At 52.5% G+C, this 57,671-nt stretch carries 46 protein-coding genes (2 of these 46 running past the window's edge); 8 read left to right on the forward strand and 38 right to left on the reverse strand.

Annotated features, from left to right (window positions below):
• On the forward strand, nt 1–408 hold the 3' end of the coding sequence (locus tag H7U12_RS12955; protein ID WP_186638579.1) for a hypothetical protein. It extends 1,383 nt beyond the left edge of the window; the window shows 408 of its 1,791 coding nt (coding positions 1,384–1,791); the start codon falls outside the window, past its left edge; the stop codon is at nt 406–408.
• Nucleotides 409–701: 293 nt separating this feature from the next.
• On the opposite strand, the gene H7U12_RS12960 is transcribed toward H7U12_RS12955, so the two are convergent.
• From H7U12_RS12960 to H7U12_RS12985, 6 genes are all read right to left on the reverse strand, one after another.
• Entirely contained in the window at nt 702–2,687 is a 1,986-nt protein-coding gene (locus H7U12_RS12960) for an OmpA family protein (protein ID WP_255897073.1), read from the reverse strand.
• 103 nt (nt 2,688–2,790) lie between these two features.
• Nucleotides 2,791–3,744 carry a PorP/SprF family type IX secretion system membrane protein gene (locus H7U12_RS12965; RefSeq protein ID WP_186638582.1) on the reverse strand — a complete coding sequence of 318 codons (954 nt, stop codon included), beginning with the start codon at nt 3,742–3,744 and terminating at the stop codon, nt 2,791–2,793.
• Between the two features lie 13 nt (nt 3,745–3,757).
• Entirely contained in the window at nt 3,758–9,694 is a 5,937-nt protein-coding gene (locus H7U12_RS12970) for an ice-binding family protein (RefSeq protein ID WP_186638584.1), read from the reverse strand.
• 1,021 nt (nt 9,695–10,715) lie between these two features.
• Nucleotides 10,716–11,747: a PorP/SprF family type IX secretion system membrane protein gene (locus H7U12_RS12975; protein WP_186638586.1), complete on the reverse strand. Its 1,032-nt coding sequence runs from the start codon at nt 11,745–11,747 to the stop codon at nt 10,716–10,718.
• A gap of 4 nt (nt 11,748–11,751) precedes the next feature.
• Nucleotides 11,752–18,393, reverse strand: coding sequence for an Ig-like domain-containing protein (locus H7U12_RS12980; protein WP_186638588.1), 6,642 nt, complete (start codon nt 18,391–18,393; stop codon nt 11,752–11,754).
• 782 nt (nt 18,394–19,175) lie between these two features.
• Nucleotides 19,176–21,062: a gamma-glutamyltransferase family protein gene (locus H7U12_RS12985; protein WP_186638590.1), complete on the reverse strand. Its 1,887-nt coding sequence runs from the start codon at nt 21,060–21,062 to the stop codon at nt 19,176–19,178.
• 334 nt (nt 21,063–21,396) lie between these two features.
• Here H7U12_RS12985 and H7U12_RS12990 point away from each other — a divergent pair, with 334 nt between their 5' ends.
• The 4 genes from H7U12_RS12990 to H7U12_RS13005 all read left to right on the forward strand — a co-directional run bounded on the left by H7U12_RS12990 (nt 21,397) and on the right by H7U12_RS13005 (nt 29,655).
• Nucleotides 21,397–22,929 (forward strand): M20/M25/M40 family metallo-hydrolase, encoded by a 1,533-nt coding sequence (locus tag H7U12_RS12990; RefSeq protein WP_186638592.1) that lies wholly within the window; start codon nt 21,397–21,399, stop codon nt 22,927–22,929.
• A gap of 106 nt (nt 22,930–23,035) precedes the next feature.
• Complete coding sequence (locus tag H7U12_RS12995; RefSeq protein ID WP_186638594.1) at nt 23,036–25,240, forward strand: acylase; 2,205 nt, start codon at nt 23,036–23,038, stop codon at nt 25,238–25,240.
• Nucleotides 25,241–25,332: 92 nt separating this feature from the next.
• Entirely contained in the window at nt 25,333–26,664 is a 1,332-nt protein-coding gene (locus H7U12_RS13000; protein WP_186638595.1) for a M20/M25/M40 family metallo-hydrolase, read from the forward strand.
• Nucleotides 26,665–26,868: 204 nt separating this feature from the next.
• The gene (locus H7U12_RS13005; RefSeq protein WP_186638596.1) at nt 26,869–29,655 is read left to right on the forward strand and encodes a M14 family metallopeptidase; all 2,787 of its coding nucleotides are present in this window, start codon (nt 26,869–26,871) and stop codon (nt 29,653–29,655) included.
• Between the two features lie 265 nt (nt 29,656–29,920).
• Here the strand turns inward: H7U12_RS13005 and H7U12_RS13010 are convergent, their stop codons facing one another.
• The 5 genes from H7U12_RS13010 to H7U12_RS13030 form a co-directional block, all read right to left on the reverse strand.
• Nucleotides 29,921–30,775, reverse strand: coding sequence for an endonuclease/exonuclease/phosphatase family protein (locus tag H7U12_RS13010; RefSeq protein WP_186638597.1), 855 nt, complete (start codon nt 30,773–30,775; stop codon nt 29,921–29,923).
• Nucleotides 30,776–30,814: 39 nt separating this feature from the next.
• A complete protein-coding gene (locus H7U12_RS13015; RefSeq protein WP_186638598.1) occupies nt 30,815–32,590 on the reverse strand; it encodes a RagB/SusD family nutrient uptake outer membrane protein in 1,776 nt (591 codons plus the stop codon).
• A gap of 34 nt (nt 32,591–32,624) precedes the next feature.
• Nucleotides 32,625–35,924: a SusC/RagA family TonB-linked outer membrane protein gene (locus tag H7U12_RS13020; protein ID WP_186638599.1), complete on the reverse strand. Its 3,300-nt coding sequence runs from the start codon at nt 35,922–35,924 to the stop codon at nt 32,625–32,627.
• A gap of 617 nt (nt 35,925–36,541) precedes the next feature.
• Nucleotides 36,542–36,787: a hypothetical protein gene (locus H7U12_RS13025; protein ID WP_186638600.1), complete on the reverse strand. Its 246-nt coding sequence runs from the start codon at nt 36,785–36,787 to the stop codon at nt 36,542–36,544.
• A 43-nt stretch (nt 36,788–36,830) separates the two neighbouring features.
• Nucleotides 36,831–37,145: a hypothetical protein gene (locus H7U12_RS13030; protein WP_186638602.1), complete on the reverse strand. Its 315-nt coding sequence runs from the start codon at nt 37,143–37,145 to the stop codon at nt 36,831–36,833.
• A 461-nt stretch (nt 37,146–37,606) separates the two neighbouring features.
• Between H7U12_RS13030 and H7U12_RS13035 the strand changes: the two genes are divergently transcribed.
• A complete protein-coding gene (locus tag H7U12_RS13035; protein ID WP_186638611.1) occupies nt 37,607–38,812 on the forward strand; it encodes a site-specific integrase in 1,206 nt (401 codons plus the stop codon).
• Nucleotides 38,813–38,833: 21 nt separating this feature from the next.
• On the opposite strand, the gene H7U12_RS13040 is transcribed toward H7U12_RS13035, so the two are convergent.
• Both H7U12_RS13040 and H7U12_RS13045 read right to left on the reverse strand, forming a co-directional pair.
• Nucleotides 38,834–39,781, reverse strand: coding sequence for a relaxase/mobilization nuclease domain-containing protein (locus H7U12_RS13040; protein ID WP_186638613.1), 948 nt, complete (start codon nt 39,779–39,781; stop codon nt 38,834–38,836).
• Nucleotides 39,747–40,097, reverse strand: a complete 351-nt coding sequence (locus tag H7U12_RS13045; RefSeq protein WP_186638616.1) for a hypothetical protein — start codon at nt 40,095–40,097, stop codon at nt 39,747–39,749. Before H7U12_RS13045 ends, H7U12_RS13040 begins: the two co-directional genes overlap by 35 nt.
• Nucleotides 40,098–40,270: 173 nt before the next feature.
• On the opposite strand from H7U12_RS13045, the gene H7U12_RS13050 reads away from it, so the two are divergent.
• The gene (locus H7U12_RS13050; protein ID WP_186638619.1) at nt 40,271–41,845 is read left to right on the forward strand and encodes a type IV secretory system conjugative DNA transfer family protein; all 1,575 of its coding nucleotides are present in this window, start codon (nt 40,271–40,273) and stop codon (nt 41,843–41,845) included.
• Here H7U12_RS13050 and H7U12_RS13055 read toward each other — a convergent pair.
• The 17 genes from H7U12_RS13055 to H7U12_RS13140 all read right to left on the reverse strand — a co-directional run bounded on the left by H7U12_RS13055 (nt 41,842) and on the right by H7U12_RS13140 (nt 49,563).
• Nucleotides 41,842–42,846, reverse strand: coding sequence for a hypothetical protein (locus H7U12_RS13055; RefSeq protein WP_186638621.1), 1,005 nt, complete (start codon nt 42,844–42,846; stop codon nt 41,842–41,844). The two genes, H7U12_RS13050 and H7U12_RS13055, sit on opposite strands and share 4 nt — an antisense overlap.
• A complete protein-coding gene (locus tag H7U12_RS13060; RefSeq protein WP_186638622.1) occupies nt 42,846–43,028 on the reverse strand; it encodes a hypothetical protein in 183 nt (60 codons plus the stop codon). The genes H7U12_RS13055 and H7U12_RS13060 overlap by 1 nt, the downstream gene beginning before the upstream one ends.
• 169 nt (nt 43,029–43,197) lie before the next feature.
• Entirely contained in the window at nt 43,198–43,359 is a 162-nt protein-coding gene (locus H7U12_RS13065; RefSeq protein ID WP_186638623.1) for an Acb2/Tad1 domain-containing protein, read from the reverse strand.
• A 95-nt stretch (nt 43,360–43,454) separates the two neighbouring features.
• A complete protein-coding gene (locus H7U12_RS13070; RefSeq protein ID WP_186638624.1) occupies nt 43,455–43,790 on the reverse strand; it encodes a hypothetical protein in 336 nt (111 codons plus the stop codon).
• 10 nt (nt 43,791–43,800) lie between these two features.
• Nucleotides 43,801–44,169 carry a DUF7694 domain-containing protein gene (locus tag H7U12_RS13075; protein ID WP_186638625.1) on the reverse strand — a complete coding sequence of 123 codons (369 nt, stop codon included), beginning with the start codon at nt 44,167–44,169 and terminating at the stop codon, nt 43,801–43,803.
• Between the two features lie 5 nt (nt 44,170–44,174).
• On the reverse strand, nt 44,175–44,582 hold the full coding sequence (locus H7U12_RS13080) for a hypothetical protein (RefSeq protein ID WP_186638626.1): 408 nt from the start codon (nt 44,580–44,582) through the stop codon (nt 44,175–44,177).
• Complete coding sequence (locus H7U12_RS13085; RefSeq protein ID WP_186638628.1) at nt 44,579–44,812, reverse strand: helix-turn-helix domain-containing protein; 234 nt, start codon at nt 44,810–44,812, stop codon at nt 44,579–44,581. The genes H7U12_RS13080 and H7U12_RS13085 overlap by 4 nt, the downstream gene beginning before the upstream one ends.
• The gene (locus H7U12_RS13090) at nt 44,809–44,991 is read right to left on the reverse strand and encodes a hypothetical protein (protein ID WP_186638630.1); all 183 of its coding nucleotides are present in this window, start codon (nt 44,989–44,991) and stop codon (nt 44,809–44,811) included. The genes H7U12_RS13085 and H7U12_RS13090 overlap by 4 nt, the downstream gene beginning before the upstream one ends.
• Nucleotide 44,992: 1 nt before the next feature.
• Entirely contained in the window at nt 44,993–45,922 is a 930-nt protein-coding gene (locus H7U12_RS13095) for an ArdC family protein (protein WP_186638632.1), read from the reverse strand.
• The gene (locus H7U12_RS13100; protein WP_186638634.1) at nt 45,922–46,257 is read right to left on the reverse strand and encodes a hypothetical protein; all 336 of its coding nucleotides are present in this window, start codon (nt 46,255–46,257) and stop codon (nt 45,922–45,924) included. The genes H7U12_RS13095 and H7U12_RS13100 overlap by 1 nt, the downstream gene beginning before the upstream one ends.
• 103 nt (nt 46,258–46,360) lie before the next feature.
• On the reverse strand, nt 46,361–46,690 hold the full coding sequence (locus tag H7U12_RS22990) for an HNH endonuclease (RefSeq protein WP_186638636.1): 330 nt from the start codon (nt 46,688–46,690) through the stop codon (nt 46,361–46,363).
• Nucleotides 46,691–46,814: 124 nt separating this feature from the next.
• Entirely contained in the window at nt 46,815–47,084 is a 270-nt protein-coding gene (locus tag H7U12_RS13115) for a hypothetical protein (protein WP_186638638.1), read from the reverse strand.
• Nucleotides 47,085–47,211: 127 nt separating this feature from the next.
• Nucleotides 47,212–47,532, reverse strand: coding sequence for a hypothetical protein (locus tag H7U12_RS13120; RefSeq protein WP_186638640.1), 321 nt, complete (start codon nt 47,530–47,532; stop codon nt 47,212–47,214).
• 53 nt (nt 47,533–47,585) lie between these two features.
• On the reverse strand, nt 47,586–47,840 hold the full coding sequence (locus tag H7U12_RS13125; protein WP_186638642.1) for a helix-turn-helix domain-containing protein: 255 nt from the start codon (nt 47,838–47,840) through the stop codon (nt 47,586–47,588).
• 52 nt (nt 47,841–47,892) lie between these two features.
• Nucleotides 47,893–48,453 (reverse strand): Nmad5 family putative nucleotide modification protein, encoded by a 561-nt coding sequence (locus H7U12_RS13130; RefSeq protein WP_186638644.1) that lies wholly within the window; start codon nt 48,451–48,453, stop codon nt 47,893–47,895.
• Nucleotides 48,454–48,463: 10 nt separating this feature from the next.
• Entirely contained in the window at nt 48,464–49,234 is a 771-nt protein-coding gene (locus H7U12_RS13135; protein ID WP_186638646.1) for an N-6 DNA methylase, read from the reverse strand.
• The gene (locus H7U12_RS13140) at nt 49,234–49,563 is read right to left on the reverse strand and encodes a hypothetical protein (protein WP_186638648.1); all 330 of its coding nucleotides are present in this window, start codon (nt 49,561–49,563) and stop codon (nt 49,234–49,236) included. Before H7U12_RS13140 ends, H7U12_RS13135 begins: the two co-directional genes overlap by 1 nt.
• 19 nt (nt 49,564–49,582) lie before the next feature.
• On the opposite strand from H7U12_RS13140, the gene H7U12_RS22465 reads away from it, so the two are divergent.
• Entirely contained in the window at nt 49,583–50,017 is a 435-nt protein-coding gene (locus H7U12_RS22465) for a hypothetical protein (RefSeq protein WP_206683924.1), read from the forward strand.
• Nucleotides 50,018–50,026: 9 nt separating this feature from the next.
• Here the strand turns inward: H7U12_RS22465 and H7U12_RS13145 are convergent, their stop codons facing one another.
• From H7U12_RS13145 to H7U12_RS13180, 8 genes are all read right to left on the reverse strand, one after another.
• Nucleotides 50,027–50,284 carry an HNH endonuclease gene (locus H7U12_RS13145; RefSeq protein WP_186638650.1) on the reverse strand — a complete coding sequence of 86 codons (258 nt, stop codon included), beginning with the start codon at nt 50,282–50,284 and terminating at the stop codon, nt 50,027–50,029.
• A 148-nt stretch (nt 50,285–50,432) separates the two neighbouring features.
• Nucleotides 50,433–50,789 (reverse strand): hypothetical protein, encoded by a 357-nt coding sequence (locus H7U12_RS22665; RefSeq protein WP_241749366.1) that lies wholly within the window; start codon nt 50,787–50,789, stop codon nt 50,433–50,435.
• Nucleotides 50,728–52,353 carry a DEAD/DEAH box helicase gene (locus H7U12_RS13155; protein ID WP_241749363.1) on the reverse strand — a complete coding sequence of 542 codons (1,626 nt, stop codon included), beginning with the start codon at nt 52,351–52,353 and terminating at the stop codon, nt 50,728–50,730. The genes H7U12_RS22665 and H7U12_RS13155 overlap by 62 nt, the downstream gene beginning before the upstream one ends.
• Complete coding sequence (locus H7U12_RS13160; protein WP_186638653.1) at nt 52,343–53,023, reverse strand: ribonuclease H-like domain-containing protein; 681 nt, start codon at nt 53,021–53,023, stop codon at nt 52,343–52,345. Before H7U12_RS13160 ends, H7U12_RS13155 begins: the two co-directional genes overlap by 11 nt.
• 404 nt (nt 53,024–53,427) lie before the next feature.
• Nucleotides 53,428–53,883: a DUF669 domain-containing protein gene (locus tag H7U12_RS13165; RefSeq protein ID WP_186638654.1), complete on the reverse strand. Its 456-nt coding sequence runs from the start codon at nt 53,881–53,883 to the stop codon at nt 53,428–53,430.
• A gap of 1 nt (nt 53,884) precedes the next feature.
• A complete protein-coding gene (locus tag H7U12_RS13170) occupies nt 53,885–54,700 on the reverse strand; it encodes an ATP-binding protein (protein WP_186638656.1) in 816 nt (271 codons plus the stop codon).
• A 196-nt stretch (nt 54,701–54,896) separates the two neighbouring features.
• The gene (locus H7U12_RS13175; protein ID WP_186638658.1) at nt 54,897–55,955 is read right to left on the reverse strand and encodes an ATP-dependent DNA helicase; all 1,059 of its coding nucleotides are present in this window, start codon (nt 55,953–55,955) and stop codon (nt 54,897–54,899) included.
• On the reverse strand, nt 55,948–57,671 hold the 3' portion of the coding sequence (locus H7U12_RS13180) for a toprim domain-containing protein (protein ID WP_186638660.1). The gene runs 520 nt beyond the window's last position; 1,724 of the gene's 2,244 nt are visible here — the last part of the coding sequence; its start codon lies beyond the right edge, outside the window; the stop codon is at nt 55,948–55,950. The genes H7U12_RS13175 and H7U12_RS13180 overlap by 8 nt, the downstream gene beginning before the upstream one ends.

Here is a 57,671-nt window from a genome sequence, read left to right on the forward strand (position 1 = left end):
ACTGATAGACCTTTCCAGGAACATCAGCCGGTGACGTTTGTGTCCTCCGTTCCGCTCACCAATGCTTCGTTCACTTCCGGTAACGCCAAGGTTCAGCCTGCTATTTACCGCCAAACGGATGCACCGGACAACTCCTACGCGACCGGCATGATCTGGCCGCAATCATCCGGTTGGCAAACGTTAACCCTGAACAAGAAGACTAGGGTCCCGGTCTACATCCATGCTTCCGCGGGCTGGACTACGCAGAAGCTACAAACACAGCGGCAAGCTCTCCTCCGCGCTGCCTCACAAGTTCATCCTTCAAGTAAAGCCCTGGGGTTGAAACGAGAAGAACCGGTTTCGCTGTGGCTCATCGGGAGTGTGCTGGTTTCGCTGCTGGGATTTCTGTGGCTGGAGGAAAAGCTCTAAATTAAGCATCATCCACTGCACTTCTTCTGATTAGAATTTCCCTTTGCAAACTCAGGCATCCGCTTGCACATCGTCAATGGATCAGCTCCTGTTTTTAAGCCGATTTCTGAAAAGTAGCCCCAAAATAAAGGCGCAAGCAGACACTTGCGTCAGTAAGTCCGCTGGCAAATGAGTTTAAATGGTACTAAAGTTTAACCTTAAGGAAATCCCTCAACACCTCCTTATAAACAAAAACCGGGCTAAAAGCGCTGTCTGCTTTTAGCCCGGTTTCTTGAAAACGGCCCCGAAACGGGTTACTTCAGAATCTTAAACTCGGTGCGGCGGTTGACCTGGTGTTCGTCCTCAGAGCAGGGCACGCCGTCTTTGCAGCGGTTCAGGAGTTTGGTTTCGCCGTAGCCTTTGTCTACCACGCGTTTGGGTTCTATGCCCTGGGAGATGATGTACTTCACGGCACTGGCGGCGCGCAGCTGCGACAGCATGAGGTTGTACTTATGGCTTTCGCGGCTATCGGTGTGGGAGCTCAGCTCAATCCGGATGGTGGGGTTGTCGCGCAGCATGCCCACCACTTTGTCCAGCTCCACAATGGACTCGGGCCGCAGGGTGTGTTTGTCCAGGTCATAGTAGATGTTCTCCAGCACAATGGCCTGGTTGGGCGTGTCGCGGTCCAGCACCATTTCAATTTGCACGGTGTCGGTGACTTTGCGGCAGTCGGGCTGAACGTGGAAGGTGCGGGTGAGATAGCCTTTCTTGCTGCCCCGGATGGTGTAGGTCTGGTTCGCGTTCACGGCAAACAGGAAGCGACCGCTTTCATCGGTCTCCAACTGCAGCGGGCTAGACGTATCACCGTTTACAATCACCTCCAGATTGACTTTCCCTACCGGTACCTGACGGGCCCGACCGTTTTTATTGGGGATGCGGGCGTAGGTCACCCCAGACAGCTTACAGGGAATCTCGGTGGGCTTGAACCGATAGATGTTGTCAGAACCGGCATCGCCCTCACGGTTAGAGGACAGGTAGCCACTTTTGCCGTCTTTTTCATAAATCAGCCCGAAATCGTCGCGCGGGGAGTTGAACGGGTAATACAGGTTCTCCAGGGTGCTCCAGCTGGTGCGGCTCCCCTCGGCGGAGAAAATGTCCAGGCCGCCCATGCCCATGTGCCCGTCTGAGGAGAAATACAGCGTGCCGTCTGGGTGCACCACGGGAAACACCTCTTTGCCGCTGGTATTGATGGTGGGGCCGGCGTTCACAGGCGTAGACCAGGAGCCGTCCGGCTGGCGCTCACTGAAGTAAATATCGGTTTGGCCGTGGCCGCCGGGCATGTCAGAGACAAAGTACAGGAGCTTGCCGTCGGGCGAGAGCGCAGGATGGCCCACGGAGTAGTTCTCGCCCTGGTTAAACGGAAACGCTTTCACGTCTTGCCACTTCCCTTTGCTGAAGGAGGCGCTGTAAATCTCCAGCCGGTTAATGAACTCCTCGCTTTTGGAGTAGCGCTGCCAGTTGCTTTCGGTGCGAAGCTCCTCGGGCAGCACCCGGTTTTTCACGCGCTTGGTGCGGGTGAAGAACACCTCGTTGAAATCTGGCGAGAACGTGGCGATGGCGTTGTGGAACTGCGTGTTGATGGATTTCTCCATGGGTTTGATCTCGCCCCAGGAGCTGGGCCCTTTCCGCTCGGCGTAGTAAAGTTGCAGGTAGGGCGTGCCCGTCCAGCCGTACACTTTCTGGTCTGATCCGTTCTGGCTGCGCCCGCGGTCCGAGGAAAACACCAGCCCCTCACGGTAGAACACCGGGCTGAAATCAGCAAACGTGGTGTTGAGCGTACTGTCCGGGATCACGTCTATCCCCAGCGGGCGGTCCATCCAAGCCATGGCCAGGTCACAGGCCTGGGCCAGCTTCAGGGCCTCGTCTCGCCGGGCGGGTTCCAGATCGGCAAACAGCAAGTAGTTCTTTTTGGCGGTAGTGTATTCGCCGTTCTGGCGGCAGGCATTGGCGTAGTAAAACAGGTTCACGGGCGCCGAGCCGGGGAAACCCAGCGCCTGCCGGTACCAGAACTGGGCGGCACCGGGCTGGTTGATGAGCCGGTAACAGTGGGCAATGCGCTCGGTGAGGTGGAGCGTGGGCTGTCCTTTCTCCAGCAGCTTCTGGTATTCCTCCAGCGCCAGCGCGTAGTCAAAGTTGTTGTAGTGCTTGTCTGCCTTGCTTGGGTTTGCCTGGGCCTGCGTTTTAAGAGGGGAAACCCAGAAAGTAAGGCAAAGCAGTAATACGAGGGAAATAATCTTCACAATTCCAGTTCTTGCACCAGTTGGTGGATAAAGAAGCTGCTTTGGGGCCATTTTCTGAAAAACAGCCCTAAAACAGCTTTCTAGGTGTACGACATCAATCAGATCAAAAGTACCGCGGAGTCAACATACGCCCATACTTCTTTTTCAAAAAATTATAGCCCAGCGAGATTTCATGGCTGGAGTAATTGCGCAGTTTGTTCAGCGAGAAGTCATAGGAATAGCCCACCCGCATGAGCGGCGAAGGATGCAGTTCCAGCAAAACAGCCAGGGCATTGCCCAGACGGGTATTGGTAGCGAAGGCCCGGTTGTTGAAGATGTTCAGCGTGGTCCGGAAGGAGGTTCCCAGCCAGATCTGCTCGTTGAACAACAAAAAGGTATTTAAATCCAGGGCCGCCGGGCCGTTGAAGTCTTCCTTGAGCAGAATGCTGGGCCTGAACTTCATCTTCCGGCTGAGGTCAAACACGCCACCGGAGGTCAGAAACAAGTGCGGCTTTGGATCGGTGGGCAGGTCATCTTTGAAGAACACCACGTTGCCCAACGAAACGCCGGTATAGAACCGGGTGCTGTACAGGTATGCCCCCACGCGGCCATTGGGCTTCACAGCTCTTTCAACCCCCATCGGGATGGCCATATCATCGCGCTCCGCGGGGTCCAGTTTTGTGCCGTCCAACGTCTGCTGGGTGGCGCCCAGGGAAATTCCCACCGCCAGGCGGGTGGCGTGGCTCAGGGAAATACGCACCGCTGAGTTAAAGGAAATCTCGGTGAACCGCTGCGCGCCCAGCTTATCATTGGAAATGATGAACCCCGCCGCCAGTTTCCGGGTAAGGTTGCCATCCACACTCAGGGTCTGGCTCACGGGCGCTCCTTCCAGCCCGGTCCACTGACTCCGGTGCGAGCCGCTGAGGCTGGTGAAGCCTTTGCTGCCCGCGTACGCCGGGTTCAACAGCAAGCCATTGAACATGTACTGCGTGAACTGCGGATCTTGCTGCGCCATTCCTACCCGGGGCATGCTCAGGCACGCCACCAGCGCCAGAAAAGATAGTATCGCTTTCTTCATTTTCTTCTTTCCCTTAGCGCATGATGGTTACGTATCCTTTGTGCGTCACGTCCTGGCCTTCGCAGAGGCGCACCCGCAGCACGTAATAATAGGTGCCTTCGGCTAGGCCGCCGCCGGTCCAGTTGTTGGTGTATTTCTTCACGCGGTACACTTCACTGCCCCAGCGGTTCAGGATCACCAGTTCATTCTCTGGGTACTCCAACAGGTTCTGCACCACCCACACATCGTTTTTGCCGTCATTGTTGGGAGAGAACACGTTAGGGACGTGCAGCTCCGGTGCCAGGTATTTCGGCGTGACATCCAACGAAGTCGAGGTGGTAGAGCAGGTGCCGTTGTTGGCTTCCACGGTGACTTTCGCGGTGGCCGATGGCGCATTGGCCGGTGCTTTGACGGTGATTTTGTTTGTGCCCTGCCCCGAGGTGATGGACCAACCCGGAAGATCTGAAACGATGCTCCATTTGTACGACACCCCGGAAACTGCTGGCACCGAGAACTGGTTGCCCACGCACGCCGAGCTTTCATCGCTGATGACCGGAGCTACTCCTAAAGCGGGCGCTACCGTCACAGACAAAGAAGCATCGGCGGTGCCGCCGCAGGGGTTCACGGCTTTCACGCTCACCAAACCGGCCCCGGCCTGGGTGGTCACCGTTAGGCTGGTAGAACCCTGCCCACTGATGATCTGCCACCCGGCAGGCACATTCCATTCATACGAAACCGCACCGGCAACCTGCGAAACGGTGTACACCCGTTGCTCAGCAGAGGAACAGAAGGCAATAGGTCCTTTGATCACGCCGGGTTTCATGGCATCCACTACCGTTGGCGTTACCAGCAGGCTTTTCTCTACGCTGAGTCCGCAGCCATTCTGGGCTTTCACTTTGATAGTACCCGCGGTGCTGTTGGGGATCACTGAAATAGTATTGGTATTCTGTCCAGATTCAAAAGTCCAACCGGCGGGTACTGTCCAGATATATTGTGTAGCGCCAGAACCGGTGATGCTGTAGGTAACGGCTCCGGCGGTGGCGCAGATAGTCGCGTTCCCGATGATCTCGCCGTTGAGGACTGGTGCTCCCGTGCTTGGGGCAACTGCCACGGTCCGGCTCTCGCTCTGCCCGCAGGCGTTTTTAGCTATCACACTTATCTGCCCGGCTGTGCTTCCGGCTGTGACGGTCAAGGTGGTGGTTCCCTGCCCACCGGTGATTACCCAACCCGAAGGCACGGACCATTCGTAAACAGAAGCGCCGTTTACAGCCTCAATTTTGAAAACCAGCCCCGTTTGACCCACACAAGGCGCAAGGGCCGAAGCGAGCGACTGGATGGCCGCAGGTCTCAACGGAAGGTCTTTCTGCACCTGAACCTGCAACGAGCTCACCGCTGATCTTACCCCGCATCCGTTTACGCCGGTCACACTCACGGCTCCGCCAGCAGCACCCGGAATCACCGTGATCGCGTTGGTGCCCTGCCCCGCGGCGATGGTCCAGCCGGTAGGCACTATCCAGGTATAGGTGTTCACATTGGCATTGGCGGCAACCTGGTACGTTACCCGGGTAGTGGCGCAGCTAACAGTTTGACCGGTGATGGCGCCTAACGCGAAGGGAGAATTGTTGGAAATACTTACCGCCAGCGATGTCGCGGCACTGGTATTACATACGTTCTTCGCCGCTACCGTTACTTGCCCGCCAGTGGTTCCGGCTTGTACCGTAATGGAAGTGGTTCCCTGACCCGTGGTGATGGTCCAACCGGCCGGAACCCTCCATTCATAGGAAGTAGCGCCCGTCACCGGCTGAATGGTGTACGTCAGCTGTCTCTCGTTGGCGCATACGCCTCTGTTACCGGTAATGGCTGCCGGTGCGGCCAGGTTGTTCACTCCGGCCGACACCGCTAAGGCTCTCCGGTTGGTTGCTCCGCAGCTGTATTGGGTATTCACCGAAATCTCTCCAGCCCCAGTTCCGGCTTTCACCTGAATTTCTCTGGTACCCTGCCCGCTTACAATAGTCCAGCCGGTAGGCACCTGCCACTGATAGCCCGTTGCTCCCGCAGCTGCAGCCACTGAATACTTCTGGGTAGTTTCAAAGCAAAGGCCGGTACTTCCCTGGATAGCATCCGTGGCCGGATTGAACACCGAAGGTGCAACCACCAACATCTGGCTGGCACTGGTTCCGCAACTATTCGTGGCTTTTACCGAGATTGTTCCGCCGGTATTGCTCACTTTCACGACTAGGCTACTAGTGCTTTGCCCGGAAACAATTTGCCAGCTTGCAGGTACCTCCCAGGTGTACGTCATGCCCGCTACTGGATTCCGTACGCTGTAGGTTTGCTCCGCACCGCCCCCGCATGGGTTGGTTTCTCCTATAATGCCCGTGGGTAAAGCAGGAACTGTCTGGGACGAAACCTCCAGCCGGACCGTAGCACTGGCGCCACATGCATTGGCGGCTACCAAAGAGATGATTCCTGCTCCGGCACCTGCTTTTACTTGTATGCTTCTCGTATTCTGACCACCTAAGATTTGCCATCCGGCCGGCACAGCCCACGTGTATTGCGTGGCACCAGGCACCGCCTCTACAGCATAGCTCAAGGATTCCTCTGTGGAACAAGCGGTTCTAGGTCCAGTTATAGCGGATGGAGCTGTGGCGAGCGGCTGAGATACGGTGATGTTGGTGGAATCTGCGCTGGTGCCGCAATTGTTAGAGGCCACTACTTTCAGGTACCCTCCGGCGGTGCCGGGCCGCACACTCACAGAACGCGTTCCTTGCCCAGACAGAATTGCCCATCCGGTAGGGACAGACCAGGTAAACGTTTTCACGCCCTCGTTCTCTGCCACGCTGTACGTGCGTGTTGCCGTTGAAAAACAGAAAGCTTTCTCGCCGTTGATACCGCCAATGGCTGCCGGTGCTGCAAGCGACATATTCACGGCCAAACTGGATGCGGCACTGGCACCGCAGGCATTGCTGGCCGTAACCTGTACTCTGTCTGCCGTAGCACCTACCCGCACCACCAATGAGGTAGTCCCCTGCCCCCGAACAATGGTCCAGGAAGAAGGCACTGACCAGGTATACGAAGTAGCTCCGGTGACGGCACTTACTGAATAGGTTACCTCCCCCGCATTGGCGCATAAGTTAACCGGACCCGTAATCTGCCCCAGCGTTGCCGGAAGAGCAGAAGAGACGGTCACGGGTAAGGAACGGGTGGTGCTCTGCCCACATCCATTCCTAGCCGACACCTGGATGTTGCCACCGTTTGTACCCGCTTTAACTTTAATTTCAGATGTTCCCTGACCACTCAGGATAGCCCAACCCGCAGGAACCTGCCACTGGAAAGAAGAAGCGGCATTGGTAGAAGAAATGCTGTAGGTAAGTTGATTGGCATTGGCGCAAACACCCGCCTCTCCCTGAATGGAAGCGGCTAATGCCGGCACGCCCGAAGTAGGCGTAACCGCTAACTGGGCCGAGGCGCTAAGCCCGCAGCTGTTGCTTGCCGTCACCGTCACCTGGCCGCCAGTTGCTCCGGCCCGCACTGTTAGGGTGCTTGTCCCCTGCCCGGAGACGATGTTCCAACCCGCCGGAAGTGACCAAGTATATGTGAGCCCTGCTACTGCCTCGGGCACTGTATACGTTTGCTGCCCCCCCGTACAAGGCACAGTTTCACCGGCAATGGAAGCCGGAGCTGCGGGAGGCGTAATGGCCGGAGTGACGGATAGCGTTCTTACCGGGCCATTACCACAGCCATTCGTCCCGAACACGGAGATAGAACCGGCCGTGGCACCCGCTCTCACAGTAATGGATTGGGTTCCTTGCCCGGCCACGATGGCCCAGCCTTCGGGCACCGTCCAGGTATAGTCAGTCCCAACTGCACCAGAGGCAATGGAGTAAACAAGTTCTGCCTGTCCGTTACAAGGCGCGTTATTTCCTGAAATAACGGAAGGGATGACTGGTGGTCCTGAGCTCACGGCTACTTTCAACGTTACCGCTGTTCCAGCCCCGCACGCATTAGACGCCACTAGTCTCACTTCGCCGCTGGAGCCTACTTTGACGTTGATCCTTCTGGAGCCTTGCCCAGACAGAAGCCGCCAGTCCGCCGGAACACTCCAGGTATAGTTGGTAGCGTTGGCCACTTCCTCAATGGAATACGTCACCTCTGCATTCGACAAACAGATAGAGACATCGCCGGAGATAGGCCCTACGGTGGGAACCGCTGAAGAAATAGAGACTGGCAAAGAGGCGGCACCGCTGGTTCCGCAGCTGTTCTGCGCCCGTACCGTCACCTGTCCTCCGGAGGCTCCGGCTTGCACCACCACTCTGGCAGTTCCCTGTCCGCTCACAATGCTCCAACCGGCTGGCACCACCCAGGTATAGCTGGTGGCATTGGCAACGGCCGCCACCTCATAGATCACGTTATTTGTATTGGCGCAGACTTGCCCGGCTCCCGTGATTTGATCGGGAGTTTGAGGAGCGGCGGGAGCAATGGTCACCTGCGTCTCACTGCTGGCGCTTTTACCACAGGCATTCTCAGCCGTTACTTTTACCTTTCCGCTTTGCGTGCCGGCATTCACGGTGATGGAAGGTGTTCCCTGCCCGCGCACGACGGTCCAGCCAACGGGTATTTCCCAGGTGTAAGAAACGGCACTGGCCACCGGATTAATGGAGTAGGTGATACCTCGCTGCCCTAAACAAGCCTCTACCGGCCCTGAAATAGACGACGGCATGGGAGGAGGAAAAGATACGGTACTCACCGCCAGCACAGCATCGGGGCCATCGCCGCAGGCGTTCACCGCCCGTACCGCCACCGTACCCGAAGCCTCGGCCCCGCCGGTTGAAACAGTAATGCTGTTGGTTTCCTGCCCCGAGGTGATGGTCCAGCCCGGGGGTAGGGTCCAGGTGTATTTACGGGTTCCCGCCAAGGGCTCTATATAAAAAACGTTTCCGGAGGAATTGACGCAAAGCGAGGAGCTACCACTGATGGCTCCGGGCTTGGAAGGCGTGGCGCAGATAGTGGATTCAGAGCTGTTGTTCTTGATGTTGGGGTCTGTTCCGTCACCCGTTGCGGTGATGATGGCAGTGGAGAATTCCGTTTTAATGATGCTGGCCCGCACCACCAACGTAGCCTGAGAGCCGCTCGGGAATTCCCGGATAATCCACTCCCTCCTTACCTCGTCAAAGGAAGACCCCATATTGGTGGTGGCACTCAGGAAGGAGAGCCCGGAAGTGGTTTCAAAATTCAGGAAGACATTCTTCTCGTCATCCGGACCAAGATTCTTCAAGGTAACGGTATACGTTACCACCGTACCTAACCCGTAAGGGCCCTCGCTTTTCACGTGCGTTACCTCCAGATCAGAGATATTCTCAGATCCCAGTTCAGTTACTTTGGAGCTGGAAAGAGACACCAGACCAGCGGTGCTGAATAGTTTGCCTTCAATGGCGGCTTCTTTTGCGGCCGTAATGTTTCCTGCGCCCACCACGGTGCCTTTGAAAGCACTTTGAGCGCCCAGGGTAGTCTTCCCGGCAACTTGCCAGAACACGTTCTTGGCCCGGATTCCCTGCCGCAACTCAACACGCACCGCCGGATCAACCGTTAGGTCGCCCTCCACCTGAAAGACAAAGACGCCATTGGGGAATTTGCTGCCTTCCAGCTCCAGCGATTTTTGCAGGTGGGCATTCCCCTTTACCCGGTACACGCCCGGCAAAAGCTTCGCCCCCGAGAGCGCAGCCCCGGATAATACCTTTGCCGGCTGCTGCCGCTTCAGTTCGGAATAGACTCTCTCTATCTCAGCCAGGGTCTCCTGCGACGCAGAGCCTGCGGCCAATACCCGTTTGTCTACCTTGCTATTGCCCTTGTTCTCATAGCCCGCCCCTGCCGCCACAGACACCCGCTGCAACGACTTCAAAGCCGGAGCTACCTGACCAAACGTTACTGAACTAAATAAAAGGAGGAAGAAGAGTAGTAATCGTATTTTCATGTACATCCCTCCAGTTTACTGAGCCACTTTCTGGAGTATTAATCCAATAATATTGCGCTGATTGATAGCCTGATAAATAGTAGACATATACTGGTATTACTTTTATTAAATTCAATTTCTCAGGCATCTTAAATGAGAAAATCCTTCGCCTGATTTTTAGCAGGGCAATACTTTTCTATGGTTTATTAAATAGCTATAATCCAACTTCTTGCACTTGGACAAATTTATTAAATAAATTGCAAATTCACAGATTTAATGTATATTCATCTTTTGCAATATTCACAAGCCCTCTCACGCCACCCCTCTGGGAACAAGCAGTTTAGCTTTCCTAAAAGCACGTTTGACAATTGACCAAGGAAACGAAGGAAATTTCGGCAGACAGGAACAGGCCAGAAAGCTGCTTTTTTACTTTTCTACCAGAAGATGATTTGGCCTTAAGCGGAAGGCTTTGGGCTTGTTTTCACTAAACTGCCCTAAAAACAGCAACCCGACCAAGCTCTTCGAAACGGGGTTTCAAAAACCTGATCGGGTAAGAAGGTGACGGGGCATTGGGCGTGATGGCTGTAGCAGCCCAAAGAATTCCTTCTTTTCAGCTATTCTTTCTCCACGCCAGCAAAGACAGATGCAAAAGAACTTTCGGTAGAACTTGGCGCTTTTTGCCTGTTTTCTGAAAAACAGGGCCAAAACAGGCCATCAGTTTCCAAGCAATTGTGCTATGTATTTATAGGTTAGCATCAACCCCTGCTTCTGGAGCAAGCGCCTGCTTGTATCGCCGTTTAGGGGCTGTTTTCACCAAAACATGCCTGAAACAGGAACTGAAAAGCTTTGCCAATCAGCCCAGGTTTGATGAAAGACAAATACCAACCAGCCTCTCTATCCGGCTTAGAACTTTCATTGCATGCAGCGCCATAAAAGGAGATAACCGCTCCTCCAACGCCGCTCTAGGCTCCAGTCACCGAAGTTAGGCTGCTGCGATAAGATGTGTTCAAAAATTCAAATCTACACCCGTGGTTCCTCCAAACTACCACACCCATTGCGGACAAAGCACCCGCAGCTCGTTGTTTACTTTTAGACCTACCATGATTTCATGGGAACCGGCACTGGTTTCATTCTGATGGGAGGTGGTCAGGTCATAGGAATAGCCGAAGTCCAGCAAGGGGCTCACGTTCAACCCGAAGAGAAAAGCCATGGCATCACGGTTTCGGTAAGAGGCACCTATCCACACGCGCTCGTTGTACATGGCTTTCACATTCAGATCAATGGCCCCGGGGCTAGGACTGGCTTTTTTGTACAGCACCGAAGGTGTGATCATGAGGTCCTCAACCTGAAACCGATAGCCGGCTGTGATGAAATAGTGGGGCACCAGCCGCCCGGCGATGGAATAGTCAAGCGGGGTCTGAAAATCGCTTCCGCTGTTGATCAGGTGGGCCCCAGAGATACCCAGAAAGGCATACCGGGTGTACAGCCAGGTACCCACGCTCAGGTCTGCCTTGGTCATGCTCACCTGATCGCCCAGCAGGGCCACATCTGAGGGCGTAACGGCTCGGGCTCTGCTGGTATTGAAACTGTTGCGTACCGCCCCGGCAGAAATCCCCGAGGCCAGATTCAGGGTACTGGTCAGCGGCAGGTGGAAGGAATACACCAGGTTCACAGAACTGGTCCTGAGCAACCCGGCCTGGTCTACCTGCACCATCGCGCCAACCCCGTGGTGCGGGTTCACGCGCCTAAACCGGTTGTTGCGGTCTATCTTGTGCCCCGAGCCATTGCCTTTCACCCTGAACTTGCCCCGGCCGGTGGCATTACGGTCGCTTTTGCCAATGGAGGCATGCACACTGGTATACAAGGTGGTGGGCGAGCCTTCTATGCCCACCCATTGCTTCCGAAAAGATGTCCGGATGTCCATGTAATTCTCTATGCCCGCCACGGCCGGGTTGATCACCAGGCCATTGGTCATGTACTGGCTGAACTGAGGCATCTGCTGCCCTGCCGCCCGAAAGGCAACCAGACAAAGCACGATCAGGCTCACCGAAATTAAACGCTCTCTTCCTTTCATGACCTTAATTAATGATGGTGATACTTCCCGAGATGGGCTTCTCGTCTTTGTCAAGCTGAATGATGTAGTAGTAGGCGGCTACCGGCAGAGGCTTGCCCTGGTAAGTGCCATCCCATGGCTTGGCGTACCCCTCAGAAGTGAACAGGCTCACCCCCCAGCGGTTAAACACCTCCACTTTGCAGTTCGGGTATTTTTCTATGTTCAAGATCTCCCACTCATCATTGATGCCGTCTTTGTTCAGGGTCAGCACGTTGGGGATGAAGATTTCGGGCAGCACCGTCACCGTTACCTCATCTTTGGCGGTACATCCTTCGGCGGTAGTGACCGTGACGGTGTAGATGGTGGTTTCTGTAGGGGTGGCAATGGTGGCGGCGGTATTCACCGATGACAAGCCCCTGGCCGGCGCCCATTCGTATTTCACGCCTCCCGAGGCCTGCAGCTGCGTGGAGCGCCCAATGATGATGGAGACATCCGGCCCGGCATCAGCTTTGGCGGGCACCACCTCCACCGTCACCGCCGTTCTACTGCTGCTGGGGCAACCCTCCCGCGAGAGCGACTGCACATAGAACGTAGTGGTTTCTGTGAGGGCGGGGGTCGGGAAGGTTACATCGGTGTAAATAAGCCTTCCTCCCTGCGGCTGGTCATACCACTCCACCCCAAAACCGGGGCTGGTCACCGTCACGTTGATTCTATCTCCCGGACATACTCTTAGGTTACTCGTCAGCAGCGCCGGGGCGGCCGGCAGCTGGTTTACCTTGATCTGCACCACGTTGCTGGCCTGGTTCTGGCAGGGGGCAGAGACCAGCACCCTTCTGAACCACGAGGTTTGGGTTAAAACACCCGGCTGGTAGCTGATTTGATCATGGATGCCCGGTGCCGGCGCGAAAGTCCCGTTGGCACCGGTGGTGCTGACTTCCCATTGATACACACTGTTTGCCCCACCGCCGGTATGCACCGAACCCTCCAGTACGCCGGGTGCCGTGTTAGCGCAAATCTCCTGATCTGTTCTGATGAAGTTGTTGGCCACCGGCGCAATGACCGTCACCTTCACAGGCGTGCTTTTGCTTTCAAAGCAGGGGAATGACGTAACCGTGCGTCTGTACCAGGTAGTGACTCTAACAGCCCCCGGCGCATAGTTCATCTTCTTGTTATCTCCGGCTGCCGAGGTAAACACAATCCCGTCGGTGCTGCTTTCCCAGACATACACATAGGTACCGTTGCCACCCGTAGGAACCGAACCCGTCAGCGGCTGCACGGCATCACCCCGGCAGATGGTCTGATCAGCCGAGATGGTGTTGTTGGCGATAAGGGGAACCACGGTGATCTGCACCACCGCCGATGTTATGGTACAGCCCCCGGAAAATACCGTCCGCCGGAACCAGGTGGTCTGGGTAAGGCTCTCCGGCTGATAATTGCGTTCCTGCGCGTTTCCGTTGGCTGTAGTGAAACCGCTGGTCGCTCCCGTTGTGCTGCTTTCCCAGAGATAGGTGTAGGTTCCGTCGCCTCCCTGCGGCTGAGTTCCGGTGATGGGGGCCGGCGGCGTGCCGGAACACGTAGATTGCGGAAACGAAATCCGGTTGTTCGTGATCACCGGACTGATAGAGATCCTGACTGCTTCGCTGACGCTAGGCAGACAAGGCCCCGCTGTAACTCTTCTTCTGAACCAGGTCACCATTGTGATATTGGTGGGCAGATAGGTGCTATCCGAATTGGTCCCTAGCGCCGGACTGAAGCCCGCATCGGGTCCCTGGGTGCTTTTCTCCCATAGATAGGCGTATACCCCATTCCCGCCGGTTGGCGATGTACCCGTCAGCCGACTGGGGCTGGAGCCCACGCAAAGCGCCTGATTGGAAGACACGATGTTGTTCCCGATGTTCTGATTCACCGTTACCTGTACCATCACCCGCGGACTGATACATCCTTTGGCATCGGTTACCTGCACATAATATGCAGTGGAAGCCGTAAGCACCGGCGTGGTGAAGGAAGCGCCTTGGCCCAGGGCAGTTCCTCCGGTCTCCGTGGCAAACCATTGGTACGTTCCGGCGCTAGTTCCTGTCACAGTCAGAGTAGCGGCGTTGTTCTCACAGATCACCTGATTTGCCACGGCAGGGGCCGCTGGCAAAGGCTCCACTGTGATTTGTATCGCCGGCGAGGCACTGGAACACGCCCCGGTTACAGCAACCCTCCTGAACCAGGTGGTTTGGGTCAGCACGCCAGGGGCATAATCTTTCCCGTCTGCTCCGTCAATAGCCATAAAGTCAGAGGCGGTAGCGGAAGTAGTGCTGCTTTCCCACCGGTAGGTAAACACGGCACCAGGATCACTTGCGGGCTGCGAACCCATCAAGGCAAGCGGCGCGGTGTTGCTACAGATGGTTTGGGCGGCACTGATGGTGTTGTTTGTCACGGGTGCCGTTACCGTTACTTTAACTCCATTGCTCACATTAGCCACACAAGGCCCACCGGTCACGATCCTTCTAAACCAGGTCGTTTGTGTCAGGTTCACAGGGGTATACTCTCCTTGGGTGGCACCAAGAACCGGAGCATAGGTGTTTCCGTCAGTACTGGCTTCCCATTGATATCCGTAGTTTCCGGAGCCTCCGGTGGGCTGCGACCCCGTCAACGCCTGCGCGGCAGAACCAGCACAAATGGTCTGCTCGCCGGCAACACTGTTGTCTGCAATAGGCTGCTGCACCTCTACTTTCACCGCCGGACTGACGGAAGTACAGGTGCGGGAAATCACCTTTCTGCGGAACCAGGTATCTTGGGTAAGCGCCGCGGGAGCATAATCACTCTCCGTTGCCCCGAGAATATCTGTATAGGATAAGCCATCGGTGCTTTGCTCCCATTGGTAAGTGAAAATATTGTCCCCTCCCGTGGGTTGTTCTCCCTGCAAAGCCGCAGGCGTAGAACCGGTGCAAATAATCTGCGCCTGATTATTTCTGATGATATTATTTTCAATGGCCGGGCTTACCGTCACCTGCACGGTATTGCTGATGCTGGGCTCACAGGCACCGCCAGTCACCATCCGCCTGAACCAGGTAGTAACGGTGAGCGTCATGGAGGCGAGATCCCGCGCATTGGCAGCTGGCACCAGACTGAAGCCGGCAGTGGCGGACGTGGTGCTTTGCTCCCAAACAAAGGCGTATGCGCCGCTGCCGCCGGTTGGATCTGACCCGATCAAAGGCTGAATGGACTCTCCGGCACAGATCGCCTGATCTGCGGAGACAGTGTTAGCGGCAATGGGTTGCTGCACCTCCACCAACACCGCTTCGCTTTCACTTCTCTGGCAGGTACCCGATTCCACCACCCGTCTAAACCAGGTGTTTTGCGTTACAGCAGCAGCAGGACTGAAGTCTTTTGAGGTGGCTCCTGGAATAGCCGAGAACCCACTTGAACCAGAGGTAGTGCTCACTTCCCATTGATAGGTGTAGGTATTGTTCCCTCCTGCTGGCTGAGAGCCTGTGAAAGCCGCTGGAATACTGCCTGTACATACCGTTTGAGTAGAAGAGACGGTGTTGGCTGTTATTTCCGGGCGGACGGTAACCTCCACGCTTCCACTTGTAGAAACACATCCCGCGGAACTAACCACCCGCCTGAACCAGGTGGTGGCCGTGAGCGCCCCCGGGGAATAATCTTTGGTATTGGAATCCTGAATAAGCACAAACCCTGAGGTAGCAGAAGTAACGCTGCTTTCCCAGGCATAGGTAAAGGAGTTGTTCCCGCCCGTAGGCTGCGAGCCGGTCAATCCTGCTGGCGTCTGGCCGGTACAGATATCCTGCCCACCTCCGATGGAATTATCCGCAATGGTAGCCGCGACTCTCACCCGCACCTCAGAACGCGATGTGCTCACACAGCTATTCTCATTGGCTGCCTCTACATAGAACACGGTATCACGCGTCAGCGCAGGCGTTTGGTAAGATTCACCCGTAGTCACCAGGGCACCTCCGGTACTGGCAGTGTACCACTTATAAGTAAAGCCTACCTGGGCATTCACAGAAAGACTAGCCCGTTGTCCTTCACAGATGGCCACGTCATTCAACGTAAGCACGGGCGCTGCCGGCGTAGGACTAAACGTGAATGCGACTACATTGCTTTCGTTTACCGCACATTTTTGCGAAACGATGGTTCTTCTATACCACGTGTTCCGGGTGATCAGGCCGGGCGAATAGTCTTGCTCGGAGTTAGTGCCTGGGGCATCGGTGAACGTTACCCCATCTGTGCTGATCTGCCATTTGTACTGATAAGGCGCTCCGTCTCCTCCTGTTGGGAGAGAGCCGGTAATGGTGTTAGGGGCGACTCCTTCGCAAATAGTTATTGCTCCTTGCGCCGTAATGCTGTTGTTGGAGACACCTTTCAGTACCACTACAGTAACCAAAGTCCTGGTCGCGCTCACGCAATTGAAACCACTAACCGCCTCTACATAATAGGTGGTGGTAGAAGTCAGGGCGGGCGAGGGCGTAAAGGAATCGCCGGTGAATACCGGATTTCCCCCGGAAGCCGCTTCGTACCACCGGTAAGTGGTACCCGCTGCTCCTCCTGTCGCCGTCAGAACGGCGGGCTCTCCGTCGCAGATGGTAAGTCCGGCCACGGTTGGAGGCAGAGGCAACTCCCTGATGGTAATCTCCTGCGAGGCCGCTGCCGAGGCACCGCATTCATTGGTGGCTGTGACGGTGACGGTGTAGGTGCCGGCCGCCGGGAAATCAATAGAAGGATACTGCGAAGCATCTGTAGTACCTGACACAAAGGTTGCGCCACCTCCTCCGGTAACGGTCCATTTATAACCGGAGATCGTTCCGAAGTTGGCTCCATATTCTGGCCGATGGGAGGCATTGGCCTCGGAGAACGTGATCACTCCCGGCGCGCATAGTTCTCTGGGTCCAGGCAAGGTGACCGTAGGAGGAGAACCCACGTTAATCTGCGTACTGGAAGAATCAGACCCGCAGGGATTACTGGTCTTCAGGGAAAGGGTATACACCCCGGCGGTGTTGAAATTGAAAACCGGGTCTTTACTGGTCAGAGAGCCGGAGGCAAGCGTATACCCACTGTTTGGCGTGACAAACCAGGCATAAGACAACTGTTCCCCCACAGATTGGTTTGCAGTAGCCACCTCCAGGTTGGCACATCCCGTGGCGGGGTTCAGAGTGGTTGCAAACTTAGAGACAGGTGGCTCAAGAATGGAGAACACGAAGGTAGTATCATGAGAGCCACAGCCATTGGTTACCTTCAGACTGATGCTGTAATCGCCTTTGGCAGTAAAGTTGATGACTGGGCTAAAAGAGGTAAGCGTCCCTGAGGTGAGCGCCCATCCGGTAGCAGGACTTATCTCCCACTGGTAACCGGCATTATTATTACATGTGCCACTGCCCAGAATACTCGCCCCCGGATCAGACGTATTTTTCAGGGTGTAAGCTGTGTTGATACAACCCGTGGGAGCTTTGGGCTCTAATTCAAACTTAGCTTTGGGAGTGGCCGCTATATAGATGGAACTTACAATGACATTCGTGATCCCGCATGGGTTTTTGGCCGTGGCATTCAGCTTGAAGGCATCTGAGCCACCGTTGTTGCAGGAACTCTTTAAGAACGTGTGGGTAAGGCTGGAAGGAACATTGTCCTGCGTGAATGTGTACCCCGGTGAGCCATCATCAAACTGAAAAGTGTAGATAGTGGACGGGCTGTTATTAGCGATGCCCGTTATAGGGAAAGTATAGGTAACCGGCGCACATCCCACGGTATTACCAGGGCTACCCACCGTAAGACTGGGGTTGCTCCCGTTAAACACCTTGATATTTCTTGTGGAGGTACAATTAACTCCCTCAATGACCAGTTTCAGGTTAAACTCTCCCTGGGTAGTATAGGTATGCTCCGCTTCCTCAAAGGAAGCCGGAAAGTTTTCGATCTTACCATCGCCCCAATCAATGGTATATGCTCTGTTCGTGCTCTTGGTGGTGGACGTATTCCGGACCTTTAACAAGTAGCTGGAGGCGACAGACGCGCAGTTAGTAAAGGGAAGAGTAAAATTCTGAATAGCCAGCACATCTTCCAGAGAGGGATCTGCCCGCTGGTTGATGGTCAGTTCTTTCGTGACTTCACTGGTACAACCGCCTGCATTGGTCACTTTCAGTTTAATCTGGTACTTTACAACACCGGTACCGTTGGAGACAAAAGTATGGTTGACTTCCTGTTGATGACCGGTATTGCCACTTCCTGAGTTTGGATCCCCGAAGTCCCACTCATACTTAAATCCTGCCCCTGTAGGCGAGGCCGTGAACCTCACATTAGAGCCGGAGCAGACATTATCAATAAAGGTAAAATCAGCGACCGGGTTGGGGCTGGTGGTCACCGGAAAAGCCGGGGAGACTTTCTCTGAGCAGGAAGCACTTTTTACGACTACCGTATAATTCCCGGTGGAGGTCACCGTTAGTTTAGCACCGGTTTGCCCCGCCAGGTCCACTCCATCTTTTTGCCACTGGAAAGTAGCCCCGGCACTACTGGAGGAAGCCACTAGAATAATCTGCCCAGCACCCGGACACAAGGCACTAGGCCCTTCGGCGGAGACAGTCGCGTCACATTCCTGCGCCCAGACCCGCAGATGACAGATCAATAGCAGAAAACAAGCTAAAAATAGGCTACGGTAGAATTGTGCCATAGAATCAGGTAAAGGGTGATGAGAGAAATGGGCTTAGCGAGAAAGAGGAGATCTCAACCACCATAAAGATAGTGGACAAATTATATTAATTCCAATAAAATTTATATTCATATAAAATCTGAATATAGCGCGCCTTCAATATTGAGCTTTAGCGTAGTACTCTTTGGGCTAGGAAGAAGAGAAAAGACACCTTACTACAATCGGAATAATACAACTAAACAGCCATCAACCTAAAACACACCAGAAATAAGAACTATTCTACCTGCCTTTTTCAGCTTCTTGATCGATCAGAGATTCTCCCCTACCAACTTTATAGCATTCCAGGAAATACCGTTTACGCGATGATTTCTGAAAAACAGCCCTAAAACAGTTCAGTACAACCTTTTCAATCGCCCAAAGAGCTGTACAAAGAATTGAATACCTTCACTCAAGCGAGGCAAGCGGTAAACAAACAACTTCTTCTTAGCTAGCAGCAAATAGTAAATTTTCAAGCCTTACATAGAACAGAACATCTTTTACGAGCCAGTAAAAAGCCGGGCAAGTGATCTTATAGAACAAATAACCCAAATTAGGAAAACTCTCTGGGGAGGAGTTTTCAGGCACAAAAAAAGCAGGCCCTCCCGCCACTTCTTGCACAAAGTGAGGGAGCGCCTGCTCAGAAGAAAGGGAAATCAGGTTTCATTTACCCGGGGGAGCCTCGTTTTGCAAAGCGCTTCCACAGGGGCTGGACCATCAATTTCCAAGCGAAAACAAGGTTCCTTTCTAAAAACCTAGTCAGGGAATTACCAGCCGATGCCGTAGTCTTCGCCGTGGTTGCTGGAACCGCCCCAGAAACTGCCGTGCTTCCAATCAAAGTAAATGGCATTGATGGGTCCGCTGGTACGGTCATCGAAACTCAGGATGTAGCCCATTTTCTTGAGTTGTTCCCGTACCGGCTCTGGCGTGCTGTCATGCAACAAAATCTGTCCGGGCTTGGGTTTACGGTCGTCAATCTTAGTGCCTCCCAAAGACAGCCAGAGTTGGTTTGTGTTGAAGTTGGCGGCTTCGGCGGCCTGCTGCACGTTCATCCCGAAATCGGCTACGTTCAAGAAGAACTGCAGCAGGTTCTGGTCCTGGGTATCGCCGCCCTGCACCGCGAACGACAAGAAGGGCTTTCCATCTTTCAAGGCCATAGAAGGCGTCAAGGTCACCCGAGGTCTTTTGCCCGGCTCCACCACGTTAAACGGATTCAGTTCGGCATCCAGCACAAAGCTCTGCATGCGCTGGCTCATGCCCACGCCCGTATTACCGGCAATGCAGGCCGGGTTCCAGCCGCCGCTGGGCGTGATAGACACCACCCAACCTTCTTTATCGGCGGCTTCCATGGTGGTGGTCCCCAACCACAGCCTTTGCTGATAGTCAACCATAGAAGAACCGTTCCGGATGTCATGGGTAGGCGCGAAGTTGCGTTTGGTGGTATCCAGTTCGTAACCTCGTTCTTTCAGAAGCTGCAGATAAGGGTTCTTGGCTCCGTTGCCTTCAAACGGATACGGGTCTCCGGGGCCCAGGCTAGGGTTATTTTTATCGAACTGGATAAGCGAGGCGCGTTGCTTTGCATATTCCTTGCTCAACAGCCCTTTCATGGGCTCCTGCGGCGCGAAGTAGTTATCGCCGTAGTAGAAATCACGGTCAGCGAAGGTGAGGTTCATGGTCTGGTACAGCGTGTGGATGTACTTGGCGCTGTTGTAGCCCATGGCCTTCAGGTCGAAGTTCTCCAGTACGTTGAGCGCCTGCAACAGCACCGGTCCTTGCGTCCATTGTTGTAATTTGTAGACATCTATGCCCCGGTAGTTGGTGGTAAGCGGCTCCTCTTCCAGCGGTTTCCACTTAGCCAGATCCTGCATGGTGATCAGACCGCCCTGTTCCTGGCAGCCCCGCACGAATTCCTTGGCAATGTCGCCGGTGTAAAAACGGTCATAGGCCGCCATGATGGCTTCTTTCCGGTTCTTGCCTTTCTTACGGGCGGCTTTTTCGGCCTCCACTAACTTGGTGAGGGTGGCCAGCAGGTCTTTCTGCACGAAGATCTCGCCCGCCTCGGGGGCTTCCCGTTTCTCGCCGGGGTGCGTCAGGAACACCTTCTTGCTGTAGGGCCACTGCTTGAGCCGCTCTTTCTCGCGTTCAAAACTGTTGGCGGTTTGGGCCTCAATGGGGTACCCGGCGGCCATCTCCATCGCGGGCGCTAATACCTGCTCCAACGTTAAGGTGCCGTAGTTAGCCAGCATGTGCAAAAGTCCGCCCGGCGTGCCCGGCGTGGTGGCCGCCAACGGGCCGTATTCCGGCGGAAAGTTATAGCCTTTGCCTTTGAAGAACTGCGCCGTAGCACCGGTAGGAGCCACGCCCATGGCGTTGATGGCAATTACTTTTTTGGTTTTGGGGTTATAAATCAAGGCCTGGGTCTCGCCGCCCCAGCTCAGGACATCCCACATGGTACAGGTGGCGGCCAGCATGGCGCAGGCCGCATCTACCGCATTGCCGCCTTTCTGGAACGTCATGGCTCCGGCGGTAGCCGCCAGAGGTTTGCCGGTGATGGCCATCCAGTTCTTGCCGTGCAAGACTGGTTTTTGCGTCTGCTGCGCGGTAACTGACACAATCAAGGAGAAGCAGAGAAACAAGGTCAAAAGGTGTTTCATACCAGTCTGGTCGGTTAGAAATGCTTAAGTTAAAGAAAAACGGCCCAAAAACGGACGAACCCGCCAGATATCTCACAAGCCGCAGACGCTTACCGGTGCAGGTACTCACGGCCAGGACAGAAAACAACGCAAGACACAGACCAGCCGATGACCTGCTTTCATAACCACTGCCCAGCATCAGGACTCAACGGCAGCCTAACTACGGGAAATCTAAATCAGAAACCGCTATCTACCTTTGAGATAGGCCCAATTCCTCTTTGAAAAGCAACCGGCATGGTTATCTTCGCAAAACGCTTTTCGGCACTTCTTTTACTTGACCAGAACCAGCCCGCTCATGAAGGTAAGTCTTTCCCGCATCATCGGGGCATCCCTCGCTTTGCTTTGCCTCTCCACCTCGTTGCAAGCGCAGCACCTCCAGAAGTACCTCCGCCAGTATGACAAACAGCTCATGGAAGAATACGTGCAGTTCCTCTCCATCCCCAACGTTTCCACAGACTCGGTTAACATCCGGAAGAACGCCGCTTTCATCCAGGAGATGATGAACCGCAAAGGTATCAAGGCCGAACTGTTGAACGGCACCACGACAGGGGTGACGCCGGCGGTGTTTGGTGAGATTAAAACGCCCGGCGCTACCAAGACCATCGGGTTTTACGCGCATTATGACGGCCAGCCGGTCAACCCCAAACAATGGTACGCGGGCACTGATCCGTTCAAACCCGTGCTCATTACGGCTCCTTTAGAAAGCGGCGGCAAAATCATGGGCCCTTACCAAGCCGGGGAGCCGGTGAACCCTGCGTGGCGTATTCTGGGCCGCGGCTCCGCCGATGACAAAGCCGGGGTCATGGCCATTCTGAACGCGTACGAGGCGCTGGTGAAAACAAGTCAGCGCCTGAACGCCAACATCAAGTTTCTGTTTGAGGGCGAAGAAGAAGTAGGCTCCATTCACCTGAACGAGATCTTCCGGCAGCACAAAGCCAAACTTCAGGCCGACTGCTGGATCATCATTGACGCGCCCCGGCACGTTTCCGGCCGGAAAACCCTCATCTACGGCGTACGCGGCGACGTGAACATGGCGCTCACCGTCTACGGCCCCAAACGCCCGCTGCACAGCGGCAACTACGGCAATTGGGCGCCCAATCCCGCGTTGAAGCTGGCCCAACTATTGGCTTCCATGAAAGACGAGCACGGGAAAGTATTGGTGAAAGGTTTCTATGACGATGTCACGCCGCTTACCGCCACCGAGAAGCAAGCCCTGGCCCAAATCCCCAACCAGGACGAAACCCTGAAAAAAGAACTGGGCGTCAACGCGCCGGAAGTAGCCACCCGATCGCTGGTGGAATCCATCATGCAGCCCACCCTGAACATCAACGGCCTGCACAGCGCCAACGTGGGCTCCATGGCCAGCAACGTCATCCCCACCAAAGCCGAAGCCGTTTTGGACCTCCGTTTGGTAAAAGGCAACGATTTCAGGAAACAAGTTGAAAAGGTGATCGCTCACATCAAGGCCAAAGGCTTTCAGGTGCTGGACCGCGAACCCACCGAGGAAGACCGCCGCAACTATCCCAACTTAATCAAGATAGAGGTGGAGCACGGCTACAACGCCCAACGCACGCCCATGGATCTGCCCATCGCCAAAAGCATTCAGGTGGCGGTGCAATCTACTACCAAAGAACCCCTGGTGCTGATTCCCTCCATGGGCGGCAGCCTGCCCTTGTACCTCTTCGAGGAGATTCTGGGCACCAAGGTGATCACCGTGCCCATCGTGAACTATGACAACAACCAGCACGCCGAGAACGAGAATGTCAAGATCCAGTACCTCTGGGAGGGCATTGAGACCATTGCCGCCATCATGCAAGCCCGTTTCTAGGCGGTCAACAGGCGTGTGGTCACCGGCCCCAATCCGCTGCGTTTTACCTGCATTTTTTAGAAAATAGCCCTAAATTGGGAAACCGTCTATTTCTCTCCTTTCCTCCATGAAACACCTTTTCAGAAACGCTACTTTACACCTGTTCCTCTTCGTTCTTTTCTCCTGCTCCTCCAGTGAGAAGGTTACCTCCAGCAAACAGGTTGACCAATGGAAAGAACAGGCGGCGCGGGTCACCATCATTCGGGACGATTTTGGTGTGCCGCACATCTACGGAAAAACTGATGCCGATGCGGTTTTCGGGCTTTTGTACGCGCAGTGCGAAGATGATTTCAACCGAGTAGAGCGCAATTACCTGTGGGCGACGGGTCGGTTGGCCGAGGTGGAGGGCAAGGAAATGCTGTACAGCGACCTCCGAGCGAAACTCTACATGACCCAGGAAGAAGCCATTCAGCACTACGAGAAAAGCCCTGAGTGGCTCAAAACCCTTTGCCAGGCCTTCGCCGATGGCATCAACTACTACCTGCACACCCACCCCGAGGTAAAGCCCAAGCTGCTCACCCGATTTGAACCCTGGATGCCCATGTACTTCACCGAAGGCTCCATCGGCGGCGACATAGAAAGCATTCCGCTGAACAAAATCCAGGCGTTCTACGAGGAAAACAAAGCGCAGGGGCTGACCGGCTATAATTACCAGCCATCGGCGCAGCCCAACATTTTAGCCGAACCCAAAGGCTCCAACGGCTTCACCATCTCGGGCAAACATACCGCCTCAGGCAATGCCATGCTGCTGATTAATCCGCATACATCCTTCTTCTTCAGGGGCGAAGTACACGCGGTGAGTGAGGAAGGCCTGAATGCGTACGGCGCCGTGACCTGGGGCCAGTTCTTCATCTATCAGGGCTTCAACGAGAAAACCGGCTGGATGCACACCTCGGCGTACGTAGACGTAATTGACGAATTTGAGGAAACCGTCAGCAAAAAGAACGGTCAACTGGTGTACCAGTACGGCAATGAACAACGCCCGGTGACCACTTCTGAGGTTACCTTGTCCTACAAAGAAGGAAAGGAAGTCAAGCAGAAAACCTTCACCACGTACAGAACCCACCACGGCCCCATTACGCACCAGAACGGGAACAAATGGGTAGCCACAGCCATGATGTGGAAACCGGTAGAGGCACTCACGCAGTCGTACACCCGCACCAAGAAAAGCAACCTGAAGGAGTTCAACGAGATGATGCAGCTGCGCACCAACTCCTCCAACGGAACCGTTTACGCCGATGCCGAGGGCAACATCGCCTACTACCACGGCAACTTCTTCCCCAAACGCGATACGGCTTTTGATTACTCCCAACCGGTAGACGGCAGCAACCCCAAAACCGATTGGCAGGGTCTGCACTCGCTGGAAGAAACCATCCGGGTCATCAACCCGCCCAACGGCTGGATTCAGAACTGCAATTCCACGCCTTTCACCAGCGCCGGCGAATACAGCCCGAAAAAAGAAAACTACCCCATTTACATGGCACCCTCGCCCGAGAACTTCCGGGGCATCCACGCCGTGCGCCTACTCAAAAAGGCTGAAAACCTGACGCTGGACAAACTCATAAGCCTGGCCTATGACCCGTACCTGCCCGGTTTTGAGCTGCTCATCCCCGGCTTGGTGAAAGCCTATGATAACCAGAAACCCAATGACCCCAAACTGAAGGAAGCCATGGATGTGCTGCGCCGCTGGGACTATGCCGTGTCCAAAGAATCCGTGGCGATGTCTTTAGCGCATTTTTACGCCACTCTTTCCACCAGAAACGGCAGCGCGCCCAAAAACCTGAATTTGATTGAGCGCTTCGAATACTACGCGAACGAGTCGCCGGAGAAAGAACGGCTGGATTTGTTTCGCCAGACCATCGCGCAGCTGGAAAAAGACTTCGGCACGTGGAACACGCCTTGGGGCGAGATCAACCGATTCCAGCGCCTCACCGGCGATATTCAGCAGCCGTTCAATGATGCCAAACCTAGTCTGCCCATTGGCATGGCCTCGGGGAACTGGGGCGCTTTGGCCTCATTTGGCGCGAACTCCTACAACACCAAGCGCCTGTACGGCACCTCAGGCAACAGCTTTGTGGCCGTGGTGGAGTTCGGCCCGAAAGTGAAGGCGAAAACCCTACTGGCCGGCGGACAAAGCGGCGACCCGAACTCCCCGCATTTCAGTGACCAGGCCCAGCGTTACGCCGATGTGCAATTCAAAGACGCCGCCTACTACCGTGAAGACGTGGAGAAACGCGCCAAAGCCACCTACCATCCGGGCGAGAAAAGGTAATCTGATATTATCCCAATAACTGTTTTAGGCCCATTTTCTGGAAAACACCCTTAAAACAGCATCCAGCTCTTACCACCACACCAAACAAACCTATGAACACCCTTTCCCAACTTCTGCTCCGTGGTCTTCTGCCGGCAACCTTTGCCCTCGGCACCTTGCCCGCGCTGGCGCAGTCCGCTGAAAAAGCCAAGCCCCTGGCCGTAGATAAGCGCTACGAGAACGAGATAAAAGCGCTGGCCAAGAACCCGGCGGTCAAAGCGGCTTTCAAGACCATCGTGGACCTGGAGCCGCAGACGCATCAGGATTTAATCACGCTTACCGAGATTCCGGCCCCACCTTTCAAAGAGGAAGTGCGCGGCCGGAAATACGCCGAGATGCTGCGGGCGGCCGGGGCTGACTCCGTGTGGACCGATGAGGTAGGCAACGTGCTGGCACGTCGGAAAGGGAAAAACGGCACTAAAACGGTGGTCATGGAAGCGCACCTGGACACGGTTTTCCCCGAGGGCACCGATGTCAAAGTCAAACAGAAAGGAGACACGCTATACGCGCCCGGCATCGCCGATGACACCCGCGGCCTGGCCATGGTGCTGTCGGTTTTGAAGACGTTAGAGAAAACCGGGCTGGAAACGGAAGCCGATGTGTTGTTCATCGGCACGGTTGGCGAAGAGGGCCTGGGCGACCTGCGCGGCGTGAAGCACCTGTTTTCGGAAAAAGGGCCCAAAATCGATTCGTACATTGCCGTGGATGGAACGGGCATAGGTTCCGTGACCAACCGGGGCCTGGGCTCACACCGCTACCGCATCACCTTCAAGGGTCCGGGTGGGCATTCCTCAGGGGCTTTCGGGCTGGCCAACCCGCACAACGCTTTGGGCCGGGCCATCCACTACTTCGCCGTGGAGGCCGATAAATTCACCAAAGAAGGCATAAGAACCACGTACAATGTGGGCGTGATTGGCGGCGGCACCTCGGTGAACTCTATTCCGTTTGAGTCCTGGATGGAAGTGGACATGCGCTCAGAGAGCCCGGAGCGGGTAGAGGGCATTGACAAGCTTCTCCAGGCCGCCGTGCAGCGCGCCTTGCAGGAAGAAAACCAGATGAAGCGCAGCGGAGCCAACCTCACTGTAGACGTGAAACTGATTGGCGACCGCCCGGCGGGCGGGGTTGACCCTGGCGTGGCCCTGGTGCAGCGCAGCGTGGCCGCCACCCGGTTTCTGGGCACCGAACCGGCGCTCAGGGTGGGCTCTACCAACTCCAATATCCCGTTCTCCAAGAATGTTCCGGCAGTGACCATTGGCAGCGGCGGCACCGGGGGCGGAGCGCACGCGCTGGAAGAATGGTTTGTGCCCAAGAACACGCATTTGGGCACTCAACGCGCCTTGCTCCTGCTACTCTCGGAAACCGGCATCGCCAAAGGAAAGAAATAGTTTTCCGCAAGGCGTTTTGAGCACGTTTTTCTTAAAACAGCTTAAAAACGTTCCTCTCTGTCATCTTGGAAAGACCTTATGGGCGAACGGCAGTAGCGCTCAATAAATGTTTTTCTAGTTCGCCCACAAGGTCCTTTCAGGATGACACAAATAAAAAGTTGACCTTCTTCTAATCACTTTCCGCTCACCACTAACAGCCACTCTATGACGTCAAAGTTTTACCGCTCCTTTACCTTCGTGCTGCTCCTCACCGTGGCAGTGTGCCAAGCCCAGACAGTCCCCTCGCCCAAACAGCACTTCGGCTTCAACATTGGCGATGATTACCAACTGGCGAACTTCACCCAAACCGAGGCCTACTTCAAGAAACTGGCCGCCTCTGACCGTACCAAGTTGGTGGACATCGGGCTCACCGAGGAAGGCCGACATCAGTTCATGCTGATTGTGTCCTCACCGGAGAACATTCGGAATCTGGCTCGTTTTAAGGAAATCTCGCAGAAACTAGCCCGCGCTGAAAACCTCACGGAAGCACAGGCCCGCGCTTTGGCCGCTGAAGGCAAAGCCGTAGTCTGGATTGACGGCGGCCTGCACGCCACCGAAACCGTGGGCATTCACCAGTTGATTGAAACTGCCTGGAACCTGGTAAGCCGCCAGGATACCGAAACCAAGCGCCTGCTGGACCAGACCATTGTGCTCCTGACGCACGCCAACCCCGACGGGCAGGAACTGGTGAGCAACTGGTACATGCGCGCGCGCAAAGAAAAAGACCGTTCCCTGAGCAACCTGCCCCGGCTGTACCAGAAATACGTGGGCCACGACAATAACCGTGATTTCTTCATGAACAACATGAAAGAGTCGCAGAACATCAGCCACCAGTTGTTTGTGGAGTGGATTCCGCAGATTATGTACAACCACCACCAGCGCGGCCCGGCGGGTTCAGTCTTGGCCGGTCCGCCGTACCGTGACCCGTTCAATTACGTGTATGACCCGCTGCTGGTCACCAGCATTGATGCCGTAGGCGCCGCCATGAACAACCGCCTGAACGCCGAGGACAAGCCGGGTTACACGCAGCGCGCGGGCTCCCAATTTTCCACCTGGTGGAACGGTGGTTTGCGCACCACGCCTTACTTCCACAACATGGTGGGCCTGCTCACCGAAATCATCGGGAACCCGACTCCGGAGGAAGTGCCGCTGGTGCCACAACGTCTGCTGCCCAACGGCGCTACACCCAACCCAGTCACCCCGCAGAAGTGGCATTTCAAGCAGTCTATTGATTATTCTGTGTCGCTCAACTACGCCGTGCTGGATTACGCGGCCCGCCACCGCGACGAATTGCTGTACAACATCTACCGCATGGGCAAGAACTCCATTGAACGCGGCAGCAAAGATTACTGGGCCCTTTCTCCCAAAAGCGTAGATGCGGTAACTGCTGCGCAGGCCAAAGAACGCAAGTCTGGTGACGCTGAGAACTCTACAAATGAGGCAACTTCCGGCAGCGGCAATGTTCCGGCCAAGCACTTTGAAACCGTGTTCAAAGACCCCGCCCTGCGTGACCCCAGATGCTACATTCTCTCGGCGGCCCAGCCTGATTTTCCTACGGCGGTCACCTTTGTAAACGCGCTCATCAAATCAGGAATTCTGGTGCACAAGGCTACGGAAGATTTCAAGGTAGCCGGCAAAAGCTACCCCGCCGGTTCTTACGTGGTGAAAACCGACCAAGCCTTCCGGCCGCACGTCATAGATATGTTTGAGCCGCAGGAGCACCCCAACGATTTCCAGTACCCGGGCGGACCGCCCATCCGGCCGTATGATGCCGCTGGTTGGACCCTGGCGTTCCAGATGGGCGTGCAGTTTGACCGCATTTTGGACAGCTTCAAAGGACCGTTCCAACCCGTGCCTTACGGCGAATTACAAGCGCCCAAAGGCAACCTGCAAGCATCAGCAGCTGATGCGGGTTATGTGCTGGATGCCCGTGCCAACCATTCCTTCATTGCCGTCAATGATTTGCTTAAGGCTGGGGCCGAGGTGTACCGCATGCCTGCGGCCGGTGCTGACCAAGGCAATTTCTTCGTTCCGGCCACCGATAAATCCCGAGCCCTCGTGCAGAAAGCCTCCGCTGATTACGGCCTTACCATCAAAGGCGTGGCGCAGCGACCGGCCGGAGCCACTACCAAGGTTTCTCCCCTGCGCATCTCCCTCTGGGACACCTATGGCGGTTCTATGCCCTCGGGCTGGACGCGTTGGATTATGGAGCAGTATCATTTCCCCATCCAACTGGTGTATGCAAAAGACATTGACGCCGGTGACCTAAACAAAAAATACGACGTGATTCTGTTTGTGACCCGGGCCATTCCACCCGTTTCCGCGCAGGGGAACAATGAACGTGGCGGTGAAGGCCGAGGCCCTAAACCGGAAGACATTCCCGCGGAATACCGTTCCCAGCTAGGTGCCATTACGGCAGAGAAGTCTGTCCCAGCTCTCCGGAAGTTTATGGAAGCGGGCGGCACCGTGGTCACCATTGGTACCAGCACCAACTTAGCTTACCACCTGGGCTTACCCGTCAGCAATGCCTTGGTGGAGATGAACGCCACCGGACAGGCCAGACCACTGGCGGCCACCAAATACTACATCCCCGGCAGCATTCTGCGTGTGAAGTACACCACTTCCCAACCTGCTACCTGGGGCCTGCCCACCGAAGGCGATGTGTATTTTGACAACAGCCCCGTGTTCAAGCTCACCCCTGATGCCGTGGCCAACGGCATAGTAAAACCATTAGCCTGGTTCTCCACCGATAAGCCCCTCCGCAGCGGCTGGGCTTGGGGACAAGCGTATCTGAAAGATGGGGTGGCCGCTTTCTCCGCTTCCGTTGGCGCAGGCACTTTTTACGCCTTCGGGCCGGAGATAACCTTCAGAGGTCAGGCTCACGGCACTTTCAAACTGCTCTTTAATCAGTTGTATTCCACTGGTTCAGGCGCGGCGCAAAGCATGCGGTAGTAGTACCAACTTCCTACCCTTAAACAGAGCGGGGCACCATGTTCATGGTGCCCCGCTCTGTTTAAGGGTAAAGCTGTTTGCCGCAGCCAGGTAGCAGGCGTTTTAGGGGCGAAATCCGTAAAACAGCCTGTTTTCAGGAGTTGTCCCGGCACCAAGCTTTTCCCCATTTACCTTTCATGGATCAAGGTTGGTATTCACAAACGGCAGCTCCTGTTGCTACAGGAACAGCTGTTCGTGATGGCTTTAACCCGAGCAGCTTTGAAAGCTATTTTTTAGCGCTGTACGCGATCTTCACCAAGACAGGGAAATGGTCAGAGGGGAATCTACCGAAGTACGTATCCGTCAGGATTCCCCACTTCTGCACCTCAAAGGCATTGGTCACAAAAACATGATCAATGATTTCTTTTTGGTTAAACTGCTGCTTGAATCCGTTAAAGGAGGCGTTGTTGGCGTACGGGTATTTCACTTGCTTGAAGGTGTCTTTCAGCACGCCTGAATTGGCGACGGTTAGGTACCACTCACTGGCCTGATCTCCGTTGAAATCGCCCGTTAAGACCACCGGCTCTTTCCCGGCGATTTCCTGAATCTTACGCAAAATCAGCTTGCTGCTTTCCTTGCGGGCCTGTACTCCCTGATGATCAAAATGGGCGTTGAACACATACAGCTTCTTCTTGGTGGCGAGGTCCTGCAGATACACCCACGAGGCGATGCGGTTACAGCAGGTGGCGTCCCAACCCAGTGAAGGCTTATCAGGAGTCTCTGATAGCCAGAAATCACCTTTGTTCAACAGCTTGAATTTATCTTTCCGGAAAAAGATAGCGGAATGCTCGCCTTTCTCCTTTCCGTCATCGCGGCCCGCGCCGTGGCGTTCGTACTCGGGCAGTGCCTTGCTCAGATCATCTAACTGGTTTTTCAATCCCTCTTGGGTGCCCAGCACATCAAACTCATGAAAGCGGATGAGGTTGGCGACCACTGGCGCCCGGTTCTCCCACAGATTTCCGGTATCGCCCGGACTGGCGAACCGTAGGTTGTAGGAACCGATGGTCAACTGCTGCGCCTGGCTGATGGTGGATAAACTCACGAGCAACAAGAGAAAAAGGAAGCTTTTTTTGATTAGCATAAAGCGTGTCTGTGTTGTGGTGTTACAATCATTTAGCAATTACCAGCCCGGGTTTTGCCCTAAGGCAGGGTTCATGAGCCGGTCTGCTTCGGGGATGGGATAAAGGTAGTGTTTCTCTTCCCAGTTTCTAGGGATGTTCCGGAGCCAGGTAAGTTCCCCGGAGGTGCCTTCTGACAGCCTTTGCGGGTTTGGACTACCTCCGCTGATGGTTTCCGCCACATTGATATAGGTAACACCGGCCACTGGGTTGCTTGGCCTGGTGGTATAGAAACTAACGTCTAATTTCCCGTCTTCATTTAAATCCAGCGGCTGGTCCAGAGCCGGCACATAAAAGCCGTTCCATTCCATTTCCATCAGCTCACCGCGCTTCCAGCGGACCAGGTCATCGAACCGCAGGCCTTCCAGCACCAGTTCTATTCCTCTTTCCCGGCGCACCTCCAGCAAGGCTGCATCTGAAATACCCGGGAAGTAATTTGCCTGCAGATACGGATCTACTGCGGTGGGTTTGGCCGCCAGCCCTCCGGTGATGCCCGCCCGCTGCCGCAGCGCACCTATGGTCATCGCCCAGTCAGCGTCGGTGAGGGTTCCCAGTTCGGCTTTGGCCTCCGCGTAGTTTAGCAGTACCTCGGCATAGCGGATGATCGGGATGGAGTTGGTGTTCCGGCTGCCACCGTCATAGTAGGTGTCATCCAGCGTCCATTTAATAGGTTGGTAACCGGTGTAGGTGTAGGAGAAAACAGGGGGAGCCGGCTCCGCCGCCCCGCCGTTGATTCTCTTGTAATCCTCCATCCGAATGGTTTGCTTCAGGCGTTTGTCTCTCCCTTTGACCTCCTCTGAAAACACCTTGGTTTTGTAGCCAGGCGTACTGGTGAAAGGGGTGCCATCCAGGTTCAGATAGGTGTTCACAAATGTCCTGATCAAGCTCACCCGGGCACCATATGTGGCACTGGTCCACCACCAGTTAGCATCATTGAACACATTCAAGGTAGGAGACACGACGGCCGCCAGCATTACCTCAGAGGCAACCGGCGTTTGGCTTGTAAACAGTTGCCGGTAAGCGCTCTCGGTGCCGCCAGCGTTGTTCAACCGGAAGCCGCCTTCCTGCATCACTTTCTCTGAGGAAGCAACGGCTTCCTTCAGCCAGGCATCGGCGGTGGTGCCTAAGGGCAGTTCGGTGTGGTATTTCCGGTAGGTGCCTTCGTATAAGCAAACCCTTGACTTGAAAGCATACGCCACGTACCGCGTGATCAGGCTACGGGTACCGTCATTGGTGGTAGCAATGTTCTCGCAGGCATAATTCAAATCAGCTAAGACGGAGTCCATCACCAGGGCGCGAGGGTCACGCCCTTTGAAAAGATCGGGGTCATCTACCGCCATGGGCTTGTTGATCCAAGGCACATCGCCAAACCTTTTTACTTTATCAAAATAGAACCAGGCCCGGAAAAACCGGGCCAGTGCTTGGTAATGCTTCCGGGTGTTAGGGGCAACACTCTGGTTCGTGTTATTGGCCATGAAATAGTTGAGGTTGCGCAAAGGTTCCCAATCCCAGCCGGAACTTTGGCGAGGCCCGAACGCCCCCGCCCGCAGGAAATCAGGCACCTGGGTTCTGGCAGCGTAGTCAGACATGGCGTCTCCCCGATGCACATCATTGGCGGTTGGTAGGACATTATAGAAAGAATTGGCGTAAAGCTCTAAGCCTTTCTCGCTGCTGAAAACGGCTTCTTTGGTAGCGGTCGCCTGCGGATCCTGGTCCAGCGAATCACAGCTGGCAAAGAACGTGCTCAAGAAAACAAGCCACACTAGTTGCTTCTTCATCATATTGCTGATTATAAGAATCTGTTGATTGGAGTTAGAAAGTAATGGAAACACCCATGCTCATGCTTTTCAGGATAGGGTAATTGTAGCCGTTCCCGCTGGAGCCATTGGTCAAGACCCTGTCTGACCCATGAATGCTCTCCACATCAAAATCTCTGGTAAGTTTGTAAAGGGGTGACCAGGTCCAGAGGTTCTCGCCTGACAAAAACACCTTAGCGGCGCTCATGCCTACCTTACTGATCAATGAGGAAGGCAACATGTACCCAACCTGAATGTTCTTCATGCGCAGGTACGCCACGTTCTGGAGGTATTTGGTCTGGGCCTGCGCCAGTTCTCCTGCTCCGTTCTGCGCCACGTACCCCCGGTATCTGGGCAAATAAGCGTTGGGGTTTTCCTCTGACCAGATATTGCCTAAATGCCATTCGGGCAATTTGTTGTAGGGCCGGTTATACTGCCCCCAGAAGACAGCGGCTTCTCTGCCCGGGAACCAGTCCTGCTGGCCTACCCCCTGCAAGAAGGCAGAGAAGAAGAACCCGTTCCAGTCTGTTCCCAGGTTGATGCCGTAGGTATAGCGGGGCGTGGTATTGCCTATGACCTTCCGGTCTCCGGGGTTGGCCACGGTGTTGTCCCCTTCATTGATGACGCCATCGTTGTTGAGGTCTGTGAACTTGATGTCACCGGGAAGTAATTGCCCACTGGTAGAGGCCCGTATCAAGGCTTGTGACGGAGAGTTCTTAATGTCTTCCTGCGAGGTAAAGTACCCATTGGTTACGTACCCCCAGATTTCCCCTACTGTCTGCCCTTGATAGTAGTCATTGAGTTTTTTATCTGGGTTGTTGTATTTGGTGATCTTGGCTTTAGAATCTGCCAGCGTGAACCGCAGGCTATAGTTGAGAGGCTTTGCCCCCACGTTGAACCTATCCTGCCAAGTCACTGCCAACTCCCATCCTTTCGTCTCCAGATCGGCGTAGTTGCCTTTGGGCACGCTGGTACCAAACACTGCCGGAAGCGTCATGCCCACGGTGAACATATCCGTCGTCTTGCGGAGGTAGGCATCTGCATTCAAGGTTAACCGGTTAGACAACATGCCCAGGTCCAACCCAAAGTTTTGCGTAGTGGAAGTTTCCCAGGTTAACCCGTCCGGAATCACCCCGGGCTGGCTTGTCTGCTGCGGCCGTATGCCGTTCAACACCCTGCCTGACTGGGAGATATTGAATTGCTCCTGAAACGCATACGAAGAGATATTTCCATTCCCCAGAGAGCCGTAGGAACCCCGAAGCTTTAGTTCTGACACCAGCACTGGAGAAACTTTCCAGAATGGCTCGTTGGAGATCCTCCAGCCGGCAGAGAAAGAAGGGAAGAACGCGTACCGCTCATTCTCCGGAAACTTGGACGAACCGTCATACCGTCCATTTACTTCCAACAGATAGCGTTCCCTGAAGCCATAATTCAGCCGGAAGAAACCACCTGCAATGTTCCATTTATCCCAGCCCCCGCCGGTAGTGATGGACTGGCCCAAGGCAAGGTTTATATCCTGCGCGTTCTCGAAAATAAGGCCGTTCCGTTGGGTTTGGAGTGACTGGTACGTAGACTGCTCATAGTTGTAGCCTGCCAGGGCTTTGAAATAGTGCGCGTCTCTGAACGTGCTCTCATACTCCCCGTAGAGGTTCCCCGCCAGGTACTGGGTCTCCCGGTAAATATCCTGGATGTCATTGGTATTGGTGCCCACGTATTCTATCACCCCAGGCTTTCTGCTGTACGGCACGGGTACGCGCACCTGCTTCTGGTCATTGTCTGTACTCCGGAAAGTGAAATCTCCTTTTATTCTGAATTTATCTTCCAGGAACCTGGTGGTGAAACCGGTGGTGTTCCGGATCACGCGCTCATTCATGTCAATGCCGTTCTTGCCGTACCACAGGTCCCCCACTGAGTAAGCGGCAGAATAGGTCAGGGTGCCGTCAGGGTTGAACATGGGGGCCATGGTATGTCCCTCGTCGGCAATGTTGCGCCAGATACCGCCGCCTTCTCCTACGTTCAGCGGATTGTGGTACTTCATCTGGGAGAAATCGGTGTTGTTGTCAATGCGCAGCCAGGGAAACAGGTCAATAGAACCTTTCGCCCTGAAGTTGTACATCTTGTAGTCATCAGAATTGTAGCGGAACAAGCCTTCCTGGCCAAAGTACCTGCCCGTAGCGTAGAAGCTCGCTTTTCCGCTGCTGCCCGAAACTCCTATATTGTGCTCCATGGCCGAGTTGTGGTCTTTGTAGAGCTCTTTGTACCAGTCAGTGTTGCCGTAATAGACGTATTCGCCGTTTGCCCCAACTTCTACTTTGGGCAGGCTTGGGTCATTGGCTCTTCTTTCCAGTTCGGCCAGGTACTCCGGCGAGAACCGCACCGTTTTGTTGACGTTCTGCGGCGTTTGGGAGTAATCATTCCAGGCCGACCAGCCTTCGTTGAACATCTTGGCAAACACATATCCGTCCGTGACCAGATCAGGCACAGCCGTAGGGCTTTTCACGCCGTAGCTGCCCGAGTACGTGACGCTGGTCTTGTCTTTGGAAGGATTTTTAGTGGTAATGAGCACCACACCAAACGCGCCCCGGGCCCCGTAAATAGCGGCCGAGGCGGCATCTTTCAGCACCGTGACACTGGCAATGTCATTGGGGTTTAACAAGCTAGGATCGCCTTGCACGCCGTCAATCAGCACGAGGGCACTTCCTCCCTGGCCAATGGAAGTAGTTCCCCTGACGTTGTAGGCCGGGGACTGGATGGGCTTCCCATCCGTAGGAACCAGGTTCAAGTTGGGCAATACGCCCTGCAGTCCCTGAGAGAGGTTGGCCACCGGACGACCCTCCAACACCTCCGCCGTCACCTGGTCTACCGCTCCGGTCAGGTTTGCTTTTTTCTGGGTACCGTAGCCTACCACCACCACTTCATTCAGGGAAGTAGCGTCTTCCTGCAACAAGACGGCCACAAAACTACGCCCTGCTACGGCTACCTCCTGCCGGAGAAATCCGATATAAGACAAGACCAGCACCGGCTCATTTACATTGGCCGCATTCAGGCTAAACTTTCCTTCCAGATCGGTCATGGTGCCGGTGGAAGTTCCTTTCAAAGTCACCGATACTCCCGGCAGAGGCTGCCCGGCGGCATCTTTTACTTGCCCCGTCACCGGGTTGGTTTGCCTGGTGTTTAGCTCGTAGCGGCTGATGCCCACTGGCGCAGCCGCTTTCGTGAAGCCTTCGGCCGGGAGAATACCCAGCATAGCCAATAGCACCAGCGAGGAGTGCCGGGTAAGATGCCTTTTCTTTTTGACTGGTAGTTTTCTACTCATTTCTAAGAAAGTAATTTAAATGTAGATTGGTGATGCATCTTGGTTAGCAGAGGGAACAGCCATAGCAGTCATGGCCTGCAGGAGGGTCATAACACTTGATTAGAAAGAAGAGAGGAGAGCTGAGGGTCACGCTTGCTTGTTCCTAGCTTTATGCTGAGGGTTGCCATAACTTATGTTGCTAGTTGTACCCCTTTAAGTACACTGCAAAGCAAGCGTGTGCATGTTACCTGAATATTTAGCAGCTGTTATAGAAGTGTGAAAACACAGTAAGCCTGTTAGCAAAACTTAACAGAACCATAAACCATCTTGCAGGCCTGGATCTGCTGTGTTTTCTATTTTACAGGCCTAAAACCTGTTTCCTTTCTTTGATAGAAATGGAAGACATGAGGATAAGGGCTGTACAGAAGGAAGCATTGAAAAAAAGAGGTACAGCAGATTCTTCGGGTATGCCCGGAGATCAAAATTCTAGCATAGCCAGATGGCTCCGAAAGCGTGCCTGTCTTTGAATGCGCCGGCCTGGCTGCGGGAGATTGGAGTATTTGAGAAGAATATTTATTAGTGATTTTGATTTAGGTTAAAAGCAAAGGCCCGCTCTTCTGAAACGGACCTTTCTTATTTTACTGAGGTATTATTAAATAAACACTTTCCTTCCCCATCTCATGAAAAGCAGCAGCAATTACATGGCCTTGGTCATAGTGATAATGAACTTCAGTTTTGTGAGGTCCCGATCCTGAGTTGGTGCCATTTCTAAAGTTGCCATCGGCTCTTTTTTGTTCTGCTTTTACGAACTCATCAAATTGTTCCTTAGATACTTTCTTGGCTTTGTCAGTATCAATTACATCTGGTAATACTGCTGCATACATAGGTTTGGCGATTTTGTTAGTGTACAATCACCAATATATAATCTTAGCTACTAAACGCCGCCTTCACCTCTTCCTTTATTTTCTGGATGATGCGGTGGGCTTGCTTGGTGTATTTGCAGTCGGTGAGGAAAACAATCTCGGTAAGGGTGAGTCCCTGTAGGTGCAGCTCGAAGGTGGATAACTCATCGGCGGAGAAGTGGGCGAAGATGAAGGCCCGCACACCTGCAGCCAGAGCCATTTGCTCTTGGGTGTTTTCGTCCTGCTCCTGGGCGGTCATGAGTTCCACCAAGTTCAGTTTGCGGTTGGTACGTTTGGCGTATAAGAAGTTGCCCTTCATGGAAGTGATCATGTAGGCCATGAAGCCGACACATTGCTGATCCTTGGAGAGAGACGATGTAGCTGAGTGATTTGTCTTGCTTCCGGGCGATGGTCGTGAGAAATAGGGTAGCCTGCTGCTCGAATGTTTCTTGCATACCCGAAGCTAATTTAACCCATCGGGAGGGTTGCGAAAATTCGCCTTAGCTATGCGTTTTCAGGCAATGTATTACTCATGTATTACCTGCAAAACGAAAAAGCCTTGTAAGTTTCCTTACAAGGCTTTTATCTGAGGTAGCGGGAACAGGACTCGAACCTGTGACCTTTGGGTTATGAGCCCAACGATATATGGTTCAATATGGTAGCATATGGCCCCTGAATAGCTTTAAAGGCACTTTTCCCGCCATATCGATTCACTTGAAACCACGTGAATACAAACTTTCTTGTACCTATTGTGTACCAAATTTATTTTGCTTATATTTATGTATCAGCAACTTATGGGTTATGGCTTCACTAAAGGTAGTGCTTAGAAAGAAGGAAAACAAGGATGGCACCTTCCCCCTGGCTATCCGCATCACCAAAGATGGCAAATCGTCTTACATTTATTTGGGACAAAACCTTCATCCGAATGAATGGGACGATAAAAAGCAGCAAGTTAAAAAATCTCACCCTAACGCAACCCGCCTGAACAATCTTATCCTGAAGCGCAAGGCTGAGGCCAATGACACGCTGATTGATATGCAGACGAAGGGCAAAGACGCCTCTGCCGGCGCGGTGAAAAAGCAGATCAAACCCAAAGACGGGGTTTCCTTTTTCGCCCAGTCCAAGGTGTTCCTGGATAATATGCGCAAGGCTGGCAAATATAATCGGGTGGTGACCGAGGAATGCCGCATCAAACGCTTCCGTCTGTTCCTGGACGATGCTGATATTGCTTTTGGCGATATATCTGTTCCGCTTCTGAACCGCTATGCAGCATGGCTGAAAGGCGAATATAACCTTGCTGAACGGTCTATTGTGAATAACCTGATGATTATCCGCACCATCTACAATCAGGCCATAGCCGCGCAAATTGTGGACACTAAAACATATCCTTTCGGCAAGGGCAAAATATCCATCAAATTGCCGGATTCCGCCAAAGCTGGTATTACCACGGATGAATTGCACCGCCTGGAAACGGTGGAATTATCGGGGCTGGAAGATCACGCCCGGAATGTCTGGCTGTTTTCGTTCTATATCGCAGGGATGCGGGTGTCTGATGTGCTGCGCCTGAAATGGGCCGATATTGCCGATGGCCGGATCAGCTATGTGATGGGAAAAAACAATAAGGCTGGTTCGGTCAAGATACCGGACAAGGCGCTGGCCCTGCTGGATAAGTACAAGGAAGAAAAGCCAAAGCTTGGCCTGGTGTTCCCTGAACTCAAGATACTGGACACTTTGCAGGATACTTATGAGGTGCAGCGCAAAATCTCGTATGCCATTAAGCAGCTGAACAAGTACATTGAACGGGCCGCAGCCAAGGCAAAAATCGAAAAGAAAATAACCTGTCATATCTCCCGGCACACCTTTGCCCAGATTGCGGCCGATAAGGTTCCGGTGCAAATATTGCAAAAGCTTTACCGCCATAGCAACATCAGCACGACAATGGGCTATCAATCCAATTTCACCACCAAACACACGGATGACGCTCTGGATGCGGTTATTGGGAAATAGGACAGGTACCATGTTAAGGAACTATTCAGGCTCCTTCTGGAAGCCGCGGCCCCTTTCCCTGCCCTCCTTGATGTCGCGCTCAATTTGAGCGGCTTCTGCGTCCCGATCATTCTGGCCAAAGTCGGCAAAGTGCTGGCGGGTGTCCGGCTTGCGGTCATCCCGGCCATAACCGGTAAACTGCTGCCTGGCTTCTTCTTTCTTGGCCTGTTCCTTTTGCTTGAATTTTTCGCGCTGCTCTTTGATTGCCTCGTCATACATGGGCAATTTCTGACCTTTCAGCTTGTCAGATAATTCCTTGGCCTTGACAGGAAACAGCATCTTGACCAAGTTGTGGGCAATGCCCCGGTCGTCCACCAGTTGCCATGGCCGCTTATGACCACCCTTGGCGATCATATATCCTAAATCCCGAATGCCCTTTAACAGTTCGACGGCATTGCCCGATGCTTGCCAGACATAGTTGACGGCTTTCTTGATCTGCTCCCTGTATATATTGCGTAATGGGGTGCGCTTATGGCCAAGGGCTTTTTCAATGTTGGCTCTGGCTCGGTCATGATCTCGCGCCCACTTTTTATTTGGGTCCATTTTTCCAGTTTCAGGGTTGTATCGCTGAACGCCCAGGTGAATATGTGGCAAGCCGTGCTTGTAATGGATGGCACAGGTATAGGGCCGGCCGGATAGGCCGCGCTGGTGAAGCACCTCGTTAATCATGTATTTGATGTCCCGGTCCTTCAGGTTTTTGGCAGCGTCATGATCGGGACAAAGCTGGATATGGTAGGCCGGGTACTTGGCTTTGGTCTGATCGGCCAGGTGGCCCATTTCCTTCATGGTCATGCGGAAATCCTGGGCGGTTAGCTTGGTAAATATACCGCCCTCGTTGGCGAAGATCCGAACCTTGTCGTTATCGCCAACTCCCAACATATAATCAGCGAGGCCGTCAGCGTCGCTGTGGAGATTTCCTTTTATAATCATCGATCTTTTCCATTGTATATTTTGCCATCTGGGCAATTCCGTAGAAAAGATGCTCGCGCAAATGTTCGGGGGCCTGTTCGCACAAAACCCTGATTTTGCGGAGTTCTTCAATTCCTTTAATGTAGGCTTCATGCTCCGGGGTTGGCCTTACTTCCTCCGGCTTTTCGCCTTGATAATCCATGGCCCACATATCGACAAGCGACACAAAACCGCGCTGCTTTTTGATGTAATGCAACAGCGATTTTAGCTCCGGTGTGCAGCGCATTTCCGGTAATCGTGCTGTTTTCTTATCAAAAAATTTCTTGGGTCGTGCCATGGTTTTTGTACAGGTGGTAAAAGGTTTTCGTACATGCGCAACCCGTCTTGCTATACCAAAAAGCGCACCCGCCACCATAAGCACAAGCTACTGAAAAGTACATAATAAACAAAAAAAATTATAGTATTTAAAGATTGAATTTAATATATTTATCCACAACCAACCTCCTTCGTATGGCACTGACAAAACCTAAAGCCGCCCTGATCCTGGTCGGTATGTTTGCTTTTTCAGCCTTGATGTTTCCCTTCGGTTTTTATGGATTGGGTATCTTTACCTTCCTGGCGACATTCATAGTTGCACTCATTCTGGCAAGTCGACTTAAAAAAATAGCTGATAAAGGCAGGCTATCCGAACACGGAACGGCCGATTGGGCGACCATAGACGAATTCATGAAGGTCAATAAAAACGGCACCGAGGAAAAGGGCCTTTGGATAGGCGGTGGTGTGTTCAGGAATAAGTCCGGCCATTTAATCACCTTCGCCCCATCTGGTTCCGGCAAAGGCACCAGCCTGATCATTCCTGCCCTGCTGACCGTACCAAGTGGTTCCATCGTTGTTACCGACCCCAAGGGGGAAAACGCCTGCATCACCGCCAAAGCGCAAGCCATAGGACACCAGCAACGGGTTTTCATCCTTGACCCTTGGAATGAGCAGGAAAAGTTACAGGCCAGCCACGGCATACCTCCGTCAGGGTTTAACCCGTTCGACTTCCTGCGTTCCAGCGGGGATGAAATGGCTGATAGCTGCGATATGATTTCCTATTACCTTATCCCGGCCAATGAAAGTTCAGACCCCTACTGGAACGATAAGGCAAGATCGGTCATCAAGCTTATGCTGCTTCATATCCTCACGGCCCTGCCCAAAGAAGAACAAAGCTTTTGGACCCTCTATAAATTCCTGCGGCTTGATGACACGGAGTTTGCCCGGCTGCTGGCCAACATGAAAAGGAACAAAGCCTTTGACGGCATGATCGAAGCGGGGGCCAATGACCTTAAAAGCCTGGCCATGTCCGAGAAAACATTTGCCTCTGTCATGTCCAATGCCCAAAACGCCACGCGCATCTTTGAAAGCCCCCAGCTTCGCAAATCGCTGGAAAAGTCCGAATTCAACCCGTTCGACCTGGCAAATGGCAAATCAACCGTATATGTGGTGATTCCTGAACGCTATATGACCTCCCATGCTGCCTGGTTGCGTATTGTCATCGGGCTATGCCTCAAAGCCGTCAATTCCCGCCCCAACAAACGAGTGACCTTCATACTGGATGAATTCGCCGTACTGGGTAAAATGTCTGATGTTCAGAACGCTTATGCTTACGGCCGGGGGCAAAACATTGTGATGTGGACCTTTATGCAGAGCATAGCCCAATTGAAAGAGATTTATGGCCCGGATGGGATGAACAGCTTTATTAATAACAGTTCGGTGCTGCATGCCTTCAATTTAAGGGACACATTCTCTCTGGAATATATCAGCAAAATGCTTGGCGTCAGCACCATCATGAAGGAACGCGACACCGCGCCAAGGTTATTGATGACGCCCGATGAAGTGGCAAGCTGTGACAGGATCATTGCCATAGCGGAAAACAAAAAATACCAGATGATGAAGCGGCATTATTATCAACCCTGGTGGAAAGCATACAGCGAAAACGAGATTGACACCAGCGATCGCAAGGCCATTAAAAGTGGCAAGCTCAAGGATGAATGGTATGAGTATTTCCAGGAAGTGGCTGACCCGGCGCCAAGGGTGCATTAAAATTTAGGCTTGCCCTGATTGCGTAAGTTGGCCCCGGCCGTGTCATGATAAACTGGCAGGGAAGGAGCCACCCGCAAGGGGTTTGCCATGTGCCGGGCGCTTAAATCCTCATAGCCGCGGTAAAACCCTTCCATCGTGCCGAACATATCCAGTGGTTCCAGCATATTTTCCAGCCTTGCGTTAGCCATTTGCCCCGATGCGGAAGCGTCCACATGGTTGAAATGGAAGGCACGATTGATTTTTCGGTTTCCCAATACGTGTTCCCCCGCCTGCGTGGTCATGGAATCCCCGTGGTAAATGATATACTCATGATCCCGCCGGCGCTGATCCAGACATGCCCAGGTCACAAAATCCATCTTTGAGGAAAACAGCATGGCCGTTACTTGCTCCGCCTTTGGGTCGGCAGGGAATACCGTGATGTCTTTTGGACCGATGCACCCCTTCACCGTTTTTCCTGTCCGGGCGTTGAACGTATGCCATTCCATGCCCTCTTTCCGGTTTTCCATTCCGAAGGCGGCAAATTTCTTATTGTATTTCTCGCTTTTGATAATGACCTGATCCATGTATTCAGAAATGATAGCTAAGGGCACGTTGCGCCTTGCTGCTTCCGCTTTCAGGTTCTTGTCCCGGATCACTGATCCTCTGGAAATAATCGTATAGGTGTCGCTGTATGCCGCTGGCCGCTTTTCATATGGATTTACAATGGTGGGCATGTTGTCGAAATACTCCAGTTCCTTTAGGGCGCATTGGATGGCGTCTTTATCTCGCCGGTCCCGGTTGTGGTAATCGCAGTAAAGGTCAATAATATCGCCCTTGCCCCGGCTGTCGCCAAAATCTTTAAACTTGTTTTCCCGCGTGTCGATCTTAAAGCTGGCGTGGTTTTCCTTGCGTAATGGGGAGCAATACCAAAGTTCGTGTTGCCGGCTCTGCTTGTAAAAAACAGCCCCAAGCTTTTCAGCAAGGAGCTGGATCGGTATCTTTTTGGCTTCTTCAATACGCACTAAATGCGCGGCGCGTGGGCGACTGGACCTTGGGTCATCCCATTACGTTCCAGATAATCGCGCTTGGCTTCAGCCATGAAAAAATCGTTATCCATGAATTGGCCCATTGCCTGCGTTGCTTCTTTGGTAGCTTGCTTGGTTACGGCCTTTTCAGCTTTTGCTTTGGTTTCTTGACGGTACATGGTGGTTCTCCGTGGTTGGTGTTATCTGCACCTAACATCCTTAAACCATTGCGTCAAGACATAAAAAAGCCCCACTGGTGAGTGAGGCTCTTTAATAATTATTCTTCAGGTATTACTCGTAAAAATCTTCTGGTTGGAAAATAGCGCGGTTAAGCCACATATAGGCTGTTTAAGCTTGTGTCTTGCCTACTGCCAGGGTTCGTGGATCGATTAGACCTGATGCTTTAGCCTCTTTGAATAGTTCACCAAGGGCTTTTTCGTGTGCCTTAAATTTATTGACCAGTTCAATCTTCTCGGGTGATGGAGGGGTGTATCCTTTAATTTCGGTCATGCTTATTTCCTTTCTAAGCGGTTCCACTTGATTGTAGAACAATCCCAAATCATTACAACCCTTCGACACGTTCAAAATTAGAGCGTTTGCTCATCTTAAAACTCACAGTTCGGGCCCAGGCTTGGCAAGCGGTAATCGCGAAACTTCTGTTGCCCGACACAAATATCATAGATGGTGCAAACCAGCATTTCCGGGTCAGGTACACTGGCATGGACCATGATAAAGTCGGCGCACTCATCGAGGTTATGTTGAAACGGATATTTAGGAACTACCGCCACGCCGCTTTCTGGTCTGCCGATGGATTCCATGTTTTGCGCGGCCAGCTTAAGAATTTTGAAATACTTCTCAAACTGCGCCATGCCATCTTTGGCAGGATTTTTCATGTATTCGTTGGCTTCGTGCAATTGGTCCAGCGTGTAGCTTTTGGGCATTCATTCTCTCCTAAAATGGGGTCGGGAAACCATCTTTTTTGCGCCACAGGTAAGCAAACCCCTTATTCAGCGGCAGATTATCGTTGTGGAACTGCACAATCGTATCCTTGTTGTCCCAGAACTGATTTTTGATGCGGCGCAATTCCTCACCCGTAGGCAGCCGTTTCGCAGAGGTTACCGTGACGGATACCCCTTCCCATTCCTCGCCATCATCGGCCAGACAAAGGAAAGTCTCATAGGGAGGCAATACAGGCAGTTCGGCATATATCGGATCATCAGAAAAGCCACTCATTTGAAAAATGAATACGCCGCTATTCTCATTCTTGTGGTACTTCCCGTAAGTGCCGCCTGTGGCCCTGTACTTTTGTGGCGAGTGCATGGACATTATGGGTTACTCCGGTCATGAGCGATAGTCTGAATATTGGCGTGAAGCTCGGCCAGTTCTTCTGTTTTTAAAGGTGGGGTTGCGATCCGAAATTTTTCATTTGACATACCGCAAATTACGAAAGGCTCATCATCATTTGCATAGTTATAAATTCGCAACTCGTAACCCTTCGGCCTAATAGCTTTCAGCGCGTCACGGCTGCGGGTGTATTCTGGTATTCCCGTAATCCAGTCATTTTTATTGTTTACCTTGACAGCCAGTCTATCAGACATGATTAATCGCTTATGAGCGCTATAACCCCACTTGTTTACAAAACACCAGAGCCGCGCATCAATCTCGTCCAGCTTGGCGGTATCTGCCGGGTCAACGGTTTCGATAAGATTTAAAATAGTTTTGACTTCGGTCATTCTCTATTCTCCCAATCGTAAAGTTTTTCCGCAACCTCCCGGCCTTTGTCAGTCAAATGCATATAGCGGTCAACCAATCCATACCTTTGAAGCGAAGCTAATGAATGGGTCAAGCCACCGATCTGCCCTCTATCCTTGCCGTGGCTCTTGGGTTCATACCCCTGATGGATATTCAGCAAGACTTGTTCCATGGCCGGGGTCAGTTTAGGCGGATTATATTTTTGGCTCATTTTTTTGCCACGTTTGCAGCATTTATTTCATCAAACTTTTTTATAACTGCATCATGCGCCCACAAAGCAAGCTTTTCAGCCTGTTCTTCATTTTGGCATCCAGTTATTTTAACTTTCGCATACCAATTTCCCAAGTCGTCTTGCCCAATATATGTGTTAGTATTTACTCCCATTTTCATATCATGCCGCCAGTCTTGGTTGTGGGTTATTATTTGATGCCGTTTTAGGCATACTGATGATGTCGGCCTTATTCTGCAACATAAACAGGTAATCGGCTGCTTTGGTGGCTTCACTGGACACGGCAAAAATACCTTTCTTGTCTTTCAGCACTTCCGGCAACCAATTCCCTAAATAACTCACGGTGTTCTGGCTCGGTCCCGGCTGAACGCCCAATGCCGTGCAAACAAAAGCGGCCGACATTTCGGCAACGCCTTCCTCTGCCGCATATTTGGCATCCCCAAAGCGTTTGCCGCCATCCCGGTCCAGTCGTGACTTTGCCCCGGTCCAGTGGCCCAACTCATGGAAGGTCACGTTATATTCAGCCTGCAAGGGCGTCTGGTCGGCTGTGCCAATCCAACGGTCATTATCGACCAGGTGAATGGTGTCCGTGCTAGGTCTGTAATAATTCTGGTTTCCGCCCCGGACAATGATGGCCCCGGTGTTCTCGATAAATTCATCCACATGGGTCAAGCGTTCCACCAGCGGGGCAGGCTGGACAATCTCGGATGGTTTATAGCCTTCCAACTGGCAGGCATTGAATACGCTGTAATCCTTGAGCAGGGGGATTTTCTTTTCGTCCTCTTCCTCGCCAATTACAAGGTCTTTGTAAAAGATAATCTTGGTGCCTTTTTCGTCTTTACGGACCTGTTGGCCCTTTTCCTGCCATTGCTTATAGCTGCACCATTCGTGCAACTCATAATCCTTTTCCATCGAAGCGCATTCCAGAAGCAGGATATTTATCCCCCGATACATGGCCCCGGTAGTTCCGTTCTTAGGCAATCCGAAGCTGTATCCGCCACCACTCCAAGGCTTTTGCCAGGGCATCACGCCTTGCTGGGCTTTCTGAAAAATCTTATCGGTGACTTCCTGATAAATGTCACGTTGGGGCATTACTGACCATCCTTGTCGCTATATTCGGTGCATTTGTTGGTTTGAACATTTATCATGCTGCATTCCCATTCGTCACCGCGTAGCACATATACATCAGCAAGGTCAAGGGGTTCGTATTCATCTGATAGGTCCAAGGGTTCGTATTCATCGGACAGGTCAAGTGGTTCATTTTCGCGCTCGATAACCGTAATGGCAACACCCATCAAGATATGTCCAAAGCCAACACTGACCATAAAGAGCAATGCCAACCCCACGGCATAAATTGCCAAAAGATATTTTCTCTCAATCATAATAATCTCCATGCCATAGCCATACCCATATTCTGAATTAGTCATGGTGTTTTCCACTCCTTACATGCGAGATAAAGCAAAAAGACTAAGCCAAAGGCGGTAATTGCACCAGCAGCCCAGAGGATTTTAACAATTATATCGGTGGTCATTATACCTTCATCTTTCTTCTTTGGCGTTTGCGTTGCTTGTTGACTTCCGGGGTGATGCATTCGAGGTTTTCCCGCCTGCAATCCAATGTCTGATGGTTTTTATGATCGACTTCCAGATCTTCCGGCGCGCCCATGATGAACCGATGCAGATAAACCTTGCGGCCGTTCACCGTTGCTCTGGCATATGGATAGCCTGGACCCCGCTTACTTCCCGCTGATTGATGGGTATGCCACCTGTAACGATTGACCCTGCGATAATCCACGGCACTTATAACCGCGACACAACCCTTAGTCAGGAAAATAACCCGACAGCCTGATCTGTCACTCATGGACCGACCCCACACATAATGGTTGAATGGATGATAGACGGGACCGCTTGGCCATGCGGCCTGGAGCGCCCAACGGCTTGGCCGGCCCGGCCTGGAGGGCAAAAGCCCTGTAAGTGGTCGAACGTCATGGTGTACCTCCAAACAGATCAAGCTCTTCAGTTGCAGTAGTTTTTTGCTTTTTAACAATTTTCCTCACCCGAACTTTACTAAATGAATAGCCTGGCATTTGTTTATTACCGTCAAATGGATCTTCTGCGATTTTCAGTTCGTGTTTAAATTCTTCGATCTTAGAATGACATTGTTCAGCTAAAGAAACCAGAAACATATCAACATCATGAAAATCAGCACTGATATTTTCTAAACGATCTTGCATTGCAATCAAGGATTTTAACACATGCGTTCGAACACGGTTGAAGCTATACTGTGTCATCAAAAGTTACTCCGAAAATCATGGTAAGTGGTGGTGAAATAATTGTGACCGAAAATGTGCCGCGCTTCGATCACAAAGCGCGTCCATGCTGCTACTGACATTTTTCGTCCAACTCCAATTCTGCCAGTATCAATTCCAGCTTCTGGATTTGCTCTGCATAGTATTCGACCGATTTGACGCAGGAAATAGCATAGCGGGTATTGCCAAGCTCGAAATGCTTTGCCGCAGCATCGGATGAATTTTGCATACCCTTAAAAGCTTGCTTAAGATCGTACTTAATGCGCTGCATGGCTGGGCTATCCGTTTCATTTTCCTTTGCACGCATTGTTTCGTATTCCTCGCGAATGCGGCAAGGGATTTGCCCCTCATATGCGTTTTGTGCGTTGTTCCAGAATTGTAAAGATGCTTTCATTTTTTCCTCTGTTGTTGGAGTGGTCAACTTGACCTGATAGAATTACAATAGGCTCAATGCGCCTTAGTGTCAACACCTTTTTTCAATTTTCTTTTGTGCAGCGCAGCAAGGACTTTCTTTAACCCGAATGCATCAATCAAATCCATGCAAACCGAGATTGGCCCGGAAATTTCTCTTTCTCCCGCCTCGTATGCCCGAACCGCCCGGCCCGAATTAAGCCGTAACACTTCTGCTAGTTCGCGCTGTGACAGGTAATGGCCCTGGCGCCGTTCCTTCATTTCTTCCGGTGTCATGTATGGTTTTTTCATTATTGCCTCTGGGGTGAAAAGAATTAGGCCGCCAGAATGACGGCCCCAGTGATTATGCCGCTTTCTTTGATGGTTTCAATCCAAGCATTTCGTTTAATTCTTGAATTTGTACCGCTGGCAAACCGCCTTTAGACTTCGGGCTTTGTTCATCATACATGGTATAGAATTTCTCGCCCTCCGCCCATACGGTTTTCAGTTTATTAATTGTGGTTACGCTGTATAAAACCGCCTGCAAAGCATACCGCGCTTTAATCTTTTGATCTTCGATGTCCTTTTTCTTTTCAGCAAATGCACGAGCCTTTTCCAAAGCTTCATCCTTTAAGCTTCCAAGTGTTGCACAACCAGTTGAATAAGGGACGGGTACTTTCTTGTCAATCAAGCAGAATGTCAAATAATATCCGCCAGCATTGAACCGCAAACATCCATCTTGTCTAGTCCATTCTTTTGGTAGTTTATTAGCGGCTGCAAGCACTTTTTTATCATAGATGGATTTATAGCAGAGCAAGGCTAATTCATGTTCCTCCTTCTTCAGCTTTGATAGAACTGGCTCAAACTTTTCATTTATAGCTTTCCCGATAATTGAATCGCGGATTTCATTGGTTAGGCGGGTCAAGGTTAGTCTCCTAAAAAAGTGTAAGTTGTAGGGTGGTGGTTATTGGCTGAATATCATCAACCAGTTTAACTGGATGCTCCGGCAGGCTCTCCTTTGCATCTTGGTTAAATTCTTTGTTTTTGTTTTTTAGCTTATAATCCCATAATCCTAAAATATGGGCTGGGGTGTACCAATGGCTAAATTCCTCTAGTGATAAGCTATTGCCATGAACGACCACGGCTGGAATATGCAGCAATGAAAACTGAACATAAGCCATGTGTACGCACCGGATATCTAGGTCAATTGCCGTGACGTGTAGCTGCTGTTGATAGTTGATGTCCTGGCTTTTCAATTCCTCGGCTAAGGCAATTACCATCGCCCCGGCTCCACAAGCTGGCTCCTGTGCCGTGATAAATCCACGTTCCGCAATAATACCTTGTTCGCCTTCACCAACTGTCATTTTGGCCATCATGCGGCAAAGGTGGTAGGGGGTGAAAAACTGCCCTTTATAGGTGTTGTGTAATTCCAGTTCATGAAAGAGATTTCCTAGAATATCGTCTGGCCCTGCCTCCAAGCCCTCAACAAGCTGACCCATCAGTTTTGGGAATTGATCAACTTCCTCTTTTTTGTATTTTCCGACAATCTCCATATATCGGGCTTCGCGTTTCTCTCGCTGGTTCCAATCAACTGCATTACTTAGTGCAATGGCTGACATTTCCACAAAATCAGAAAATACATTGTGCTGGCTGTGACGATGCGCCAGATTACGCACCGTCTTTGCCATTTCTTTTACGGCTTGCATTACTTTATCTGCCGGAAAGAAAAATCAGAAGCGTCAACCAGAAATACGCCTCTATCCCCGTGACTCATATTTTTCAAATAGGCATTATCAGAGCTAAAACCTTTTGGAAGGTTCCAAATCCCAAGTGAAAGATTACTTACCTCGTGACTGTGGCAAATACCAATGAAACGGGCTGCTGCATATGAAACATCATCAAGGCGATCTGCCATCAATTCTTGCGTTTCCTTGATGTAATCCTTGACTTTATATCCTGCCCAATGCAGATAAATTACCGGGCTAAATTCTTTTTTTGCTTTATCATGAAAAATGATAAGTGCTCTATCTCCCATCGCATAATCTCCTGTGTTGATGGTTACCGGTCAACTTGACCATATAAAGAGCATAGGCGCATTGAGCCTTTTAGTCAACAACTATTTTTCTTTTCCTGGCATTTTCTTTTGCCGCATTGCAACATTCATTCTACGCCCTGAACAGCCAACCTTCCCTCCCCGCCAAGCCAAATGTGGGTGTCCGCAGGACGGGCCCCGCGCCGAGCATTGGCTGAAAGCCACCTTTTACTTATCTTTGGATATGAACAAACTGGTCAAGGAACTAAACGAAATGTACCGCGACTGCATTATAGAGGCGGATGGCGCTGAATGGTGCTTCAAGAGCATACAGTTCCACTGGTACGGTCTAAAGGTTCACGCTTACCGCATAGAAGATAACCGGATAAAGAATGGCCGCTTCCCGCTGGGCAGGGTGAAAGTCTCGCAGAGGAAATATTTGGACCACTTCCGGTAACAGGCCGTATCAACGCCAATCATCCGCGAAAAGATTGCTCTTGCCCAGGTTACACGGCCTGCACAGCGTTTGCAGATTTTCAAGTTCCAATTCCAGGTGCGGATATAAAGAGCGCGGATAAATATGATCAACCTGTAGCTGGATGCCGTGTTTTCTCGACCGTCCGCATAGTTGGCATTTCCCCTTATCCCGCCTCAAGACAATGTACCGGATGCGGAACCACGCCTCGCTGTTATAGAAATCGTCGCGTTTTTTGCGCCGGATCATATCTCCACATCCCGCTTGGCAATAACCAGCACTTGCCAGTCATTCTTGAGGATTTTGACATCATCCTGTGTCAGTTTATTTTCACGTGACCAGTCCACCGCCTGCTTGAATTCATAGCCTGCAAAAAGGCATGTACCTGTGCTGTATATCATGCTAGGCTCCCGGCATGGTAAGGCTTGAAGATAAAATCCAGTTTGAATGCGCGCAGTTCCTTCGCAGGAACAGGATTACATTCTATCATGTGCCGAATGGCGCGAAACGATCCGCTGCCGAGGCGTCGCGCCTGATTGCCCTGGGCCTCCTGCCTGGCGTCAATGACCTGGTTATTTTGCTGCCTGGCGCCGTGTCGGTCTATGTGGAATTGAAAATCGAAAAGGGCAAGCTGTCCAAGTCGCAAATAAACTTTCATCAAAAAATCTCCGAACTCGGCTTCCCTAATTACATTATTCAGACAGATTGTCCCAATCAAGCAATACTTCTTCTTGCTGACATCCTGAAAAATCATACGCAACAATCTCTGGATATTTAGGACCGACATCCACTGTGATTTTGCCTGGCACCTTCAGGTGTTTTACCAGTTCAAAGGCGTCGGCTGTTTTGTTTGGCAATTGCAGATCAGTACGCAAGCGCCACCAGTTCGCCGCCCGGATGCGGGGATTGCCCAGGATTTCAAAATGAATCCATTCCCGGTAGCCGTTGTATCCTGAATCATAATATTCCACGCGCAGGCAAGGCTTTTTGCCCTTTTTTTCGTGGATGTGATACTGGACATCCTCAACGGTGATTTCCTCCAATATCTTTTGGGTGCTTAACATGGCCACATTATCAGCAATTGCATTGATTTTTGGCTCCGGCGGCGGAAATTCATGGCTGCAATCGGGGCAGATACGAATTCCGGCAAACACGATGGCCGAACAATTGGGGCATTCCTTCATCGGCGGGATACCGTCACCCGGCTTGCTACGATCTCGGCCGCGTATCTTGTCCAGTGGGCCATGATTGGCAATATTCCCTGCCCAATCCAGATAAAGGCAATTCTTCTTGCCTGGGCTTAAGCGTGTGCCGCGCCCGGCCATTTGAACCAGTAGCCCGGCGCTGGCCGTAGGGCGCAAGCCGCCGATCAGGTCAATGTTTGGAATATTGGTCCCGGTAGTCATAACAGCAACCGAGCAAACGGAACGCAATGAGCCATTCTTGAGGGCTGCATAAATCCGTTCGCGCTCTGCCTGGCTGGTTTCGCCGGTCACGACTTCGCATGATATGCCGTATGACCTGATTTCCTCACAAACGTGCTGGCAATGCTTCACGCTGGTACAGAATAGCATCCATGTTTTTCGGTCATGGCCGTATTCCATCAATTCCTTGATAGCGGCTTTGGTGATGGCCTCCTGGTCAACCGCCCGGTCCATTTCCCCCTGTTTGTATTCGCCCTTGGTTTTACCCACGGCGCTCATGTCAATCTTGGTGGCCATACTCTTGGGGATGATTTCGCACAGGTAGCCATCCTGCACGGCTTCCAGCAGGCCGTATTCATAGATAACGCCATGAAACAACGCATCCTCACCGCCAATCAGATTGCCGCTATCCAGGCGGAATTCCGTGGCGGTAAAGCCGATAATGCGCATGCGCGGATTAATGACTAGCATATCCTTGATGAACTGGCCCCAGCGTGATTTCCCCTCGCGGCTGATCGTATGGGCTTCATCGACCAGAAGGATATTACATTTCTGAAAGTCATAGGCCCGGTTGTAGATGGACTGGATACCGGCAAAGATGATCGGGGCATTCGTGTCCCGGCTCTTAAGCCCGGCACTGTAAACACCGGCTGGCGCTTTGGGCCAGATATTTTTGAGTTCCTTGTAATTGCTATCCACCAGATCGGCCACATGGGTGGCGCAGATAATCCGCGTATCCGGCCATTTTTCCAGCGTCCGGCGCATGAACTCGGCCATGACATAGGATTTTCCCGTTCCTGTCGCCATAACGACAAGCCCGTTCTGCCCTGGGTTTTCGCGCAGCCAGGGGATGATAGAACTGACTGCGCTTTCCTGGTAACCTCTAAGCTGCATCGGCAAAGGTCATGCGGTTATAAATCTTGCGGACCAATTCGACATCAGCCTTGCAATAATCCGCAATGGCATCGAACATTTCGGCTTTCCACATGGCATAGACTTCTGACCCGTTGCCGGTTTTTCCACGGATGCCCAGGGCCATGGCAATCTTGTCCATGCTGACGAAGTTGCGGGAATCCCACTGAACCATTGTGTCAAACGGGTTGGCATCCCATGGCTTGGTATTGAAGGGCATGAAATGGGGTGGCTTAATGCCAAGGATCATGGAACGCTGGCGGATGTTTTTTAAATCAAAGCCCACAATGTTGTGGCCGACATAGATGGTGCCGGCCGAAACGCGCTCACCCAGCCAGGCATATAATTCAGACAGAATTTCCTTTTCCTTGCCCATGAAGCTGACCGGTTCGCTGTTATTGGCGGCTGCACCGATACAGACAATGTTGTTATAGGCTCCGTCAAGGCTGGCCTGCTCAAGAGCTTTTTCAATTGCTGCCGGCTTTTCGTTCTTTTCCCATTCGGCAATCGTTTCAGCCTTCTTCATGTTGCCGGGCGGCTTTACACTTTCCGCGATAAAATTGCGGATGCGCTTGTCCTGGGTGGGGATGGTTTCAATATCCAGAAAAATGTGATGGGCTATTCTGATTGGTTTTGGCGGAATGAGTGCCATTTTATGCGTCCTTGGTTGGGGGTTGAAGGACAGGGGCCAGTCGCTAGGCTGGCTTCGTAACGTGCAGCCGTCGCCAGCACATTTACAGTTCGTCAACTGCGCTTTCTGCTTTCAGCGCCGCCCTGTCCAGAAGTGCCGATGCATCAGGGCATCTACTAGCCGCGCGGTAAAGCCATTTCGGAAATCCTGCGCAAGCATCGACACATCAAGAAAGGGTGCTTGTCTCTCCAAACTGTCAAGCCTGCGCCTTGGGGCTTTCGCATCGTGAGTTGTATAACGGTGAACACTTCCGACTAAACCGTGCATCGTAGGGCGTTTTCCGGGTCCGCCTTAGTGCAATCTACCAGACCCACAAGAAAAACCGGGGCAACGCTCTCTCCAACATTGCCCCGGCCGCATATCAACTAGAACGGAATTTCGTCATCCAGTTCGGCGGACGCTGCCGGTTTGGCTGCGGTTGCTTCCGTCATGCTGATATATTTCTTGATGCGGTTTCCTGGGCCGTACTCGCCTTTCGGGGGCGTTACGGCGACATCCGCGATAAAGCGCTTGTTGTGTAGTTCCACGCTGTCAGAAACTTTTGCCTTGCCAATGGCGCGGCAAAGCTCTCCCAAGGCGCGGAAGGCAATATCGACTGCTGTGGTATTAGCATTTTTCAGGTTAAGGCGCTCGAAAATCTTGCGGCCTTTATATTCACCATCCTGAACATCCATTTCCAGTACCAGCATTTCGCCGCCCGTGGAGGTTTCTTTCATTTCCGAATTGACAATCATCATCGTGTATTTGCCAGCCGGAAGCGGTTGAAATTCATCGCGTTCTGGAATGTCTGCTACGTTAATTTGTGAGCCTAAATTGGCCATGTTATACGTCCTTTTTCTGTTTGTTGAAGAATGGAACATGATCAGCGATCACCTTCCGATATTTTCCTTCCTGGTCGAAAGGAATTTCTGCTGGCAACCCGTAACGGTTCTTTGCAATGAAGCTTGGCCGTTCTTCGGTGTACAATACACGCTCACCAGAGCCGATTGCCATTGTTCTGTCGCCAAAGCCTTCTTTTTTCTTGGTTGTGCCGACATAGTAATTGGTGAAAAGCACAATGTCAGAATGTTCCAGAATTAATCCGGCGGCCAGGCGATGCAGTTTGATCTGGTAGCGGTCATAGGATTCATTCAGCGGATCTTCAAAACGCTTGATTTCCGTATGAGCCGTCTGGACGATCATCATGCCTTTTTTGTCACGCAGATAATTCACCGCCTTGATGTATTCGCGCCAGATGTCCAGCGCCATGACGTAGCCCTTGCCGTAACCGATTTGCTCAAGGTTCTCGACATGGTTTTCCTGCGCCACTTTTCGCCAGATCATCGGTTCCAGCCAGTCAAGGGAATCAATGACGACGGTTTTATAGTCGTGGTCGATGGTGGCCAGTTCGCGCAACTGGCTCATGACCGTATCAAAATTTTTGGCCAATGGAAAAGCGGGGGCGTCAATATTATCCAGACCATCTTCCGTCTGGATAAACACCGGCTTTTTCATCATTGCGCCAAAGGTGGATTTACCCAAGCCTTGCGGTCCATAAATGACAATGCGGGGAGGCTTGTGGGTGCGAACCTCAAGGCCAAGCGTTTTTGGTGCTGCCGGGGCCTCGGTGGTTTGTTCAGTGGTTTGTACTTCTGTCATATCGTGCGTCCTTTCTGTGATATTGACAATTCATGTTTTAGCGTGGTAGTGTGTTGCTGTCAACAACAAAAGAGCAACAACATGAAAAAAAATTTCCTGCACATCCTGATTGATAAAGAGCTTGACAATCTTATCAAACGTGCTCTTAAAAAATCCCCCTTCAAGCGGAAAAGCGACCTGGTACGCCATATTCTGCTTACCTCACTGGATCAGTCAAAGTAACCCGGTTTTTCCCGCGAGTTACGGCAGTATATAACCATTTGCGGCGGTCCGTGATGTCACGGCCAATCGGTTCCTTATAAATAATCACATCGTTGAATTCGCTGCCCTGCGATTTGTGGCAGGTGATGGCATAGGCGAAATCAAACATATTCAGTCGGCGGTGCTGCCGGAAATCATGGCGCTCATTGTCACGGATAACATTCAGGTGTCCCAGCTCTTTCATGTCGATGCCGTAACACAGATAGTCGATTATCTCCGCGTCACTTGCCGCATAGTCAATCATGCCATTGAAAACAGCGTTTCTTGGATTGTTTTTCAGGCAGATCATTTTATCACCCTTCACAGGCAATACCGCTTCAAAGCCTTTTATCATCCGTGCGCGCCGGTTAAACCGGATGCGCGTATCATTGCGGCCAACAATAAACTGGTCGGCCTTCATGAAATCATCCATGCTCAAGCTGCCGTTTTTCAGGTAGCGGAATTCCCCTTCGTCACAATAGCGGATCATGTCGCCATTGCGTATCATGGTCGCATAGCGGATAATCGGGCTTTCCAATGCCTGGCGGTGAATTTCATCAATGAAGAAATCAGGCTCGATGATGCACTGGCCGTTTACTGGCGGTAACTGGAACGGATCGCCCAGGTATAAAATCTTGTCGCAAATGGTGCGCAAGTCCTGAATAATCTCTGCGTTCAGAAAACTGTATTCATCGACAATCACCAGGTCGGCATAGCGCATGGCGCTCTCTTCATTCAGCCCGAAAACCGGTTCCTTGCCTTCCTCGCCCTGCAACCGGTACAGATAGCCATGGATGGTTCCGGCATTTCCGCATCCCTTGTCCCGCAAAACTTGCGCTGCCTTTCCGGTATAGGCGCAAAAAATGACGTTCCCGAATTCCTGCGCAATACGTTTGGCAAGGGTGGTTTTACCCGTTCCTGCATATCCGGCCAATGCGAATTCCTGCGCATCGGTTTTATGCCAGGCCATGATGCGGTCAAATGCTTCCTGCTGCTGAATGCCAAGCTTAATCATTTTCCACCGCCATGTATGCCATGACAGGTCGGCCAGCTTTGCCGGTTCTTCTTTCTCCCAATACAATCAATTCCGATTCCACCAGGGCGTGAATAATTTCTTTTCGCTCCCGCTCCCGGTATTTGGAAAAAGGCGGCGTCTTGTGCATTTCCTTTTCGGAAATACCCTGCTCCCCAAGTTGCCTTATCCGGCCAAGCCATTCTTTTTTCCATCCCTCGAATTCGCTGTTAGAAATCGACATTTTCAGCTTGTTCGCCACATTGTCCATGTTGTGCTTGACCCAGGCGATGGCCCAGTCAATGTGCTTGAGTTCGATGACAGTCGCGTTTGGATCATCCGACAGGGCGGCAATCAGGCTAAGGCGCATGGCAATTTCATTGGAACGGCCAAACAGTTCCGCCATGCCGAAGCGCTCAAAGGCGTTCATTTTCTCAATGCAATATTTCTGGTAAGCCTCCTGCGCGTTCATGGCCTCCATGGTAAAGTCAAGCGTCACGAGCGTGGGGGCGACATTGGGATTTTCTTTCAGCTTGTCGGTGCGATTGAAAATCGCCTTGGCCCATTCAATGATGCTGCCCGGAACGTCCAGGGCGGGCTTATGCTGGCGAATGCTGCGCTCGGCATCCGATACGTTGATAATGAAGCGGTTTAAAAATCCATCCTTGATTGACGATACATCCAGCGAACTGAAAAGATCATCAGGAACGGACAGGGCCATGAATGTTAGTGCCGGATTGATGATTTTCGTTTCCTTGGCTTTTTCCTTGGTCATGGTGGAATAGACCTTGGGGCGCAGGATGCCATCGGTACGGCCAAAAGCCTCCATAATGACCTTTTTCGCTTCCAGCATTTGCCCGTTGCTTTGCTTGCCGGCTGTCTCCAATTCCTTGGAAAATTCATCCACAACCGTGATATGGCGCGGCTTGGCAAGGAACTCGCTGAACACGGCGCCGGACGATGTATAGCCGCCACCGGAGACAAGATGCTCAAGGCCGCAGGCATCCAGCACCCTTTCAATGGTGCGCTTGATGTGCTCCTTGCCGGTTGCCGATTTGCCCAGGCACATCATGAACAGGCTGGCCCGGTTCGCCATATTCGTTTCAAAGTTTCGCGCACAGACGATGCTGGCAATGGCAATGGCCGACTGGATGGCAAAGCCCGGCTGGTAGTTCCCCGATGTCGCATGATAGTAACTGACAAGCTCCCCCAGGATGCCGGATGGACGCAGGCTGTTTTCATCAAAGCCGGTAACGGTTTTCTGCTGGTATATCCTGGGCTTTTTCCGCAATTGCTCGCGCACAGCTTCAAGCCCCTCGCGACAATGGAGATCATTCCAGTCAACGGGTTCACCTTCCAGCGATGAAAATCTGGGGAACATGATTTCAATACCCAGACCATCGGCCGCCTGCTGTCCCTTGGTGCGCCCGGCATTGGATGGCTTGAACTGGTCATCATCCCCGCCAATAACGATCCGGGCGTCAGGGTGGTCGGACCGGGCAATGGAAGCTATCTCAAACAGGTTTCCGGCATTGAAGGCGACATAGACGGTGGCCCCGGTTGCCATGGCGATGCTGGCTCCGGTGGCGTATCCCTCGGCCACATAGACGGTATCTTCCTTGCCCTCAATCTTGAAGTGGCACCCTTTGATGCGGCCTCCTGTCAGGAATTTCTTGGAACCGTCCGGCTTGATCAGTTGCAGGGACGTCAATGCGTTCT

Source organism: Rufibacter sediminis (assembly GCF_014269285.1).
GTDB lineage: Bacteria > Bacteroidota > Bacteroidia > Cytophagales > Hymenobacteraceae > Nibribacter > Nibribacter sediminis.

What these genes read in the sequence shown, in the direction of transcription:
- H7U12_RS13030 (WP_186638602.1), bottom strand. Translation starts at nt 37,145, where the DNA reads ATGGCCTACATGATCACTTCCATGAAGGGCAACTTCTTATACGCCAAA.
- H7U12_RS13040 (WP_186638613.1), bottom strand. Translation starts at nt 39,781, where the DNA reads ATGATTATAAAAGGAAATCTCCACAGCGACGCTGACGGCCTCGCTGAT.
- H7U12_RS22665 (WP_241749366.1), bottom strand. Translation starts at nt 50,789, where the DNA reads ATGATTTTTCAGGATGTCAGCAAGAAGAAGTATTGCTTGATTGGGACA.
- H7U12_RS13080 (WP_186638626.1), bottom strand. Translation starts at nt 44,582, where the DNA reads ATGACCGAAGTCAAAACTATTTTAAATCTTATCGAAACCGTTGACCCG.
- H7U12_RS13005 (WP_186638596.1), top strand. Translation starts at nt 26,869, where the DNA reads ATGACGTCAAAGTTTTACCGCTCCTTTACCTTCGTGCTGCTCCTCACC.
- H7U12_RS13015 (WP_186638598.1), bottom strand. Translation starts at nt 32,590, where the DNA reads ATGAAGAAGCAACTAGTGTGGCTTGTTTTCTTGAGCACGTTCTTTGCC.
- H7U12_RS13010 (WP_186638597.1), bottom strand. Translation starts at nt 30,775, where the DNA reads ATGCTAATCAAAAAAAGCTTCCTTTTTCTCTTGTTGCTCGTGAGTTTA.
- H7U12_RS13120 (WP_186638640.1), bottom strand. Translation starts at nt 47,532, where the DNA reads ATGAAAGCATCTTTACAATTCTGGAACAACGCACAAAACGCATATGAG.
- H7U12_RS13035 (WP_186638611.1), top strand. Translation starts at nt 37,607, where the DNA reads ATGGCTTCACTAAAGGTAGTGCTTAGAAAGAAGGAAAACAAGGATGGC.
- H7U12_RS13060 (WP_186638622.1), bottom strand. Translation starts at nt 43,028, where the DNA reads ATGTACCGTCAAGAAACCAAAGCAAAAGCTGAAAAGGCCGTAACCAAG.
- H7U12_RS13095 (WP_186638632.1), bottom strand. Translation starts at nt 45,922, where the DNA reads ATGCCCCAACGTGACATTTATCAGGAAGTCACCGATAAGATTTTTCAG.
- H7U12_RS12980 (WP_186638588.1), bottom strand. Translation starts at nt 18,393, where the DNA reads ATGGCACAATTCTACCGTAGCCTATTTTTAGCTTGTTTTCTGCTATTG.
- H7U12_RS22990 (WP_186638636.1), bottom strand. Translation starts at nt 46,690, where the DNA reads ATGAGTGACAGATCAGGCTGTCGGGTTATTTTCCTGACTAAGGGTTGT.
- H7U12_RS13000 (WP_186638595.1), top strand. Translation starts at nt 25,333, where the DNA reads ATGAACACCCTTTCCCAACTTCTGCTCCGTGGTCTTCTGCCGGCAACC.
- H7U12_RS22465 (WP_206683924.1), top strand. Translation starts at nt 49,583, where the DNA reads ATGGTTACCGGTCAACTTGACCATATAAAGAGCATAGGCGCATTGAGC.
- H7U12_RS12985 (WP_186638590.1), bottom strand. Translation starts at nt 21,062, where the DNA reads ATGAAACACCTTTTGACCTTGTTTCTCTGCTTCTCCTTGATTGTGTCA.
- H7U12_RS13170 (WP_186638656.1), bottom strand. Translation starts at nt 54,700, where the DNA reads ATGACAGAAGTACAAACCACTGAACAAACCACCGAGGCCCCGGCAGCA.
- H7U12_RS13075 (WP_186638625.1), bottom strand. Translation starts at nt 44,169, where the DNA reads ATGCACTCGCCACAAAAGTACAGGGCCACAGGCGGCACTTACGGGAAG.
- H7U12_RS13100 (WP_186638634.1), bottom strand. Translation starts at nt 46,257, where the DNA reads ATGACTAATTCAGAATATGGGTATGGCTATGGCATGGAGATTATTATG.
- H7U12_RS12990 (WP_186638592.1), top strand. Translation starts at nt 21,397, where the DNA reads ATGAAGGTAAGTCTTTCCCGCATCATCGGGGCATCCCTCGCTTTGCTT.
- H7U12_RS13070 (WP_186638624.1), bottom strand. Translation starts at nt 43,790, where the DNA reads ATGCCCAAAAGCTACACGCTGGACCAATTGCACGAAGCCAACGAATAC.
- H7U12_RS13045 (WP_186638616.1), bottom strand. Translation starts at nt 40,097, where the DNA reads ATGGCACGACCCAAGAAATTTTTTGATAAGAAAACAGCACGATTACCG.
- H7U12_RS13085 (WP_186638628.1), bottom strand. Translation starts at nt 44,812, where the DNA reads ATGAGCCAAAAATATAATCCGCCTAAACTGACCCCGGCCATGGAACAA.
- H7U12_RS13025 (WP_186638600.1), bottom strand. Translation starts at nt 36,787, where the DNA reads ATGTATGCAGCAGTATTACCAGATGTAATTGATACTGACAAAGCCAAG.
- H7U12_RS13065 (WP_186638623.1), bottom strand. Translation starts at nt 43,359, where the DNA reads ATGACCGAAATTAAAGGATACACCCCTCCATCACCCGAGAAGATTGAA.
- H7U12_RS13140 (WP_186638648.1), bottom strand. Translation starts at nt 49,563, where the DNA reads ATGGGAGATAGAGCACTTATCATTTTTCATGATAAAGCAAAAAAAGAA.
- H7U12_RS13155 (WP_241749363.1), bottom strand. Translation starts at nt 52,353, where the DNA reads ATGCAGCTTAGAGGTTACCAGGAAAGCGCAGTCAGTTCTATCATCCCC.
- H7U12_RS13020 (WP_186638599.1), bottom strand. Translation starts at nt 35,924, where the DNA reads ATGAGTAGAAAACTACCAGTCAAAAAGAAAAGGCATCTTACCCGGCAC.
- H7U12_RS13165 (WP_186638654.1), bottom strand. Translation starts at nt 53,883, where the DNA reads ATGGCCAATTTAGGCTCACAAATTAACGTAGCAGACATTCCAGAACGC.
- H7U12_RS12965 (WP_186638582.1), bottom strand. Translation starts at nt 3,744, where the DNA reads ATGAAGAAAGCGATACTATCTTTTCTGGCGCTGGTGGCGTGCCTGAGC.
- H7U12_RS13160 (WP_186638653.1), bottom strand. Translation starts at nt 53,023, where the DNA reads ATGGCACTCATTCCGCCAAAACCAATCAGAATAGCCCATCACATTTTT.
- H7U12_RS13090 (WP_186638630.1), bottom strand. Translation starts at nt 44,991, where the DNA reads ATGAAAATGGGAGTAAATACTAACACATATATTGGGCAAGACGACTTG.
- H7U12_RS12975 (WP_186638586.1), bottom strand. Translation starts at nt 11,747, where the DNA reads ATGAAAGGAAGAGAGCGTTTAATTTCGGTGAGCCTGATCGTGCTTTGT.
- H7U12_RS13145 (WP_186638650.1), bottom strand. Translation starts at nt 50,284, where the DNA reads ATGATCCGGCGCAAAAAACGCGACGATTTCTATAACAGCGAGGCGTGG.
- H7U12_RS12970 (WP_186638584.1), bottom strand. Translation starts at nt 9,694, where the DNA reads ATGAAAATACGATTACTACTCTTCTTCCTCCTTTTATTTAGTTCAGTA.
- H7U12_RS13135 (WP_186638646.1), bottom strand. Translation starts at nt 49,234, where the DNA reads ATGCAAGCCGTAAAAGAAATGGCAAAGACGGTGCGTAATCTGGCGCAT.
- H7U12_RS13050 (WP_186638619.1), top strand. Translation starts at nt 40,271, where the DNA reads ATGGCACTGACAAAACCTAAAGCCGCCCTGATCCTGGTCGGTATGTTT.
- H7U12_RS13125 (WP_186638642.1), bottom strand. Translation starts at nt 47,840, where the DNA reads ATGAAAAAACCATACATGACACCGGAAGAAATGAAGGAACGGCGCCAG.
- H7U12_RS13175 (WP_186638658.1), bottom strand. Translation starts at nt 55,955, where the DNA reads ATGATTAAGCTTGGCATTCAGCAGCAGGAAGCATTTGACCGCATCATG.
- H7U12_RS12995 (WP_186638594.1), top strand. Translation starts at nt 23,036, where the DNA reads ATGAAACACCTTTTCAGAAACGCTACTTTACACCTGTTCCTCTTCGTT.